57 protein-coding genes, 3 pseudogenes and 1 riboswitch (1 of these 61 only partly in view) are annotated in these 56,808 nt (G+C 47.4%); of the genes and pseudogenes, 49 read left to right on the plus strand and 11 right to left on the minus strand.

The features are described from left to right. The 10 genes and pseudogenes from ACFO8Q_RS03470 to ACFO8Q_RS03515 form a co-directional block, all read left to right on the plus strand. Positions 1–557 (plus strand): M20/M25/M40 family metallo-hydrolase (locus ACFO8Q_RS03470; protein WP_380024316.1); only part of this gene is annotated, 557 nt, incomplete at its 5' end. Beyond that, a complete protein-coding gene (locus ACFO8Q_RS03475) occupies positions 554–1,957 on the plus strand; it encodes an allantoinase (protein ID WP_380024317.1) in 1,404 nt (467 codons plus the stop codon). The genes ACFO8Q_RS03470 and ACFO8Q_RS03475, both read left to right, overlap by 4 nt. A gap of 253 nt (positions 1,958–2,210) precedes the next feature. After that, a complete protein-coding gene (locus tag ACFO8Q_RS03480) occupies positions 2,211–3,623 on the plus strand; it encodes an NCS1 family transporter (RefSeq protein WP_380024319.1) in 1,413 nt (470 codons plus the stop codon). 262 nt (positions 3,624–3,885) lie between these two features. Continuing rightward, positions 3,886–5,280 carry an allantoinase AllB gene (gene allB / locus ACFO8Q_RS03485; protein WP_380024321.1) on the plus strand — a complete coding sequence of 465 codons (1,395 nt, stop codon included), beginning with the start codon at positions 3,886–3,888 and terminating at the stop codon, positions 5,278–5,280. Between the two features lie 274 nt (positions 5,281–5,554). Further along, complete coding sequence (gene tpx / locus ACFO8Q_RS03490) at positions 5,555–6,055, plus strand: thiol peroxidase (RefSeq protein ID WP_380024322.1); 501 nt, start codon at positions 5,555–5,557, stop codon at positions 6,053–6,055. Between the two features lie 33 nt (positions 6,056–6,088). Continuing rightward, entirely contained in the window at positions 6,089–6,460 is a 372-nt protein-coding gene (locus ACFO8Q_RS03495) for a cyclophilin-like fold protein (RefSeq protein WP_380024324.1), read from the plus strand. A gap of 258 nt (positions 6,461–6,718) precedes the next feature. Continuing rightward, positions 6,719–7,918 (plus strand): annotated as a pseudogene (locus ACFO8Q_RS03500) (pyridoxal-phosphate-dependent aminotransferase family protein). Beyond that, positions 7,915–8,349 carry a DMT family transporter gene (locus ACFO8Q_RS03505; protein WP_380024325.1) on the plus strand — a complete coding sequence of 145 codons (435 nt, stop codon included), beginning with the start codon at positions 7,915–7,917 and terminating at the stop codon, positions 8,347–8,349. The pseudogene ACFO8Q_RS03500 and the gene ACFO8Q_RS03505 overlap by 4 nt, the downstream one beginning before the upstream one ends. Before the next feature lie 170 nt (positions 8,350–8,519). Next, complete coding sequence (ystJ, locus tag ACFO8Q_RS03510) at positions 8,520–9,695, plus strand: NADP-dependent malic enzyme (RefSeq protein WP_380024327.1); 1,176 nt, start codon at positions 8,520–8,522, stop codon at positions 9,693–9,695. Positions 9,696–9,873: 178 nt separating this feature from the next. Then, positions 9,874–10,611 (plus strand): IclR family transcriptional regulator, encoded by a 738-nt coding sequence (locus ACFO8Q_RS03515; protein ID WP_380024328.1) that lies wholly within the window; start codon positions 9,874–9,876, stop codon positions 10,609–10,611. A gap of 320 nt (positions 10,612–10,931) precedes the next feature. On the opposite strand, the gene ACFO8Q_RS03520 is transcribed toward ACFO8Q_RS03515, so the two are convergent. Then, positions 10,932–12,365 (minus strand): sigma-54 interaction domain-containing protein, encoded by a 1,434-nt coding sequence (locus ACFO8Q_RS03520; RefSeq protein WP_380024330.1) that lies wholly within the window; start codon positions 12,363–12,365, stop codon positions 10,932–10,934. Positions 12,366–12,586: 221 nt separating this feature from the next. On the opposite strand from ACFO8Q_RS03520, the gene ACFO8Q_RS03525 reads away from it, so the two are divergent. The 8 genes from ACFO8Q_RS03525 to pruA are packed head-to-tail and all read left to right on the plus strand — an operon-like array spanning position 12,587 to position 20,107. Continuing rightward, positions 12,587–13,816, plus strand: a complete 1,230-nt coding sequence (locus ACFO8Q_RS03525) for an ornithine--oxo-acid transaminase (protein ID WP_380024331.1) — start codon at positions 12,587–12,589, stop codon at positions 13,814–13,816. After that, positions 13,806–14,060 (plus strand): biotin/lipoyl attachment domain-containing protein, encoded by a 255-nt coding sequence (locus tag ACFO8Q_RS03530; protein ID WP_380024332.1) that lies wholly within the window; start codon positions 13,806–13,808, stop codon positions 14,058–14,060. Before ACFO8Q_RS03525 ends, ACFO8Q_RS03530 begins: the two co-directional genes overlap by 11 nt. Before the next feature lie 43 nt (positions 14,061–14,103). Next, entirely contained in the window at positions 14,104–15,366 is a 1,263-nt protein-coding gene (locus ACFO8Q_RS03535) for a Glu/Leu/Phe/Val family dehydrogenase (protein ID WP_380024334.1), read from the plus strand. A 19-nt stretch (positions 15,367–15,385) separates the two neighbouring features. Further along, positions 15,386–16,285: an arginase gene (gene rocF, locus ACFO8Q_RS03540; RefSeq protein WP_380024335.1), complete on the plus strand. Its 900-nt coding sequence runs from the start codon at positions 15,386–15,388 to the stop codon at positions 16,283–16,285. Positions 16,286–16,326: 41 nt separating this feature from the next. Then, positions 16,327–17,130 (plus strand): transporter substrate-binding domain-containing protein, encoded by an 804-nt coding sequence (locus ACFO8Q_RS03545; protein WP_380024337.1) that lies wholly within the window; start codon positions 16,327–16,329, stop codon positions 17,128–17,130. 39 nt (positions 17,131–17,169) lie between these two features. After that, the gene (locus ACFO8Q_RS03550) at positions 17,170–17,829 is read left to right on the plus strand and encodes an amino acid ABC transporter permease (RefSeq protein ID WP_380024339.1); all 660 of its coding nucleotides are present in this window, start codon (positions 17,170–17,172) and stop codon (positions 17,827–17,829) included. Continuing rightward, positions 17,822–18,544 carry an amino acid ABC transporter ATP-binding protein gene (locus ACFO8Q_RS03555; protein ID WP_380024341.1) on the plus strand — a complete coding sequence of 241 codons (723 nt, stop codon included), beginning with the start codon at positions 17,822–17,824 and terminating at the stop codon, positions 18,542–18,544. The genes ACFO8Q_RS03550 and ACFO8Q_RS03555 overlap by 8 nt, the downstream gene beginning before the upstream one ends. A gap of 21 nt (positions 18,545–18,565) precedes the next feature. Next, complete coding sequence (pruA, locus tag ACFO8Q_RS03560; protein ID WP_380024342.1) at positions 18,566–20,107, plus strand: L-glutamate gamma-semialdehyde dehydrogenase; 1,542 nt, start codon at positions 18,566–18,568, stop codon at positions 20,105–20,107. A 99-nt stretch (positions 20,108–20,206) separates the two neighbouring features. Here pruA and ACFO8Q_RS03565 read toward each other — a convergent pair whose 3' ends face one another. Next, on the minus strand, positions 20,207–20,338 hold the full coding sequence (locus ACFO8Q_RS03565; protein ID WP_380024344.1) for a hypothetical protein: 132 nt from the start codon (positions 20,336–20,338) through the stop codon (positions 20,207–20,209). Positions 20,339–20,530: 192 nt separating this feature from the next. Continuing rightward, positions 20,531–20,683 (minus strand): annotated as a pseudogene (locus tag ACFO8Q_RS03570) (AAA family ATPase); the annotation flags it as partial. Between the two features lie 543 nt (positions 20,684–21,226). Between ACFO8Q_RS03570 and ACFO8Q_RS03575 the strand changes: the two are divergent. The 7 genes from ACFO8Q_RS03575 (at position 21,227) to ACFO8Q_RS03605 (ending at position 31,541) form a co-directional block, all read left to right on the plus strand. Beyond that, positions 21,227–27,592 (plus strand): DNRLRE domain-containing protein, encoded by a 6,366-nt coding sequence (locus tag ACFO8Q_RS03575; RefSeq protein WP_380024346.1) that lies wholly within the window; start codon positions 21,227–21,229, stop codon positions 27,590–27,592. A gap of 150 nt (positions 27,593–27,742) precedes the next feature. After that, positions 27,743–28,201: an Imm26 family immunity protein gene (locus ACFO8Q_RS03580; protein WP_380024348.1), complete on the plus strand. Its 459-nt coding sequence runs from the start codon at positions 27,743–27,745 to the stop codon at positions 28,199–28,201. 222 nt (positions 28,202–28,423) lie between these two features. Then, on the plus strand, positions 28,424–28,723 hold the full coding sequence (locus tag ACFO8Q_RS03585; RefSeq protein WP_380024349.1) for an RHS repeat-associated core domain-containing protein: 300 nt from the start codon (positions 28,424–28,426) through the stop codon (positions 28,721–28,723). A 46-nt stretch (positions 28,724–28,769) separates the two neighbouring features. Beyond that, on the plus strand, positions 28,770–29,264 hold the full coding sequence (locus ACFO8Q_RS03590) for a hypothetical protein (protein ID WP_380024351.1): 495 nt from the start codon (positions 28,770–28,772) through the stop codon (positions 29,262–29,264). Between the two features lie 568 nt (positions 29,265–29,832). Next, on the plus strand, positions 29,833–30,411 hold the full coding sequence (locus ACFO8Q_RS03595) for a hypothetical protein (RefSeq protein ID WP_380024352.1): 579 nt from the start codon (positions 29,833–29,835) through the stop codon (positions 30,409–30,411). A gap of 322 nt (positions 30,412–30,733) precedes the next feature. Beyond that, positions 30,734–31,078 carry a DUF7668 domain-containing protein gene (locus tag ACFO8Q_RS03600; protein WP_380024354.1) on the plus strand — a complete coding sequence of 115 codons (345 nt, stop codon included), beginning with the start codon at positions 30,734–30,736 and terminating at the stop codon, positions 31,076–31,078. A 316-nt stretch (positions 31,079–31,394) separates the two neighbouring features. Next, a complete protein-coding gene (locus ACFO8Q_RS03605) occupies positions 31,395–31,541 on the plus strand; it encodes a hypothetical protein (protein WP_380024356.1) in 147 nt (48 codons plus the stop codon). Positions 31,542–31,971: 430 nt separating this feature from the next. Here the strand turns inward: ACFO8Q_RS03605 and ACFO8Q_RS03610 are convergent, their stop codons facing one another. Beyond that, the gene (locus ACFO8Q_RS03610) at positions 31,972–32,190 is read right to left on the minus strand and encodes a DUF4362 domain-containing protein (protein WP_380024358.1); all 219 of its coding nucleotides are present in this window, start codon (positions 32,188–32,190) and stop codon (positions 31,972–31,974) included. Between the two features lie 132 nt (positions 32,191–32,322). On the opposite strand from ACFO8Q_RS03610, the gene pdxR reads away from it, so the two are divergent. The 4 genes from pdxR (at position 32,323) to ACFO8Q_RS03630 (ending at position 35,105) form a co-directional block, all read left to right on the plus strand. Further along, positions 32,323–33,732: a MocR-like pyridoxine biosynthesis transcription factor PdxR gene (pdxR, locus tag ACFO8Q_RS03615; protein WP_380024360.1), complete on the plus strand. Its 1,410-nt coding sequence runs from the start codon at positions 32,323–32,325 to the stop codon at positions 33,730–33,732. After that, the gene (locus ACFO8Q_RS03620) at positions 33,729–34,439 is read left to right on the plus strand and encodes an AzlC family ABC transporter permease (protein ID WP_380024362.1); all 711 of its coding nucleotides are present in this window, start codon (positions 33,729–33,731) and stop codon (positions 34,437–34,439) included. Before pdxR ends, ACFO8Q_RS03620 begins: the two co-directional genes overlap by 4 nt. After that, positions 34,436–34,762 (plus strand): AzlD domain-containing protein, encoded by a 327-nt coding sequence (locus ACFO8Q_RS03625; RefSeq protein WP_380024364.1) that lies wholly within the window; start codon positions 34,436–34,438, stop codon positions 34,760–34,762. The genes ACFO8Q_RS03620 and ACFO8Q_RS03625 overlap by 4 nt, the downstream gene beginning before the upstream one ends. A gap of 67 nt (positions 34,763–34,829) precedes the next feature. Then, on the plus strand, positions 34,830–35,105 hold the full coding sequence (locus ACFO8Q_RS03630; protein ID WP_380024365.1) for an AbrB/MazE/SpoVT family DNA-binding domain-containing protein: 276 nt from the start codon (positions 34,830–34,832) through the stop codon (positions 35,103–35,105). Between the two features lie 423 nt (positions 35,106–35,528). On the opposite strand, the gene ACFO8Q_RS03635 is transcribed toward ACFO8Q_RS03630, so the two are convergent. Then, the gene (locus ACFO8Q_RS03635) at positions 35,529–36,458 is read right to left on the minus strand and encodes a DUF2334 domain-containing protein (protein ID WP_380024366.1); all 930 of its coding nucleotides are present in this window, start codon (positions 36,456–36,458) and stop codon (positions 35,529–35,531) included. A gap of 120 nt (positions 36,459–36,578) precedes the next feature. Between ACFO8Q_RS03635 and ACFO8Q_RS03640 the strand changes: the two genes are divergently transcribed. From ACFO8Q_RS03640 to ACFO8Q_RS03690, 11 genes and pseudogenes are all read left to right on the plus strand, one after another. Continuing rightward, positions 36,579–36,962: a VOC family protein gene (locus ACFO8Q_RS03640; protein WP_380024367.1), complete on the plus strand. Its 384-nt coding sequence runs from the start codon at positions 36,579–36,581 to the stop codon at positions 36,960–36,962. A gap of 5 nt (positions 36,963–36,967) precedes the next feature. Then, on the plus strand, positions 36,968–37,384 hold the full coding sequence (locus ACFO8Q_RS03645) for a DUF4760 domain-containing protein (protein WP_380024369.1): 417 nt from the start codon (positions 36,968–36,970) through the stop codon (positions 37,382–37,384). A 363-nt stretch (positions 37,385–37,747) separates the two neighbouring features. Continuing rightward, a complete protein-coding gene (locus ACFO8Q_RS03650) occupies positions 37,748–38,002 on the plus strand; it encodes a hypothetical protein (protein ID WP_380024371.1) in 255 nt (84 codons plus the stop codon). Between the two features lie 44 nt (positions 38,003–38,046). After that, a complete protein-coding gene (locus tag ACFO8Q_RS03655) occupies positions 38,047–38,262 on the plus strand; it encodes a hypothetical protein (protein ID WP_380024373.1) in 216 nt (71 codons plus the stop codon). An 86-nt stretch (positions 38,263–38,348) separates the two neighbouring features. Further along, positions 38,349–38,687, plus strand: coding sequence for a L,D-transpeptidase (locus ACFO8Q_RS03660; protein ID WP_380024375.1), 339 nt, complete (start codon positions 38,349–38,351; stop codon positions 38,685–38,687). A 260-nt stretch (positions 38,688–38,947) separates the two neighbouring features. After that, the gene (locus ACFO8Q_RS03665; protein ID WP_380024377.1) at positions 38,948–40,033 is read left to right on the plus strand and encodes a TRAP transporter permease; all 1,086 of its coding nucleotides are present in this window, start codon (positions 38,948–38,950) and stop codon (positions 40,031–40,033) included. Positions 40,034–40,145: 112 nt separating this feature from the next. Next, positions 40,146–40,685 carry a TRAP transporter large permease subunit gene (locus ACFO8Q_RS03670; RefSeq protein WP_380024379.1) on the plus strand — a complete coding sequence of 180 codons (540 nt, stop codon included), beginning with the start codon at positions 40,146–40,148 and terminating at the stop codon, positions 40,683–40,685. Between the two features lie 345 nt (positions 40,686–41,030). Then, the gene (locus tag ACFO8Q_RS03675; protein ID WP_380024380.1) at positions 41,031–41,987 is read left to right on the plus strand and encodes a TAXI family TRAP transporter solute-binding subunit; all 957 of its coding nucleotides are present in this window, start codon (positions 41,031–41,033) and stop codon (positions 41,985–41,987) included. 142 nt (positions 41,988–42,129) lie between these two features. Continuing rightward, positions 42,130–42,914: pseudogene (locus ACFO8Q_RS03680) on the plus strand (FAD-linked oxidase C-terminal domain-containing protein); the annotation flags it as partial. Between the two features lie 431 nt (positions 42,915–43,345). Next, complete coding sequence (locus ACFO8Q_RS03685) at positions 43,346–43,684, plus strand: ArsR/SmtB family transcription factor (protein ID WP_380024411.1); 339 nt, start codon at positions 43,346–43,348, stop codon at positions 43,682–43,684. 36 nt (positions 43,685–43,720) lie between these two features. Beyond that, the gene (locus tag ACFO8Q_RS03690; protein WP_380024381.1) at positions 43,721–44,446 is read left to right on the plus strand and encodes an SRPBCC domain-containing protein; all 726 of its coding nucleotides are present in this window, start codon (positions 43,721–43,723) and stop codon (positions 44,444–44,446) included. A gap of 119 nt (positions 44,447–44,565) precedes the next feature. Here the strand turns inward: ACFO8Q_RS03690 and cbpB are convergent, their stop codons facing one another. Together cbpB and ACFO8Q_RS03700 are read right to left on the minus strand one after the other, a co-directional pair. Continuing rightward, positions 44,566–45,012 carry a cyclic-di-AMP-binding protein CbpB gene (gene cbpB, locus ACFO8Q_RS03695; RefSeq protein ID WP_380024412.1) on the minus strand — a complete coding sequence of 149 codons (447 nt, stop codon included), beginning with the start codon at positions 45,010–45,012 and terminating at the stop codon, positions 44,566–44,568. A gap of 5 nt (positions 45,013–45,017) precedes the next feature. Beyond that, positions 45,018–45,782, minus strand: a complete 765-nt coding sequence (locus ACFO8Q_RS03700; RefSeq protein WP_380024383.1) for a DUF1189 family protein — start codon at positions 45,780–45,782, stop codon at positions 45,018–45,020. Between the two features lie 176 nt (positions 45,783–45,958). Between ACFO8Q_RS03700 and ACFO8Q_RS03705 the strand changes: the two genes are divergently transcribed. Then, positions 45,959–47,266: an LCP family protein gene (locus ACFO8Q_RS03705; RefSeq protein WP_380024385.1), complete on the plus strand. Its 1,308-nt coding sequence runs from the start codon at positions 45,959–45,961 to the stop codon at positions 47,264–47,266. A 363-nt stretch (positions 47,267–47,629) separates the two neighbouring features. Here the strand turns inward: ACFO8Q_RS03705 and ACFO8Q_RS03710 are convergent, their stop codons facing one another. After that, positions 47,630–48,313, minus strand: a complete 684-nt coding sequence (locus tag ACFO8Q_RS03710) for a histidine phosphatase family protein (protein ID WP_380024386.1) — start codon at positions 48,311–48,313, stop codon at positions 47,630–47,632. Positions 48,314–48,357: 44 nt separating this feature from the next. Then, a riboswitch (cobalamin riboswitch) is annotated at positions 48,358–48,543 on the plus strand. Positions 48,544–48,783: 240 nt separating this feature from the next. On the opposite strand from ACFO8Q_RS03710, the gene cobT reads away from it, so the two are divergent. The 7 genes from cobT to ACFO8Q_RS03745 all read left to right on the plus strand — a co-directional run bounded on the left by cobT (position 48,784) and on the right by ACFO8Q_RS03745 (position 54,596). Further along, positions 48,784–49,845 carry a nicotinate-nucleotide--dimethylbenzimidazole phosphoribosyltransferase gene (gene cobT / locus ACFO8Q_RS03715; protein WP_380024387.1) on the plus strand — a complete coding sequence of 354 codons (1,062 nt, stop codon included), beginning with the start codon at positions 48,784–48,786 and terminating at the stop codon, positions 49,843–49,845. Then, positions 49,832–50,572 (plus strand): adenosylcobinamide amidohydrolase, encoded by a 741-nt coding sequence (locus ACFO8Q_RS03720; protein ID WP_380024388.1) that lies wholly within the window; start codon positions 49,832–49,834, stop codon positions 50,570–50,572. The genes cobT and ACFO8Q_RS03720 overlap by 14 nt, the downstream gene beginning before the upstream one ends. Further along, positions 50,569–51,147: a bifunctional adenosylcobinamide kinase/adenosylcobinamide-phosphate guanylyltransferase gene (gene cobU, locus ACFO8Q_RS03725; RefSeq protein WP_380024390.1), complete on the plus strand. Its 579-nt coding sequence runs from the start codon at positions 50,569–50,571 to the stop codon at positions 51,145–51,147. Before ACFO8Q_RS03720 ends, cobU begins: the two co-directional genes overlap by 4 nt. Continuing rightward, complete coding sequence (gene cbiB, locus ACFO8Q_RS03730) at positions 51,144–52,187, plus strand: adenosylcobinamide-phosphate synthase CbiB (protein WP_380024392.1); 1,044 nt, start codon at positions 51,144–51,146, stop codon at positions 52,185–52,187. The genes cobU and cbiB overlap by 4 nt, the downstream gene beginning before the upstream one ends. Before the next feature lie 21 nt (positions 52,188–52,208). Beyond that, the gene (gene cobS, locus ACFO8Q_RS03735) at positions 52,209–52,958 is read left to right on the plus strand and encodes an adenosylcobinamide-GDP ribazoletransferase (protein ID WP_380024393.1); all 750 of its coding nucleotides are present in this window, start codon (positions 52,209–52,211) and stop codon (positions 52,956–52,958) included. Between the two features lie 38 nt (positions 52,959–52,996). Continuing rightward, positions 52,997–54,052 carry a threonine-phosphate decarboxylase CobD gene (gene cobD / locus ACFO8Q_RS03740; protein WP_380024394.1) on the plus strand — a complete coding sequence of 352 codons (1,056 nt, stop codon included), beginning with the start codon at positions 52,997–52,999 and terminating at the stop codon, positions 54,050–54,052. 370 nt (positions 54,053–54,422) lie between these two features. Then, a complete protein-coding gene (locus ACFO8Q_RS03745; RefSeq protein ID WP_380024395.1) occupies positions 54,423–54,596 on the plus strand; it encodes a hypothetical protein in 174 nt (57 codons plus the stop codon). 71 nt (positions 54,597–54,667) lie between these two features. Here the strand turns inward: ACFO8Q_RS03745 and ACFO8Q_RS03750 are convergent, their stop codons facing one another. Next, positions 54,668–55,243 (minus strand): hypothetical protein, encoded by a 576-nt coding sequence (locus ACFO8Q_RS03750; RefSeq protein WP_380024396.1) that lies wholly within the window; start codon positions 55,241–55,243, stop codon positions 54,668–54,670. 68 nt (positions 55,244–55,311) lie between these two features. Beyond that, positions 55,312–55,971, minus strand: a complete 660-nt coding sequence (locus tag ACFO8Q_RS03755) for an SCO family protein (RefSeq protein ID WP_380024398.1) — start codon at positions 55,969–55,971, stop codon at positions 55,312–55,314. A gap of 150 nt (positions 55,972–56,121) precedes the next feature. Between ACFO8Q_RS03755 and ACFO8Q_RS03760 the strand changes: the two genes are divergently transcribed. Next, on the plus strand, positions 56,122–56,700 hold the full coding sequence (locus ACFO8Q_RS03760) for a hypothetical protein (RefSeq protein WP_380024399.1): 579 nt from the start codon (positions 56,122–56,124) through the stop codon (positions 56,698–56,700). Here ACFO8Q_RS03760 and ACFO8Q_RS03765 read toward each other — a convergent pair. Next, positions 56,693–56,808, minus strand: the end of a protein-coding gene (locus ACFO8Q_RS03765) for an AtpZ/AtpI family protein (protein WP_380024400.1). It continues 118 nt past the right edge of the window; the window shows 116 of its 234 coding nt (coding positions 119–234); the start codon falls outside the window, past its right edge; the stop codon is at positions 56,693–56,695. The genes ACFO8Q_RS03760 and ACFO8Q_RS03765 overlap by 8 nt on opposite strands.

Genomic DNA, 56,808 nt, shown 5'->3' on the forward strand with positions numbered 1-56,808 from the left:
TGCAGGCACTGTACGAATATCGCCGGACGTTGGATCAAAAACGCTCCAGTGTTCCGGGAATCGAGTCGCCTACGATGGTAGTCGGTTTGATCTCGGGTGGAATCAATACCAACGTGGTACCGGACCAATGCGCGATCCGGATCGACCGCCGATTGATCCCTGAGGAAGACGGGGAACAGGTGGAAATGGAAATTCGTGAATTGGTGGAAAACGTGGTGAAAGGATATGAAGGAATCCAGGCAGAGATTGAACGGATTCTGCTGGCAAGAAGCTTCAAGCCGACGCCGGAAGATTCCCCGCTGATCCAAACACTTGCGGCGAACTGGAAAGAACTGATGGACGGAGAACCGGAGATCCACGGAATTCCGTTGTACACGGACGCAAGACATTTTGCCGAAGCCGGTGTTCCGGTTGTCCTGTTTGGTGCAGGTCCCCGAACACTGCTCGAAGCAAACGGCCACCGTGCGGATGAACATGTGAGAATTGAAGATTTGGTCAAGGCAACGAAGATTGTCGCATTAACCCTGTACGATTTGCTTAAGGAGGAAACCGCGTGAGCTCAGAAATCTATGATCTTATTATACGCAACGGGCAAATAGTCACAGAAGATGGCGTAATTACAGGAGATATTGCTGTACTTGATCAAAAGATTGTTCAGATCGGCCAAATATCTCCCGAGATGAAAGCGAAACTGGAAATGGATGCAACCGGTTTGCATGTATTTCCGGGATTGATCGATACCCATGTTCATTTCAATGAACCCGGCCGCACAGAGTGGGAAGGGTTGGCTACCGGTTCCAGCAGTTTGGCCGCAGGCGGTGTCACCACTTTTTTCGATATGCCTTTGAACAGTAGTCCTCCGACCACAACACCTCATGGTTTTCGAGTAAAACAAGAAGCGGCCGATCAAAAATCGATTCTTGATTACGGGCTTTGGGGTGGATTGGTTCCAGGAAATCTTGATTCACTGGAGTCGCTTAAAGAGTGCGGTGTTATTGGTTTTAAAGGATTTATGTCGAACAGCGGCATTGAGGAGTTTCTACATGTGGATGATGCCTCCTTATTCCAAGGAATGCAAAAAATCGCGGAACTTGATTCGATTGTCGCGCTCCATGCCGAAAGTGATGCCATCACAAATAGTCTGGCCGCTTCCTATATAGCGCAAGGCCGTCGAACAGCACGTGACTATGTCGCTTCTCGTCCTGTGCTTTCTGAAATTGAGGCAGTGGGAAGAGCTGCAACATATGCCGAAATTACGAAATGCAAACTGCATATCGTGCACGCAAGCAGCGGAGAGGTTGTTAAGCGTGTAACCCAGGCCAAACAGAGTGGTGTAGATATTACGGTTGAAACGTGCCCGCATTATCTTGCTTTAAATATAGAGGATCTGGAGCGGCTTGGCGGATTGGCCAAATGCGCACCGCCGCTTCGGGAACAGGCGCATGTGGAATCGCTGTGGGAAGCTTTGAAATCCGGGGAAATAGATATTATCGGCTCGGATCATTCCCCAGCTCCTGCATCTATGAAAGCGGGTTCAAGCTACGATGATATTTTCAGCCTTTGGGGAGGGATCTCTGGGGCTCAATCGACGCTGAATGTAATGTTGGAGGAAGGTTATTGGCGACGGGGGATTCCATTGGAAACGATCGTTCGCGTAACATCGACGAATCCGGCAAAACGGTTTGGATTATATCCGCGAAAAGGCACGATAGCGGTTGGAAGCGACGCCGATCTCACTCTGGTCGATTTAGAAGCATCGTTCAAATTAAAAGCAGAAGATCTTTTCTATCGTCATGCTCAAAGTCCGTATGTCGGCAAAACGTTCCGAGGAACGGTCTTGTACACATTCCTTCGTGGCCAGGTGGTATTTCAAAAAGGAGAAATATTCAACAACGGAACCCGGGGGAAAATGGTTACGGAATGTATGTCTAAAATTTCGAATGAAAAATCAAGCTGATTGGACAAAATGTCACAAAGGCCGATCAGGGAGTTTCCTTAGGGAGGTGATCCAGTCTTACACACATATTTGGTTGATTTTCTATCCAGCCAGGAAGTGATCCCATTTCGGAGCAACGGACGGAAAGAAATCGAAAACAAGGAGGATTGAAATTCCGCTGAGTGCTCACACTCAGCAACACCAGATCCTGTTTTAAGAGAAGAAGACAGAATTTTGGGACCGGCAAACAATCAAAAAAGGAGTTGGGTGTACAGTGTCTACAAATTTAGACGTTACGAACGCAACGCAGATCCAACATGCTACGGGCGCAGATGAAACACTAAATCCGAAAACCGACAAGGATAGGACGGTAGGACCGCTAGACTATATTTTTATGTGGATTGGTGACGGCGTTAATTTAGGCAATATGACGCTTGGAGCCAGTTTGGTTGTAGCAGGAATCGCAACGCTAAACATTTTTCAGACATTTGCCGCAGCTATCATAGCGATTGGTATCATTTCAGCCATTTTTGCTTTAAATGACAGGCTCGGATACAGAACGGGAATCCCATATGTTGTACAGCTCAGAATGTCCTTCGGGCAAAAAGGCTCCATCATATCATCACTCTTGCGCGGTATCCCCGCCATCGTTTGGTACGGTTTTCAAAGCTGGATTGGCGGTACTGCCTTAAATGAAATTGCGAAGATTGTTACGGGCGGCGCCTTTGATAATGTTGCCATTTGCTTTGTAGTGATTCAGCTGGTGCAAATTGTGCTTTCGATGTACGGCTTCCATGCCATTAAATGGGTGGAAACGCTTGTATCTGTTGTTATTATGCTGGCGCTTGTCTATGTATTTGGCGTTCTTCTAACATCCCATAGCGATGTTATTGCAGAAAAATGGGTTCAAGCAAAAGGCTCATGGGGCTTGCCGTTCTTTGCATTCATAATGATGTTTATGGGCAATTATGCGGCTATCTTTTTAAGCGCAGCGGACTATTCAAGAGAGCTAAAATCGGGTATTAGCGACACAAAACGCGGGTTTTTGTACTTCCTGCCTATTTTAATAGCGTACGGCTTCACACTTACAATCGGCGCAATGCTTGCTTCCGCAACCGGCATCACTAATCCTGTGAAGGCGTTTGCAGTAGTGGTAGATAACTCTTATATTACACTCTTTGTATCCGCATTTATTGTTATGGGTGCGGTTGCAGTAAACATGGTTGCCAATATTATTCCGCCGACCTATGTTATTCAATTGCTTACAAAAGTAAAATTTAAACCTGCTGTTGCCATAACCGGACTGCTTGCGTTAGGCTCATTCCCTTGGGTGCTTGTACAGGATTCTTCGTCAAAGGGGCTTGGAATGTTCATTCTTATATATTCCGCATTTTTAGGCCCGATTGTTTCTATTTTATTAGTCGAATATTATATTTTAAGACAGCAAAAAGTAAATGTTCCAGATTTGTACAAGGAAGACGGTCCATTTGCCGGATATAATCCAGCCGCGGTGCTTGCAATGCTTATCGGTGCCGGTGCCGCCTTTCTAAAAGTGGAGCTGGCATGGATTACCGGCGTTGTTGTGGCAGGTATTGCATATATTCTTCTGACGAAGTATGCATTTAAAGATTCAAAATTCAAAAAGGGTACGATCTTTGACAAAGAAGAGCAGCAACAGGTTGCCTAAAATTTCTGAAATATTCTTACAGATGAAAGGATTTTCTATATTGAAAATGCTGTTTCCTAATAAATAAAAGGAAAGAAATCAAGGGAAGTTGATTTCTTTCCACAAACAGGGTTCTGAAAAGGGCACGCAAATCCTCATGCAGATCTGCCAAATCGATGGGGATGTGCCCTTCAATAATCATATTATCATAACATTAATGAAAGAATCGAATCTATTCCATATTGTTCATAAGTTGCTTATTTTCTGGTAGGAGGTATCACGAGTGAAGTATGATCTTATTATTAAAAATGGGCAAGTCGTGTTCCGTGATGAAGTAAGAAAAGCAGATATTGCCGTTCATAACGGAAAAATCTCTGCCATTGGGGAGAACTTAAATACGGATGCTGATCAAGTCGTTGATGCTGCAGGCCAATATGTCATGCCAGGGATGATTGATACCCATGTTCATATTTGCGAGCCAGGCCGAACGGAATGGGAAGGATTTATAACCGGTTCGAAAGCGCTGGCAGCGGGAGGGACAACTACGTATGTAGACATGCCTTTAAATGCACTGCCTGCGACAACGACCAGGGAATCATTAGAGTTAAAAATAAAAGCGGCAGAAGGGAAAAATTATGTTGATTATGCCCTATATGGCGGGTTAGTTCCCGGAAACCTGGAAAATCTGCAAGAACTTTCAGAAGGGGGAGTAGTAGCCTATAAATGCTTCATGTCTTCTTGCGGAAGCGATATACCCGATGATTTTAAAAATGTGGACGACTATACACTCTATGCCGGAATGAAAAAATTAGCCGAACTAGGCCATATGTTATGTATTCATGCAGAAAATGCGGAGATTACAGACCGTTTGGCCGAAGAGAAGATCAAGCAGGGAAAGCTGACTGCAACGGATTATGTGGAATCCCGTCCGATCATCGCGGAAGTAGATGCGGTCAAGCGTGCTCTATTCTTTGCAAAAGAAACGGGATGCAAATTGCATTTCGTCCATATCAGCAGCGCGGCAGCCGTAGAAGAAATTATCAAAGCACGGAACGAGGGGCAAGATGTCACCCTCGAGTCATGTCCACATTACTTTACAATGACAGTAAGTCAATTTGAAGAAATCGGTCCAACCGCCAAATGTGCCCCTCCTTTACGGGATGAAATTGAACAGGAAAAACTCTGGGAAGCATTAAAGCAAGGGAAGATTGACATGTTAACCTCCGACCATTCCCCTTGTCCTCCTGAAATGAAGTATAGTGAGACAAATAACATGTTTGAAGTTTGGGGAGGAATTACCGGTTGCCAAAACAATGTCGATTTAATGTTTGATGAGGCGGTAAAAAAGCGCAATGTCCCGGTAACCGAATTTGTGCGCATGATTGCAACGAAGCCCGCAGAAAGATTTAACCTGCATACAAAGGGAGAAATCGCTGTATCCAAAGATGCTGATATCATCCTTGTGGATCCGAATCAGTTTTATGTATTATCCCCAGAGCATTTATACTACCGCCATAAGCATAGCCCGTACATTGGCCGCAGAATCAATTGCAGAGTCACTAAAACATTTGTACGCGGACATTTGGTGTTCGATCTTCACGAAGGTATTTTGGGAGAGCCAATTGGACAGTTACTGACATATAAAAAGAAAAGCCAAAAAGAAGTTGTAGAAGTATAGTGCAGGGAAAAGAACTTAAAATAGACGATCATACAGTATAACCTTCCGTCACTACGTATGGAAGGTTATTTGCTATGCCCATTTTTAGCATGGCGTGGTTGAAATTATTTTAAAAAGGGGTCGCGGTTCCATGTTCCTAATTTTCGAAAATCTATTGAATTTTGCTTGTTGAACTGTTATCATGTTTTTGGAACTAAAAATAGAAATAACGTTTCTTAATAAGAAACAATTTGGGGTGTTACATAAAAAACCTTTTGAGGAGGAATCTGCAACCATGGCTCAAGTTACATTTAAAGGAAACTCGGTAACATTGTTAGGAAACGAAGTAAAAGTCGGAGAAAAAGCACCAAATTTTACAGTATTGGCAAACGATCTTACACCAGTATCCCTTGAAGATTCCAAAGGAACCGTTCGTCTCATCAGCGTTGTTCCCTCTGTCGATACCCCGGTTTGTGATCAGCAAACCAGACGCTTTAACGAAGAAGCCGCCCGTTTACAAGGGGTTACGATTCTGACGGTAAGTGTTGATTTGCCGTTTGCGCAAAAACGTTGGTGCGGGGCGGCTGGAGTTGAAAAGGTGCAAACCGTTTCTGACCATCGTGACTTGTCTTTCGGGCAGGCTTATGGCCTTGTGATCGAAGAACTTCGCTTGTTAGCAAGAGCAGTATTTGTAATCGATAAAAATGACAATCTCGTTTATGTCGAATATGTTCCGGAAGTAACCGAGCATCCGAATTACGAAGCAGCTATTGAAGCGGCGAAAGCAGCCCTGTAAATAGCGATGAGAGCTTTGGAGGGCGAAGACAACTTGAAAAAAATTCAACTCCAAGTGAATGAATTTTGTTTGCAAGCAGTTTTATACGATACCCCGGCCGGGCAAGCGATCTGGGACTCACTTCCGATTTCTGCCAAAGGGAATCTATGGGGAGACGAAATCTATTTTTCCATTGACGCCAGGGTGAAAATGGAGAATGGGCGCGAGGTTGTAGAAGAAGGAGATCTTGGCTTCTGGCCGCCTGGTTCTGCGTTTTGTATATTTTACGGGTTAACTCCGGTAAGTTCACCGGGTGAGATCCGTCCTGCCAGCCCCGTGGAAGTAGTGGGAAAAATCATTGGCGATTACAAGGTTCTAAAACAGGTCAAAAGTACACCGAAAGTGACCATCACACCCAGTGAATAATTCCCACACCCCCGACCACCTCGACGGTTGGGGTTTTCTATTTTTTGAAATGTTTTATTTTGTCGAATGATATTGAATTTCGTAGGTTTGAATGATACTATCTTAGAAAGGATTTGTAGAAACAATGTTTCTTATTTAAAAACAAAGATTGAGTAAAGACATTTTTCCTACTTTATATAAATTCTTTGTTTCGTGGGTAGTGGGGAGGAGATTTTTGTGCAAAAGTTCAAGGACTTAAATGTTTCATTGCGGACGATTATGACACCCGGTCCGGTTGAAGTGGACCCCAGGGTTTTGCGGGCTATGGCGACTCCGATATTGGGACAATTCGATCCGGAATTTACGGAAATCATGAATGAGACGATGATTATGCTGCGGGAGGTTTTCCAAACGGAAAACAAATGGGCCCATCCCATTGACGGTACTTCCCGAGCGTGAATTGAGGCAGTTTTATGCAGTTTGATCGAACCGGGTGATAAGGTCTTGGTCCCCATCTTTGGACGCTTTGGCCATCTGCTTACTGAAATAGCTGAACGCTACGGTGCAGATGTAGTAACAATGGAAACTTCATGGGGAGAAGTATTTGATCCTGAACAGGTAATTCATGAAATCAAACGGGTAAAACCTAAAATTGTGGCTATAGTTCACGGGGAAACCTCTACCGGCCGTATCCAACCTTTACAAGAAATTGGACAGGCCTGCAGAGAACTTGACGTTCTTCTGGTCGTCGATGCCGTTGCTTCTATTGGAGGGACGGAAGTAAAGGTGGACGAGTGGAAGTTGGATGCTGTTATCGGAGGGACACAAAAATGTTTGTCGGTTCCTTCGGGAATGGCTCCAATCACCTATAACGAGCGTGCTGAAAGAATCATCCTGCAGCGAAAGAGAATTGAAAGGGGATTGGTTCAAGGGGAAATTCGCCAGTCGGGACAGGACCGCCGCATCCGCAGCAACTATTTTGATCTGGCGCAGCTGCAGGATTATTGGAGCCCCGTGCGGTTAAACCACCACACGGAAGCTACGTCTATGTTATACGCTCTGCGTGAAGGATTACGTATTGTATTGGAAGAAGGTTTAGAGGGAAGATTTGAACGGCACCGCCTGCACGAAAAAGCTTTAGTTGCCGGGATTGAGGCAATGGGCTTGAGCCTGTTTGGTGACAATAGTCATAAGCTGCCGGTCGTCACATGCGTTACCATTCCTGATGGAGTCGACGGTGAGTCGGTCCGTCATATGCTGCTGCACGACTTTGGAATTGAAATTGCAAGCTCGTTTGGGCCTCTGCATGGCAAGATTTGGCGGATAGGAACTATGGGGTACAGCTGCCGACAAAAGAACATTCTCCATGTGTTGGGAGCCCTGGAGGCAGTGTTGATCAGGCACAAAGTGAAGGTTAATGCGGGCGAGGGGTTACAGGCAGCGCTGGATGTTTACGAGAAGGATAGGGTGAAAGCATGAAATGGGTGATGATGGTCCTTGCGGTGCTGGGAGGCATGGCAGTAGGAACCCAGGCGGGGATTAACGGAATACTGGGAAAAAAAATCGGCACTCTCGAAGGGGCACTGGTCTCATTTGCCATTGGTACTCTCTCCTTATCAATTGTCGCGATATTTTTAGGGAAAGGGAATATACTTGGGGCGTTCTCCGTTCCAAAATGGCAGTTGACAGGTGGACTGCTCGGAGCGTTTTATGTGTTTGTAATGGTATTAGTGGTTCCGCAGCTTGGTGCTGCATCTACTATAATCGCCATTATTGCAGGCCAGCTTCTCGCTACCTCAATTATTGATCATTTCGGATTGATTGGAGCAAAGCAGATTCCAATGGATTGGCAGAGGGCAGCAGGATTGGTATTGATGGCTGCGGCGATCATACTTTTTAATAAGAGGTGAGGACCACCAATTAGGGTGGTTCTTCTTTGGTTTTAAGAATAACTGTTTGAATAAACAAAAAATTATTTACCACTCCATCTCAAGGTGATATACTAAAATAAAATAGAAACAATATTTCTTATTGAGTAACAACGGTGATAACCCTACTATTCCTAAGGATGGTGTTTTGCATGGCATTACGGGAAGACGCATTAGAGTTGCATCGACTGAATCATGGGAAGCTTAGTGTAGTATCGAAAGTGTCAGTAAAAAATACGCGCGAATTGAGTCTCGCGTACTCACCCGGAGTTGCCGAACCGTGCAAGGAGATTCATAAACAGAAAGATCTGGTATACGAGTACACCAGCAAAGGAAATCTTGTAGCGGTAATTAGTGATGGTACCGCAGTCTTGGGGTTGGGCAACATTGGTCCGGAGGCAGCATTACCGGTTATGGAAGGAAAAGCCATTCTGTTTAAACAATTTGCCGGAGTTGATGCAGTCCCAATTTGTCTGAACACAACCGATGCGGACCGGATTGTCGAGACCGTCAAACTTTTGGAGCCGACTTTTGGGGGTGTCAATCTTGAGGATATTGCTGCACCTGCTTGTTTCATCATTGAAGAACGTTTGAAACAAGAAATGAACATCCCGGTCTTTCATGACGATCAACATGGAACAGCCATTGTGACACTAGCCGGTTTGATGAACGCTTTGAAACTGGTTGGCAAATCAATAAGTGATATTCGAGTAGTAGTCAACGGTGCCGGGGCTGCCGGAATCGCTATTGTGAAACTTTTGTTGTCTATGGGTGTTCGTCATGTAATTATGTGCGATACAAAAGGAGCGATTTATGACGGCCGTCCGGAAGGCATGAATCCGATAAAGGAACAGATCGCAAAAAATACGAACCAAGAGAAAATTGCAGGCCCTTTGGAAAAAGTGATCGTTGGTGCTGATGTATTTATCGGGGTATCTGCTGCCGGAGAACTCACAAAAGACATGATTCGAACAATGAACCCCGATGCCATCATTTTCGCCATGGCTAACCCGGATCCGGAGATCTTGCCGGAAGACGCGTTGGAAGCGGGAGCCAAGGTGGTTGGTACAGGACGATCGGACTATCCCAATCAAGTCAACAATGTGTTGGCATTCCCCGGTATTTTCCGTGGTGCTTTAGATGTGCGGGCGACCACGATTAATGAAGAAATGAAAATTGCGGCGGCCTATGCAATCGCAAATTTGATCAGTGAGAACGAATTGCACAGTGAATATGTGATTCCTCATCCGTTTGACCTTCGTGTAGCTCCAGCCGTTGCGGATGCTGTTGCCCGAGCCGCAAGAAATTCCGGAGTTGCTTGCAAATAGTCAAAATATATGTCAGGTGGTGTTGACATGAACTTTTCATACTATTATGATAAAAAATCCGGAGAATGGATCGTCACGTTTGACGAAAAGGTCATTAAAACTTTTAAGACCGAAAATGAATGCATTTGTTATAATCGGCAATAGTATCAAAAAATGTTTTTGATTAGGGGATATTGCCATGGTTCAAACTATAGATCGGGCAATGGATATTATTAAGGTTTTGGTCTCCGACGACAATAAAGATGATTGGTCCATATCGGAGTTATCCGAAAAAACATCTCTGCCGCGAAGTACTCTTCATCGGTTGCTCTCTTCGATGATGAAACATGGCCTCGTCGGACAGGCAGCCGAAACTAAACATTACAAAGCCGGTTATACCTGGATAGAGTTTGGGTTGCAGCTATTGGATAAAATTGATTTCCGGACTGTAGCAAGACCGGTGATGGAACGCTTGGCAGTAGAAGTCGAAGAAAGTATTTATTTGAATATTTCGGATGGGACCGATGGAATTGTCATTGAGAAAATCGACAGTCCTTTAAAAGTCCGCATTGCGGAGAACTTAGGAATTCGAATCCCTCTCCATATCGGGGCACCGAATAAAGTGATTCTTGCTCACATGAAAGATAATGAGATCAACTATATGATAAGTGAACTTCAGGTTTCAGCCAAAGAAACCCAGGAGTTTCTGGAACGGTTGTCGGAGATCAAAAGACAAGGATATGCGGTAAGTTACGGTGAGAAAACAGAAGGTACCGCTTCCGTTGCGGCACCTATCATCGGATATAAAAAGAAGGTGATAGCAGCATTGAGCATCAACGTGCCGATATTCCGTTTCACTGAGAATCGTTTGCCAATCCTCATTGAGAAAGTAATAGAGGCTGCAGAGGAAATATCGATCAAAATAGGAAAAAGATAATCATATGAATAATCATCGATGTATACAGCAGACGGCTGTTGCATCGATGTTTTTTTCGCGTTGAAAAAGCATGAATCTTTTTACTTCTGACGGTCATTAACTCTTCTATGTTTTCGAACAATGTATACGGAGATGCAAAGTCTTTTGTCTACCGACCATTCGTTACCGGCTTGATTTGGGGGAATTAAAAATCAGGAAACCAATTTGTGGGGAGAGATCAAGCATGTTGAAAAGAGGTTCGAAGGATAGGTGCAAATAATTTTGGCTAAAAGTGCAAAAATATTCACCGAATGCAACTGTTTTTTGAACTAAAAGGAGTCTTACCGTTGCGGTTTGATTTTCAGCTTGCGTAAACGGTACTGCAGGCTTTGACGGCTAATCCCCAATTGCTTGGCAGCAAGGGTGATATTGCCGTTGTTTTTGTCCAACACACTTTGAATATAGGTGCGTTCGTAATCCGATAGCTGCGATTTCATGTTTTTGGAAGTTTCTGCAGAATTGTCTGCGACAGCCACCGGTTTTTCAACCGACCCGAATGGGGGAATAATCGTTTCTTCCTGCAGCTGCAGCTTTCGCCTCATATGAAAAGGCAGGTGCACAAAACCGATTTCCGTTTCCTCCCCGATCATGTTCATGGCACCCTCAATGATGTGCTCGAATTCCCTGACGTTACCCGGCCAATTGTAATTGTGGAAATGATGCATAACCTCTTCGCTGACCGATTCTACATCCATGTTGAACAACCGGTTGTATTTCTGGATGAAATGATGGGCCAATAAAGAAAGGTCATTTTTTCTTTCCCGCAGGGGAGGAATAAATAATGTTACGACGCTCAGACGGTAATACAAGTCTTTGCGTAAACGATCATTCGCGATTGCGTCAATCGGGTCTTCATTGATAGTCGCAATAATGCGAACGTCAACTGCTTTGTCCTTCGTGTCCCCGATCCGGCGGATCGTTTTTTCCTGAAGAACACGCAGCAGTTTGGCCTGAAGTGTTGGGCTCAGCGAATTGATTTCGTCCAGCAGCAAAGTGCCGCCTTCGGCCAATTCAAACAGACCGGGTCGATCGATCGAACCAGTGAAAGCCCCGCGTGTCGTGCCAAACAGCAAGCTTTCAATCAGAGTATCGGGAAGAGCCGCGCAATTTTGGCTGATAAAGGGCCCTGAGGCCCGCGCACTTTCATTATGAATGCTTTGGGCAAAAAGTTCTTTACCCGTTCCGGTTTCTCCCACAATGAGCACGGAAGATGAGGTTCGGGCCGCCCGTTTTGCGTTGCTGATCACGTCCTGAAACGCCAAACTGTTCCCGATGATGCTGTCGAATGTAAATCGGGTGTCTCCTTTTTTCAGAATGTTTTCCCGAATCATCCGTTCCATTTTGGTTACGTCTTTTGCGATTTCTATTGCGCCTATGATTTTGTTTTCATAGAGAATCGGGAATGTGTTGTTGACGGTTGTGATTTCATTTCCTTTATTGTTAAAGTAGGTTTGTTTCACGTTATTGGCGGATTTTCCTTTGTGCAGAGCCAGCAGCAGCGTGCTGTCCCCATCCTTCGGGAACTTGAAAACATCCAGTAAATTTTTGTTCAGCACATCTTCTTTTGGCATCGATTCGATCTCCGACATTTTGCGGTTGTAGATGATCGTCGTTTCGTTTTCATCCACTACATGGACACCTTCGTCAAGTTCATCCAGCAGATGTTCGTAGATCCTTATCAACTTCAACAGATTCTGCTCTTTCCCCGAAATCATTGGCTCCCCCACCTTCCGTTTAAATAGTAAACGATGCTGCAATTCGATGCAAATATTTTTTGCATATAGATGCAAAACAACATTGCGAATGCAAAAAAATTTTTCACTTCGGCTGGAAGAAAGCAGCTGCCTCTTCTTTATCGAGCAAAAAACGGAGTTGGCATCATTTTTGCTTATTAAAAAATTGTCGAAACAGACAAACAGCATTTAGGAGGTACTCTATGGTTCCTGTTACGGAAATGCAAGCGATGGATTCTTCCGAGTTGATCAAGCGGGAAGAAAAATATGGGGCAAAGAACTATCACCCGCTTCCGATTGTGATCTCGAAAGCGGAGCGGGTCTGGGTGGAAGATCCTGAAGGCAACAAATACATGGATATGCTGAGCGCGTATTCCGCAGTCAACCAGGGGCACAGACATCCGAAGATCATCCAGGCTTTGAAAGATCAGGCGGATAAAGTGACTTTGACCTCCCGCGCATTTTTCAACGATCAGTTGGGAGCGTTCTATGAAAAGCTGTCCAAGATGACCGGAAAAGAAATGATTTTGCCGATGAACACCGGGGCAGAAGCTGTGGAAACAGCCATCAAGGCAGCCAGACGCTGGGCTTATGATGTCAAAAAGGTTCCTGCGGATCAAGCGGAAATTATCGTGTGTGACGGGAATTTCCATGGCCGAACCATTACCGTAACGTCCTTCTCTTCAACAGAGGAGTACCGCCGCGGATTCGGACCGTTCACACCGGGCTTCAAAATTGTTCCTTACGGTGACCTTGATGCATTGAAGCAGGCCATTACCCCGAACACGGCCGCATTTTTGGTCGAACCGATTCAGGGGGAAGCCGGGATCGTGATTCCGCGTGAAGGGTTCTTGCGGGAAGCGAAAAAGCTTTGTGAAGAAAACAATGTTCTGTTTTTGGTGGACGAGATTCAAACAGGGTTTGGCCGAACCGGAAAATTGTTCGCCTGCGATTGGGAAAATGTTGTGCCGGACATGTACATCATGGGCAAGGCGCTTGGCGGCGGGGTGTTCCCGATTTCCGCTGTGGCAGCCAATAAACAAATTCTTGGGGTCTTCGAACCCGGTTCCCACGGTTCCACGTTTGGCGGAAACCCGCTGGGCTGTGCAGTGGCGGTTGCAGCGCTCGACGTGCTTGAGGAAGAAAATCTGGTCAACCGTTCGCTTGAATTGGGACAATATTTCATCGATAAATTACGGACCATTGACAATCCGGAGATCCGGGAAATTCGCGGTCGGGGCTTGTTTATCGGAATCGAATTGACTACAAAAGCCCGTCCTTATTGCGAGCAGTTGAAGCAGCTGGGACTTTTGTGCAAGGAGACTCACGAAACGACAATTCGTTTTGCTCCGCCGCTGGTGATTGACAAAGAGGAACTCGACTGGGCATTTGAACGGATTCAGAAGGTGCTGGGGGATTCAGATGAAGGTTGAATTTGAATTGATCAGTCCGTGTCACGGTGTGGTCGACAAAGTCTTGGTCGAAGAGTCTGCCTATCTGTACGAACAGGAGACGCTGTGCATCATCAAAACGGAAACCGGTACGGTGGAAATGTCGGTGAATTTCGGCGGGTACATCACCGCGCTGAATGTAACCGAGGGATTGGTCGTGACTCCCGGCGCAGTACTCGCCCATGTCCGCCAAGAAGTTGCAAAAGTCTCCGCAGGCAGTGATTAATCGCTCTCATTGAGAGAATCACAAAAAACCAGAGGTGCTCATGATGAGTGTAATGACTTCAGTGAACGAAGAATTGAATGTGCTGCAATCCACACAAACCGTGATTCAAGAAGCTCTCCGGAATTTGGGGTACTCAAACGAATTTTATGAATTGCTGAAAGAACCTATGAGAATGTTAACCGTTCGCATTCCGGTGCGCATGGATGACGGGAGTGTGAAAGTGTTTACCGGGTACCGGGCCCAGCACAATGACGCTGCCGGACCCACCAAAGGCGGGGTGCGTTTTCATCCGGAAGTTTCGGAAGAAGAAGTCAAGGCATTGTCCATCTGGATGAGTTTGAAATGCGGGATCGTGAATCTTCCGTATGGCGGCGGAAAAGGCGGTATTATCTGTGATCCCCGCGAAATGTCATTTGGCGAACTGGAACGTTTAAGCCGGGGATACGTTCGGGCGATCAGCCAATTGGTCGGGCCAACAAAAGATATTCCGGCGCCCGACGTATTCACCAACTCGCAAATTATGGCCTGGATGATGGACGAGTACAGCCGGATTCGTGAGTTCGATTCACCAGGCTTCATCACGGGCAAGCCTTTGGTGCTTGGCGGGTCGCACGGTCGTGAAAGCGCAACGGCAAAGGGTGTCACCATTTGTATTGAGGAAGCGGCGAAGCGCAAACGGATTGAGATAAAGGGTGCTAAAGTCGTGATCCAGGGTTTTGGGAATGCCGGCAGCTACCTGGCGAAATTCATGCACGACGCAGGTGCAAAAGTAGTTGGCATCTCCGATGCGTACGGTGCTTTATATGACCCTAACGGTCTTGACATCGACTATTTGCTCGATCGCAGGGATTCCTTCGGAACCGTAACCAAACTTTTTACAAACACCATTACCAATCAGGAACTGCTGGAATTGCCTTGTGACATTCTTGTGCCGGCGGCAATCGAGAATCAGATCACAGCGGCGAACGCTCACCGAATCAACGCAAAAATTGTGGTGGAAGCGGCGAATGGGCCGACAACGCTCGAAGGAACCCGCATCCTCACGGAGAGAGGAATCCTGCTGGTGCCGGATGTGCTTGCGAGTTCCGGCGGGGTAACGGTGTCCTATTTCGAGTGGGTGCAAAACAATCAGGGCTATTATTGGACAGAAGAAGAAGTAGAAACCAAATTGTGCGGTGTGCTGGTCAACGCTTTCGAGAACGTCTACAACATGGCACAGACGAAAGAAGTCAATATGCGCTTAGCCGCATACATGGTGGGCATTCGAAAGCTGGCTGAAGCAGTGCATTTGCGCGGTTGGGTCTAAACAGAAAGGCGGATATGAAATGAAGAAACCGATCTCGATTATTGGAGTGCCGATGGATCTTGGACAAGGCAGGCGGGGAGTCGATATGGGGGCGTCTGCCATCCGCTATGCGAGCCTTCAGGAACGGATCGCAAGACTTGGATATGATGTGAGGGATCTCGGGAACGTCAACGTACCGACCCCCGAATCCCACCGCGTAGAAAACAAAAAACTGAAATACCTGCCTGAAGTGGCAGACGTTTCAAATCAGGTAGCCCGACTGGTAGAGAACCAAATGAAGGAAGATCGATTCCCGATTATTCTGGGTGGGGACCACTCGATCGCGATCGGAAGTATTGCCGGGGCAACCCAAGCGGTGAAGAAGCTGGGCGTTATCTGGTTTGACGCACATGGGGATATGAATACGGAAGAAACGACTCCATCCGGAAATATACACGGGATGCCGCTCGCGGTTTCACTCGGTCTGGGTCATCCGGATCTCACTCATGTTGGGGGATTTGCACCGAAAGTGGAGGCAAAGAATGTTGTGATTGTGGGTGCCCGCGATTTGGATGCTGAAGAACGCAATTTAATTAAACAAGCGGGTGTATCCGTTTTCACCATGCATGAAATCGACAAAATGGGCATGAGTGCCGTGATGGAAGAAGCGATTTGCATCGCGTCGGAGGGGACGGATGGAGTCCATCTCAGTCTTGATCTTGACGCATTCGATCCAAGAGAAGCACCGGGCGTGGGGACGCCGGTACTCGGCGGTGTAACCTACCGGGAAGGCCACCTGGCGATGGAAATGCTCGCAGCCGCCCATGTTCTTACATCCGTTGACATTGTCGAGGTCAACCCGATTCTGGATGTAGAGAACCGTACGGCACGCGTGGCAGTTGATATGATCTGTTCTTTGCTGGGTCAAACAGTTATCTAGTTCAGTCACTTAATGGGCGTAATTTAAGGGGGTCATGAGAAATGAAATCTATAAAAAGTTTATCTGCACTTGGAATTTCCGGTTTGTTGGCTATAGCGTTGGTAACCGGTTGCGGAACCGGTGAAAAGGCCAATCAAACAGCCGGACAAGCCTCTCCGGAAAAAAAGGTCATTGTCATGGGGACTTCCGCAGACTACCCGCCATATGAGTTTCATGATCAATCAAGCGGAAAAGACGAAATTGTCGGATTTGACGTCGACATCGCGAAAAAGATTGCAAGTGAGTTGGGATACGAACTGAAGATTCAGGACATGGACTTTAACGGTCTTTTACCGGCCCTTCAAGCGGGACGCGTTGGTTTCGTGATGGCTGGGATGACGCCGACAGACGAGCGCAGACAAAATGTGGACTTTTCCATTCTGTATTATGATGCGAAAAACACGATCGTAGCGAAGAAAGGCAGCAATCTGACCAAACCGGAGGATCTGAAAGGCAAGAAAGTGGGCGTGCAGCTCGGTTCCATTCAAGAGGGAGATGCCAAAGAGTTGGCTAAGGAGATTCAAGGCATGGAACTGAAACCGCTGAACAAAATCCCGGAGATCATCCAGGAAATCAAAGCGGGCCGTATTGATGCCGCAATTATTGAAGACACGGTTGCCAAGGGATACACCGGTGCGAATCCGGATCTTCAATTTCATGTGATTCCTCCGAAAGGGCCAAACGGTTCTGCAGTTGCGTTCCCAAAGGGATCCAAGAATGCAGAAGAGTTCAACAAAGTACTGAAGAAGCTCAAAGACAGCGGTGAAATGGAACAACTCGTAAAAAAATGGTTCGAGCAAAAATAACTCTTCATTCTGGATTAAATTGAGAGGTGTCTACAGGGCATGAATTTGCATTTTGATCAAATCGTGCCCTCTATCCCTTACATTCTGGATGGGATATGGGTCACGCTGCAGTATACCTTGTTATCCGCTTTGTTCGGTTTTCTCTGGGGGATCGTACTGTCCCTTTTCAAAATTTCAAACGTCAAATCACTGAATTGGTTCGCGGTGGCGTACACTTCCGTTTTCCGGGGAACACCGTTGATCTTGAGTTTGGCACTGGTTTACTTTGCTGTTCCACAGCTTACCGGCTATGACATTACCGCTTTGGAGGCGGGTGTCCTGACGTTTGGATTCAACTCTGCCGCTTATATCTCGGAAACGATTCGCGGCGGGATTATGGCGGTGGACAAAGGACAACGTGAAGCTGCCTTATCACTCGGTGTTCCCTACCGCCGCATGATGATTGACATTATTTTGCCGCAGGCATTCAAGAATATTTTGCCTGCCATGGTGAACGAGAGTATCGCGCTTCTGAAAGATTCCGCATTGGTATCAACGATCGGCGCACTTGATCTAATGCGCCGGGCAAGTATTGTCGGAGCGGGCAAATTCCTCTATTTTGAACCCTTGATTCTGGTTGCAATCATCTATTACCTGATGGTGATGGGCTTGACGTTGGTGGCACGCGGCTTGGAAAGGAGGATGCGGCGCAGTGATTAAGGTAGAACATCTGTACAAATCCTACGGCACGCTCGATGTCCTGCATGATATTTCCACTGAAATCAAGAAAGGCGATGTCGTTGCCATTATCGGGCCGTCCGGTTCAGGAAAGTCCACTTTTTTGCGGTGTATGAATTTGTTGGAAATCCCGACAAAAGGGCATATTTATATCGAGGGTGTTGATATCACATCCCCCAAAACAGACATCATGAAAATCCGGCAGAATATCGGGATGGTGTTTCAACACTTTCATCTTTTTCCGCATATGACCGTGATTGAAAACATGACCTATGCGCCGATCAAGGTGAAGAATGTTCCGAAGGAAGCTGCCTACCAGAAAGCCAAGGAGCTTCTGGCTCGTGTGGGTCTTTCCGATAAAGCGGATGTGTATCCTTCCAAGCTGTCAGGCGGTCAAAAACAGCGTGTGGCAATTGCCCGATCGCTGGCGATGGAACCGGAAATCATGCTGTTTGATGAACCTACTTCCGCTCTTGACCCGGAAATGGTGAAAGAAGTGTTGGAGGTCATGAAGTCGCTCGCACACACCGGAATTACGATGGCGATCGTCACACACGAAATGGCGTTTGCACGCGAGGTCGCGGACCGGATTTGTTTCCTGGAAGGCGGACGGTTGGTAGAGGATGCCCCGCCGAGTGAATTTTTCAATAATCCGAAGAGTGAACGGGCAAAACAATTCTTGGAGAAAATGTTATAAGTCGATATCGGAGGAATGGACATGATCGAATTTCGCAATGAACCTTTTACAAATTTTGCGGACCCTGTAAATAAAGAAGCGATGCAGGCCGCGCTTACAAAAGTAAAATCGGAGTTTGGCAAAGAGTACCCGTTGGTGATTGGTGGCGAGAAAATTTTTACCGAAAACAAGCTGGAATCCCGTAACCCGGGAAAACTGGATGAACTGGTAGGGATTCAATCGAAAGCAAACCGGGATCTGGTGGATCAAGCGTTCCAAGTTGCTCTCGAAAGATTCAAAAGCTGGCAGTTTGTCTCCCCGGACGTGCGTGCCGGTTACCTGTTCAGAGCTGCTGCGGTGATGCGCCGCCGCAAGTTTGAGTTTGCCGCGTGGATGGTCTACGAAGCGGGGAAAAACTGGGGAGAAGCGGATGCCGATGTCGCGGAAGCGATTGACTTCCTGGAATTCTATGGCCGGGAAGCAATTCGACTTGGCGGTCCCCAACCGTTGGTTCCTCTTGAGGGCGAAGACAACCGGTTGACCTATGTTCCTCTCGGCGTCGGAGTTATCATTCCGCCGTGGAACTTCCCGCTCGCTATCATGGCCGGTATGACAACAGCGGCAATTGTGTCCGGGAACACTGTATTATTAAAGCCGGCTTCCCAAACCCCGATTATCGCGGCAAAGTTTGTGGAGTTGATGGAAGAGATCGGTCTCCCGGCTGGCGTCATTAACTTTGTGCCAGGCGATCCCGGTGAAATCGGAGATTTCCTGACAGGGCATCCGAAGACCCGGTTTGTGTCGTTCACCGGTTCACGGGACGTTGGTTTGCGTATTAACCAAATCATTGCAAAAACAGCCGAAGGCCAGGTCTGGATCAAGCGTCTTGTTGCGGAGATGGGCGGTAAGGACGCGGTGGTTGTGGATGAGTCGGCCGATCTGGAAGAAGCGGCAACGGGGATTGTACAATCCGCATTTGGTTTCCAGGGGCAAAAATGTTCCGCCGGTTCCCGCGCCATTATTCACAAAGATGTGTATGATGAAGTTCTGCAAAAAGTGATTGAGAAAACCAAGCAGCTTACAATCGGATTGCCGGAAGAAAACTATCCGATCGGACCTGTGGTGGACGAGAAGTCGTATAACAAAATTCTCGAGTACATCGAGATTGGAAAACAGGAAGGCCGCTTAGTTGCAGGGGGCGGCAAGGCAGAAGGCAATGGCTACTATATCCAGCCGACGGTTATTGCCGATGTGAAGGAAGATGCCCGCGTAATGCTGGAAGAGATTTTCGGGCCGGTAGTCGCGTTCTGTAAAGCGGAGAACTTCGAACATTCGATCGAGATCTTCAACAACACCGAGTACGGATTAACCGGTGCCCTTTACAGCAACAACCGGGAACATCTCGAATATGCACGCAAGTACATGCACTGCGGAAACCTCTACTTCAACCGCAAGTGTACAGGCGCTCTCGTGGGCGTGCATCCGTTCGGCGGCTTCAACATGTCCGGAACCGACTCGAAAGCGGGCGGCCGCGATTACCTGCTGCTCTTCACACAAGGAAAAGTGATATCTGAGCGGTTTTAGATTACAAAAACACGAAAGACAAGAGGTTGCCGTTTACCGGCAGCCTCTTTTGCAAGAAGTGCAATCGCAATATTGGTATCTAGAAGGTAGCCATTTATACTACTCATCTTCAATTTCAATGGTTTCATTGTCCAAATCAACTGTTACCTTATTTTTGGTGATGTTTAGTCTTGAAAAAATAGATTTAAATTCGTTAGCTGTATCCTGATCCAGTTTCTTAGGCACCGACATTAGAATGTTCCTCCCTTCAAAAATGTTTCTTAACTACACTGTACCACACGGTAAGTAACATTCAAATCTATTCGCTATCGTTCCTAACCAATTAATGTGTGACTTTTGATTTTATTTGACGGTGTTATTTGATAATTAAATAGCGTAACCCCGTGCCAAAGAAATGTCAGTACGGGGTTATTATTCTAAGAATCAGACCATAGGGCCGATAACAAGGTTTTCTCTTGCCGTCTCAACCACTTCTCGTGTGATCACCCGTAAGTCATTAATTTGCATGATCCGTTCTATTTGAGCAAACAATCGTTGCGTTAATCTCAGATTACCACCAGTAATACGAATAGAAGTGAATTGTTCGAGATAATGAATGTCTGCCACCCGATTTTTCCCCGCATCTTGTTTGGTTCACTACACAGAAGGGACGTTCTGTATAGTGTTTCTATTTTATACAGGATACCATATTGATCCTTTTGATAGAATATTTTGATAGATTTTTTCACTTAATAACGAGAAGCAGAATATATTGATACCTCAAAGCTGCGAAACGTGAACTGAAAAAATAAATAATTTTCAGGTTGCTAAGGTCGAAATTTAGCTGGTGTATCCGAATTTTGTAATAAGGGAGTCGACAAAGTTTAGTAGAGTTCGAGGATCGGTAGTCAGGGATCATATACAGAGTTTAAATCTCTTCATAAACATGATTTTAACTGGAGTTGGTAATTCAAGTTTCCAAAAACTACAGATGGTTATTATAACCACTGATAAGTTAATATAGCATTATCGATTTCAACTAAAGGTGGTGAGTATCTCTACATATCAGATTGATAGGGTCTTTCAGTTATTGTTTGATATTTCTCATTATTTTTCATTGTTGAGAGGAGCGTTGTGTTTATGGGAAAGTTCGGATTGCGTTCACTCGTGATTCCGATTTTGTCTCTCGGACTTATTTTAAGTCCAATTCCTGGGCTTTCCAAAGCTACCAAAGCCGGAGAAGCCGATTCTCCAGTTACCGTACCGAAGACGGTTCAGGAACCGAAGAAGGACGTTTCTTTTTCATTACCCCGGGAGGGTCCTCAAGAGCTTGAGCAGTTTCGTACTGCTACCTCCAAACGGTTTTTAAATCCGGATGGATCGTTAACCGAAAAGATCTATATGGAACCGGTGCACTATAAGGACACCTCCACCGGAAAGTGGCTTCCGATTGATTCAAACTTGGCATTAAATTTGAATGGAACCTATAAAAATAAGGCGAACAAATTTACGGTCGACCTTCCGCCTGTGGCGAATGCCGGGTTTTTTCGGTTTGCCGAGAACGGTACTGCCCTGTCTTTCCGTCCCACTTTCGGGATTGCAGTGAAAGGAAGTGTAAAGGACAACCAAATTGGTTATGTGAATGTAGTATCCGACACCGATCTTTATTATGCTGTCGTACCAAACGGATTAAAGGAAACGATTATTCTGAAGAGCTCCAAAGCTCCGACCACTTTCTCGTACGAACTGAAAATGGAAAACCTGACGTACCAGCCTCAAAAGGATGGGACAGTGGCTTTCTACAAAACCGGAGAGAAGGAACCTCTCTTCGTTTTGCAAAAACCTTTTTTGGTTGATTCCAAACAAAGTTCCACCACCGCATCTTATCAGTTTCGAACCGATGCATCTGGCAATACCGTACTCGATCTCGTGGTGGATCCAACTTGGATGCAAGATCCAAACCGGGCGTATCCAATCGAACTCGATCCTACCATCGTGACAAAAGATAGCCCCAAAGTGGATGATACGTTGGTTTCAAGCAGCAACCCATACTCCAATTACGGAAATTGGTCTCATGTGTACGTCGGGGAATCTGTGAACCTGGGAACCACTCGTTCTCTCTTCTGGTTTAATCTCCCCAGTATTCCTAGCGGAGCTGTGATATCGAGTGCAAATCTAACGGTGTCAAATACGACGGTGTATGTCACTAACCAGGCACCCGTAGTAGAAGCTCGTCGTATTACACAAGATTGGACCGGAAATTCCGTGACTTGGAGCAATCAGCCTACGGTTGGCGGAGTTGACGGGTCGTATACTGCCTCCAACACCACCACCCCTGCAAATTGGGATATTCCGATTACCGGACTTGTCCGAGAATGGTATAACGGGACCCAAGCCAATTATGGAGTTGAGTTAAAGTATGCCAATGAAGCATTGGTGGTTAGGGAGTTACTGGCTACTGATGATCCCAACACGCCTGCCAATCACCCGTATCTCTCCGTTACCTACACAGTGGATGGCTTGGGGAAACAGCCATTTTGGACATTTGACGGTTCGGTGAACATGGGGAACCGGAACTTGGTTTTATCGGCCACAGATATTAGTTTTCCGGGTCGACGTGTAGCCGTACCACTCAAACGCACCTACAATAGCCGCTCGAGTTACGAAGGTCCGTTTGGATATGGATGGAACTCAGTGATTGATTTGCGTCTGAATGTTCCAGTCGGTGGGCCAGCCCGGTTGATTGATGGGGACAGAACAGTTCATTACTTTGCTCAAAACCTGGATGGAAGCTATACTTCGCCGCCGGGATTGTTCTGGAATTTGAGTGTTTCAGGCACTACTGCAACCGTTATCACAACTGACTACACTCAATACACGTTTGAAATTTCGACTGGAAAGCCGAAAGAGATTAAGGATGCAGCTGGCAATGCGTTAACCTTTTCTTATAATGCAAGCGGCCAAGTTACCAGTATTCAAGATGCGGCAGCACACGCCATCAGCCTCACCTACAACGCCAGTGGAAAAGTGGATTCTGCGACCGATCCTACTGGCCGCAAATGGCTGTATGGGTACGACAGCAACGGGAATTTAATTAAAGTGACAGCCCCGGACGGAACGGCTGTCCAGTATCGGTATGACAGCAATCGTAATCTGATTGCGTCTGTCTCTCCGAAAGGGAACGCAACGTACTTTGCCTATACATCGGACGACCGTGTGGCGGCCATTAACCCGACAAATGCGGTAACAAACTCAAACTTCGAGGTCGATGCTGACGGTGACGGTTTGCCCGATCATTTTTCATTGGGCGGCGGTCAATCGGGACAAGCATCTTTCGATGCGACTTCCGGTTCAAACTATGGTCAGGCGTTCAAGATCAATACGTCCTCGGCAAATCCGTCAAATTACACCGTTTTTGTGTCGGATCCGATCCCAGCCGATCCTTCCAGGACCTATACACTAAGTGGATACCTAAAGGCCACTCAGACATCCGGTTCTCTCAACACGGTCCTGTCCCTTCTTGCCTATGACGCGAACGGCACTCAATTGGGCGAAGTAGGACGTACGGCGATTGCCGGCCCTTCTGATTGGCAACGAGTGTCTCAGACCATGACTCCCGGAACTGCTACCGCACTTCCGGCAGGAACCACAACCGTCTATGTCAAGGTGGCAGGTTCAAGTTCAAATGGTAGCGGCATTAGCTGGTTTGACGCTGTCCAGTTGGAGGAGGCCGCTTCGGCTACAGATTTTGTATCGGGAAGTCAGTATACAGCGAACCCTCCCACCATGCAGTCCGCAAGCTATGACGGGGAAGGGCGTAAAAACCTGTATACGTACAACGACAACCAAAACGTAACAAAATCGCAGCAAGACCCGTCAGGGCTCAATTTAACCGATACCTTTACTTGGGACCCCAATATCCCGAATACGCTTTCGTCCCATCAGGATCCGAGACTGAACACCTGGTCGTTCTCGTATGATGCAAATTCGGGGAATCTAGTTCAGGTTACCGACCCGAAAAGCGGGAAACAGAGCTTCCAGTGGGACGGGAAGTCCAATTTGACCCAGTACACCGGGGTGAACGGCGGGACCTACAAAAACACGTACGATAACGGCAGCAATAACCTCACGGCCCGTGATCCTTACTCCACGAGCCAGGCGCTGGAAAATGACAGTTACGGAAACGTCGTGAAAGAGACCAATCTTCTGGGCTGGGCGGACAACCTGATCGATAACAGCAGTTTTGAGGGTTCAGTACAGGCGAACGGGTTGCCGAATCGCTTTGCTTACGATGGCGGTCAGCAAAATACATGGAGTCTCAGTACCGACCCGGTTTTTGGGAACCAGTCTTTGAATCTGTCCGCTTCTTCAACTAACGCTCAAACCTATACGGTGATCATTTCAGATCCGGTAACGGCAGACACATCAGCGGATTACGTGCTTTCTGGTTATGTAAAGGCTACCCAAACCTCGGGTACTCAGTCTACGGTCCTTTCTGTACTTGCCTACAACATTACTGGAGGGCAGCTAGGCGAGGTTGGGAGGATGAATCCGCAAGGAACGGCGAATTGGCAGCGCTGGTCAACCGTCATCCGTGCGGCTGATTTTCCTGCCGGTACGGCCACAATTCGGGTGAAACTCGCTGTCTCAAACGGAACGGGTACAGGAAATTCGTCCTTTGACGCTGTACAACTGCAGAAGACTCCGGTTGACACAGCTTATAACTTGGCGGACAATTCGAGCTTTGAACGGGGGTCGACTTGGCCGGATAACTGGAGTACATCCTCTCTTGGAACAAACACGTGGGAAATTTCTCCGAACGTGTATGCTGGAGGACGTGCGGTTTCGATCGCCAATGCCACCAACTGGTCAGGGATTACGTACGGGAATTTCATTCCCTACGACAGCACAAAGACATACAACTTGACCGCCTTTGTGAAAACGGCGGGGCTTTCGGCTCAGGTGGCACATATTAAGATCGAGGAGTATGACACCAACAAAGCGCTGATCGGCCAGGCAGCTTCACAAAGCCTTACGGGAACGAATGACTGGCAGCGTCTCAGTGCGGAACTCGTAGCGGGCAGCGCTGTAGCAGGAACGAAATATATCCGCCCGGTGTTGATGACAGGAAATGCAACCGGAACGGTCTATTTTGATAATGTAAGGTTACAGGAGGAACGAGTGACAACGGAGTACACCTATGACACTTCCAACACTTGGGTGACTTCGAAGAAAAATCCTCTTGGAGAAACCACATCGTATCAACACGATGCGGCGGGTAACGTAAAACAAGAAACAGATCCAATGGGGGATATCAAACAATTCTCCTACGATTCGATGAATCGGCTTTCGCTCGTCATACCTCCCGGGAATGATGTTAAAGCGTTATATAGTTACGACCTAAACGGTAATTTGGAGACGATCAAATTTACCAATTTATCGGAGTCGGTCACCTTTAATCAAACGAAAATTTCTTATAATTCTTTGGATCAGCCGACATCATTGACGGATCCTTTAGGCAGACAGACAACCTATTCGTATACACCCTCAGGTCGACTGAAGGAAATTCTTACAGCGACCAACAATCGGTTGTCCTTTGCATATGACAAAGTCAACCGGCTTACAGATGTCTCTTTCAACGGCAGCGGTCGTTATCAGTACGGTTATGATGCGAATAGCAATGTAACATCCGCGAAAGATCTTGCCCAGAACCGTACTTGGACCGCAACGTATAATGAATTGAACCAGGCTACCAGTTGGAAAGATGATGGAACGGCAACTATTTCCTATACCCTGGATGGCGCAGGTAATGTAACACAAAAACAACTGAAGAACAATACAACAGGAACAGTTCTCAAAACAGAATCGTTGACTTATAACAAAGTGGATCAGACGAACGCTTTAACGGATGCAGACGGGAAAGTCAGCAAGTTTCTGTATAATGAAAACAAGCAGCTTTCCGTGTTGCAATCGGGTAACGACATCTCTCAACGATTCTCCTATAACAGTGCAAGCCGTGTAACTCAAGTCCGTAACCAAACTAAGACGGGTCAGATCCTTTCGACTTTCCTGTATGGATACAATCCGAATGGTCTGATTACAACAATTCAAGATCAGACAGGCCAGACGCTTTCGTATACGTATACGGTCAAAGGACAGTTGGAATCTGAGACACTTCCATCCGGGAATATTGTGACCTATCGTTACGATCCTCTTGGGAACCGGACGGAGCGTCAAGAAAAGCAGCCAAACGGCACCATCGTAAAGACCACGAACTACACGTACGATGCGGCCAATCAACTGGTAACAGTGGATGGCTCGAAACCTTGGACGTATGATCAGAATGGAAATCTGACGTGGAACGGAGTTTACAATTTTAAGTGGGATGCGGCCAACCGGTTGGTAGAGGTGGATGATGCTGCAGGTGGAGTCATTGCGACCTATCAGTACGACGATAAGGGTCGCCGCGTTCAGCAGACAGTCAACGGCCAGGTAACGAAATTCCTGTATGACGGCAAGAGCAACCGGGTATTGGCGGAGTTTGACGGAGCCGGAAACTTAACGAAATACTACACCTGGAGTCCGACCGGACAACTTCTCAGCTTGACGGTAAACGGTACCACCTATTACACGGTTCGTAACGCCCATGGGGACATTGTGCAATTGACCGATGGAAACGGAAATGTGGTGGCATCGTACACTTACGATGCGTGGGGGAACCTTCTGAGTCAATCCGGTACCGCGGCATCGTTTAATCCCTATCGTTATGCAGGGTACCGTTACGATGATACCACTGGTCTGTATTACCTGATGGCTCGCTACTATGATCCTTCGGTAAGCCGGTTTCTGAGTGTCGACCCAGAGTTTGTCGAACCGGATTACACGTATGCGGGTAATAATCCGCTCTCGTTTGTCGATCCGTCAGGTCGCTCTCTAATTGATTTAGGGTTTTTGGTATATGATACGTGGAACTTCATTCAGAATCCAACGTGGGAAAATGCCGCTTGGATGGCCTTTGATGTAGTTATGATGGTAGTCGAACCCACCGGTGCAGCAAATATACTTGCACGTACCGCACGGGCAGTCGATATCGGGGCTCACGCAGTGGAAGGAGCTCGTGTAGTCGGAGAGGCGGATCGCATTGCAGCAAAAGGTGCTGGGGCAATTTCCAAAGGTGCACATGCTGGTGATGGAGTTGCAGCTGTAGCTCATGAGTCTACAGGAATTATTTATAAAAGGACTGACCTTAAAACCGGGGGAACTTATATCGGGCAAGCAAAAAGCGAGGCAAGATATAAACAACGACAAAAAGAACACGCAAGAAATAATCCAAATGCCCGTTATGTTTTTGAGGAGCTGGGTCGTGCAAAACCGGGCAAAGATCTTAATGTCTTAGAACAAAAAATGATTAATAAGTTTGGCGGGATTCAAAGAGGAGGTGAGATACTGGAAAATAAACGGAATCAGATAAGACGAAGTAACTGGAGTAAGTTTGGGATTGAATGATTATTACTAAAATAATGCATAATTTGAGTGGTGAGGGGGTATTCAGGGTTGCTTCTCCCGTTTATACGCCCCCGCACTCACTCAATTCTTAGAGTACCCCCTTTACGTATTGCAATATTTAAATAGCCTCAGAAAGTTGGTGTTTCATTAATGAAAAAGAAAAAAATAATAGCTCGTACGGGAGATATTTTTTCTATTCGAATAGATGAAAAACGGTATAGTTATGGACAAATCGTTGCGGATAATTGGTATGCTATTTTTGATATTGTAGCAGAAAAAAACCCTCCTTTAGATCAGATTACAAATAGATCAATTGTCTTCTTGGTTGAATCCGTTGATGTGAAAATCGAGGATGGGCTTTGGCAGATTATTGGTAATTATTCGATTCCTAAGCATATTCATTTTCCTAAGTTTTTGGTTGAAACTTTGGAAGGATATATGGTTATCGATCATAATGGGAAAATACTCGGACCAGCCTCTGAATATGAAATTAAAAATTTAGCTGGGAAAAAATCGTATTCACCAGCAGTTATAGAAGATGCAGTGAAAGCCAAATTCGGCTCTGAAGAATGGTACTCTTATTTAGATAACCTTGTATATAAGGGATAATTTTTATTACAGAATAAAAACTTTACACACATTATCTATGATGATGAAAATCCTACCTGTAGAATCAATTAACCGGCAAACCCTACAGACACCGGATTCTGCCGGCCTTTTGTATTGGGATAGATCTTGTCAGCAACCTACTTTTATATTTTTCATTTCTCAGCTTGACGGCAAACGGCACAACCTATTACACTGTTCGTAACGCCCGGGGACATTGTCCAATTGACCGATGGAAACGGAAATGTAGTGGCCTCGTACACCTACGATGCGTGGGGGAACATTCTGAGCCAATCAGGTTCAGCCGCTTCCCTCAATCCCTACCGTTATGCAGGGTACCGCTACGATGATACCACTGGTCTGTATTACCTGATGGCTCGCTACTATGATCCTTCGGTAAGCCGGTTTCTGAGTGTCGACCCAGAGTTTGTCGAACCGGATTACACGTATGCGGGTAATAATCCGCTCTCGTTTGTCGATCCATCAGGTCGCTCTCTAATTGATTTAGGGTTTTTTGGCATATGATACGTGGAACTTCATTCAGAATCCAACGTGGGAAAATGCCGCTTGGATGGCCTTTGATGTAGTTATGATGGTAGTCGAACCCACCGGTGCAGCAAATATACTTGCACGTACCGCACGGGCAGTCGATATCGGGGCTCATGCTGTTGAAGGGGCTAGGATAGTTGGAAAGACAGACGAAATCGCCAGCAAAGCATGGTCCGGTGGGAAAAAAGGAAAAGTAACACCATATGAGGTTGGAACCGTTAATGATTTAAGGAATAGGTCTGTTTCTGGTGACCTCGCTATTCATCATGTCGGTCAGCAACATCCCGCCAAACAGGTTATACCGAGATACAATCCAAAAACTGCACCTGGAATTGCAATTCCAACCGAAGAGCATACCAGAATTCCAACTTTGAAAGGTGAATATAGTGGATCTCCACGAAACCTTTTAGCAAAAGATATACGAGATTTAAGAACATACACTAAAGCTCCTAACAGTGCTTTGAAAGAACTGATACAATTGAATAAACAAATATATCCTGAAGCATTTAGGAAATAAGGGGGAATGAGTCCTGAATAATGAGAAATTTGTTCAGGGGATCAAATTTGGGGTTCGAGATAATGCTATAAGAGGTACTCTCAACAGCTTAATTGATCCACCGGGAAGGCGTTCTTTAGAAGACGATATTCTCTTATCAGAATGGTTTAATAATCTTCCTAATAAAGATCAGGAAATGATTGGGAAGGTTATCCAACGTGCCGTCGATGGTGGTATTTTTCGTTTTCTATCAGTATTAGATGGTGTGAGCTTTATTGAAGATGGAGCATCTAAAGGGGATTTTGAGATATATTATGTTAATGGGCTAATTAGGAATCTTCTAAATGACCCGGATAATGAATATCTTCATGACATTTATCGTCGGTTGATTTAAGGAGTCTGCTAAAGTTCTTAAACCTAGACTATAGTATTGTAGGAGTAAACCACTTAGGTGGTTTACTCCTTTCTCTTCACAATGGTGTTTCTTAAGAAGTGGTATACTGGAAAGGGGGGCCTTTAAGCAACTTGAGAATTTCCTGAATCAAAATGGAATTAAGTATACGATATACGACTAAAAAGGGGGGGCAAAATGGACTGCTATCTGATGGATCCACCCTTTGGAGTTAAACCTTTTGTACAAATGAGTAAAAAAGAAGCCGATATTCATTTTGCATGGTATATAAGTGAAATACCTAAAAGACTTCAATTGCTAAAAGATGCTTTTGAATTTACAGGCGGCGGGAAAAAAGAAGTTCTTAATTTGACTCCTGAATCACTAAAACCTTTATGGGAGTGGTTTATTCCTCAAGTTACTATAGTCCAACAGTCACAAGAGGAATTAGAAGCTGAACTTCGAAATGCTCCCGAATGGCTCAGAGAAGCCCAAAAAACTGAGAAGATTAGTAAAGAAGCACTGACAATTGCCATGGATATTGCGGTTTACTTTGCAGAAGTTTTCATTACACATAATGAAAGTGTAAGCTGGGATATCGTTAGAAAACCAAAAAGTGATGCGGATTTTAATCAGCCTGTACTGTTCGGCTTTGGAGAAGATGTTTTAAATCCTAGAAGAGTGTTACACACATTGACTCTTAGAGCCGCACGTGGAGAGACAACAGCAGATGCTCTCTATGATATGTATAAAGTCTGGGAAAATTATTTACCCTAGAAGAGCAAGCCGGATTCCATTTACTTTAAAAAAGGTAGACCTTCCTGAATTTACAGGATTTAGGAGGGTCTGCCTTTTTAGCACTCGTTTTCGTTTGGTGGGTTGTCGGATCGTCACTCAGTGCGGTTGTAATTGAGCTGAACCCCCTGATCTCTAAGGGTCCCGGTGATTGGAGAGGCAGCTTTGTAGAGCCGGGATTCCTGAAGCTGACGCTCGTGAATTAATTCAACAAGCCGATAATTATTTTTCTAGTATCGGTGTGGGCTTCGATACTCCTCTTAGGATATCTGGCAATCGTCGTTAATTCGGGAGGTTATCAATATTGGAAATTAACAAGGGTATAAAAAACAACCTAAAACAATTAGTCATTGAATTAATTAATGGAAACTTTTCGAAGTTGGTTAGTACAGGTCAAGCTGGGAGATTAACAGAAGAAGAAATCCGTACCGCGCTATACGAATGTAATGGAGAGTTAACTCCGCCACCTGAAGAGGCTTATGATACAATTGAAATTTATTCGGTGGAGAACGGTACTAATCCAGCTTGGGCTGTTGATTTTGATTTGTGGATTAACAATGAAAGAAGTGATTTAACTCTTAGTTGTACTGTTATACAAGACGATAAAGGCGAGTTTCAAATCAGTATTGATGACTTACATGTCCTTTAGATCTTTCCCCCACTTCAATGAGTGGGGGTTTTAAATTTACGGTTCCAAGGGAAAACTCGGGGGTTGAAACCTGATGAAAATCGGCTTCTACAGCGCTTTCAATCAATGACCAGAACATATGCCATCTAATCATTAAAAAATTACGCCAAAAAATTTCAAAAATCACAAATTAATGCGTCTACATCCTAGTATTGGCAGGGATTCGAGTCGATACACGTAATGTGTCGCCATTCTCTTTATGTTACATTGCCTAACTAAAATGTTTGTGTGATTATGTTATTTTTGTACAAACAGTAATTCCGCGGAGGAATAACCGATGGATATTCGAAAAGTATTTAAAACAGGAAATAATTATGTGATATCGATTCCTGTAGATCAGGAAATCACTCTGGAATTTACAAAGCTCGTTGATGACTTTATGAACGAATCTGGAGAAGCCCTGAAAGGACTCTCGAAACGATGAGGTATATATCTGTTACCCAAGCCTTATATGTTGACTTCCCAAATCATACAAGCTTATGGGGGAGTACCAGGAGTAAAACATTTGGGTGTTCTTGAATCAGCGGTCTATCGTCCACAGCAAACGGCCTATGGAGAAGACAGTTCTCCGTTCCGCATAAAAGGTTGCATCCAACCAACCCTAACGTGTTGAAGCATTAGAGACCACCACATGGTTCTGATGCTTTTATTTTTACCCCAGTGTTCCGCCGAAGGACAAAATTTAATTGGGTCTAGTGAAGTCATTTGGGTTGTGTGAACCGCCAATAACGGAACTCGGAATACGGAAATGCTGAGCAACAGGTTACAACAAGACGTTGGAACATTTCATTGTTTTGGAACAACAAAAGAAAATGGATGTTCCATCTTCGGAGTACAGCGGCTCAAATAATACTCTACGCCATTCCAAACCGGATCTGGTCGGTTTTCCCGGCTTTCACATTTTCAACGAAACTTTCCCATTTCTCAATGTTTTCAATTTTGCCGTGATTTACAACTTCATTGGATCGCCGATCGGGGGAAACCACTTCAAGGGCACTTTTGGGAGGAGAGTCTGATGTTGAGCAACCTGCAAGAACCAACATTGAAAATAGAAGAACGGGTAAAGTTCTCAAAACATTCGCCTCCTGGCAGTCGTTATTGAGGAGTGTCTGGTGGCTGAATATTTTCTTGGAATTGGCTCTTTTATATTCAGGGGATACCCTTTATAGTTTTAAAAAGAGATTGGATCAGAATGAGGCGGTTTTATGGGGCGTAAATCGATTTATCAAACAGTGTACAATCGGCTGCGTTATCAAATTTTGAGCGGAGAGTGGCCAATTGGCTCCCCTCTGCCACCTGAACGAAAATTGGCGGATGAGTGGGGAGTCAGCCGCAATACCATTGTCCGGGCTTATGGGGACTTGGAAGCGGAAGGGCTTATTTTCAGCAAAATCGGCAGCGGACGTTACGTTCAGCCCGTGCCTCCGCTGCCCGAAGGCGTGAGATTTCAGTGGAGAGATCAGCTTTCCCCCTACCCTTCTTATATGGCAGAGCTTCTTTCTTCATTCGGGAAAGAGTCGGCTATTAATTTTTCGCTCGGGGATGGCGGGAAACATATGTTGGAGATCTCCGATTTTCAGAAGTACGTCAAGCAAGTTGCGGAAAAGGCCGAATCCTATTACTTTTTGCCAATCAACGGGCATCCTCAATTACGCGAATGGGCAGTGTCCTGGATGGGGTTTGATCAAGTGACGTCGCCGGAACAGGTGGTGATCACAAGCGGTTCCCAGGAAGCGCTTCAGATTACAACGGCTGTGCTGGCGGAACCGGGTGATGCTATCGCTGTCGAAATGCCGACCTATTTTGGTGCGCTGCAACTCTTTCAATCATTAGGCATACGGATCATCCCGATTCCAATCGATCGCGAAGGCATGAACGTCGACGTACTGGAGGGTGTGCTTGCCCGCTATCGTCCCCGGTTTGTCTATACGGTTCCCACCTTTCAGAATCCTACGGGATATACAATGTCACTGGCAAGACGTCAACGTTTGCTCGAACTGAGTGAAAAGTACGGGTTTCCGATTGTAGAAGACGATGCATATCGACATTTGCAGCACGGTGCAGAACCGCCCGCTCCTTTGAAATCAATGGATCGCCAGGGGAATGTGATCTACATCAATACATTTTCGAAAATCCTGTTCCCCGGCCTCCGATTGGGCTGGGTGGCAGGGAGCCGCTCTTTTATCCAGTTGGTGACCCGCCGGAAAGAGCTTTCGATCACAACGAACACACTGGGCCAACATGCACTGCTCTCGTTTTTGCAGGATGGATGTTTGCCTGGACACCTTGAGCGATGCCGCCAACTTTATCGCAAACAGGCGGACGTGATGGGACGATTTTTGGACAGTCTCACACCGCTTGGAATCTCGTTTGAACCCACTGCAGGCGGTTTTTATTACTGGGTGTCATTGCCTGAAGGGATTCAGCCGAAAGAAATTTTAAAAGAATCGATTTCGGGGGGAGTCCTTTTTGCTCCCGGTGATATGTTTTTGGCTCGTGAAACGGATCAGCCATTTATACGTCTTTGTTACAGTTACGAAAATAGCGAACAGATTGAAGCGGGGATGGAAATTTTGACCTCGATCCTGCGAACAAGAAAGGAGATGTCTGCATGAAAAGGGATCTCTCGCTGACACAATGGAGGCAAGGTTTGCTGGACGCTGCGCCAATCGCGGTAAGTATCATCATATTCGGAGCGATTTTTGGCATGCTGTCTTCCCAGACTGGCTTGTCTGCGTGGGAAAGTGTCGGGATGTCATTGATTGTCTACGCCGGTTCTGCTCAATTCACGGCCCTGGCGATGTTAGCCGAACATGCTGGAATCTGGTCGATCGTACTGGCCACTTTTCTGCTGAATTCACGCCATTTTTTGATGGGATTGTCCATGTCCCCTCATTACAGTTCTTTTTCGAAAACATTTATCAACGGGTCTGCCTTTTTCCTGACGGATGAGCAGTATGCCATCACGTTAAACCGTTTTCGCCACAATCCAAGCAATAAATCTTACATCGTCACAGTCAGTCTCACTCTTTATTTCGGTTGGGCTCTTGGCACTTGGATCGGAACTGCTGCAGGAAGCTGGATTCCCGACCCGAATGCCCTTGGCTTGGGTTTTAGCTTCACAGCCATGTTCCTGGCGCTGGCGTATTATCAGTTGGTCTCTGTGCTGCGAATCCTGACTTTTCTTGTGTGCGGCGTGTTAGCGATCTGTTTCGCATTTGTACTGCCGAACGGCCTGCATCTGTTGGGAGCCGGGGCGATTGCCTTCATGATCGGCTACTTTTCTCAACCGGTGGTTGCGAAGGAGGTAAAAATGGCGTGAGTACCGGCAGCACTTTTCTTCTCATTCTCGGAATGGCAGCAGTAACCTATTTGACTCGTCGAGCGTTTTTACGATTGCCGGACAGCTTCTTCTCACCCCGGTTGAAAAATGGATTAACATTTATTCCGGTCGGCATTTTCGCCGGTCTGATTTTTCCTTCGCTGTTCGTGAAACAGGGGGAGTTTGTCATCCAGCCCCTGTATCTTCTGGCGAGTGCAGTGTGTCTGGGAGTTATGATCGTGAGCCGAAATGTTTTCTTGAGTCTTGGTATAAGTCTGCTGGTGGTCGTTTTGGGGAAAACAGGTGTGGTTCCTTTGTATTGAACAGGTGTATTTTTTCGCGTTTCAAATTATCGTGTGGAAGGTCCTTCTACCTCTACCCCTTATTTAAATGGAACATATATTGAAATCGGAAAGCGAAATTAAAAATAGATTTCAGACAACTATTCCAAAAGATATACGAGAGAAAGCTAATTTGGGTATTGGTGACGGTTTGATATGGAAGTACGATGAAATTCGGGATGAAATCATTGTGATAAGAAAACCAAAAAGATTTTCAGATGCACTTTGGGGATTGGGGAAAGAGATCTGGGAAAAGGAAAATGGAGACGAATACGTAAGCGGTTCGATCTTCACAGAACGTCCCTTCCGCTCGGCAAACTGGTGAAGTCGCTTCATGGTACCTTCGACTGTATTCGGATTTGTAAACAGTAAGATTTGAGGCAGAGTCTGCCCGCACAAATGGTCAAAAAAAGGCTCGTCGATGTTGAGGATGGGCACAGAAATTCCGATATCTTCTCCGTCTAAGGCAGCTATATAGTTCGTGCACGTAATCAGAATCGCATCTACCTTGCACTCCGCGATCCATTGAAGCTGGTCTCTGATTTTTCGTTTTGCTTGGTCCGAATCGAATTCCGGGTCAGAAGTCAAACGATAGACAAGACCCGGATCGACGAAATGGATGAAATCGATTCCGGTCCAGGAACCCAGTCGTTCGATATATTCGATATTCGAGTAGTGCGCATGCAGACAACCGATCCTCTTTTTCATCATCATCACGATCCCATTTTTTGTTACCCACTATAGCACATCATCGACCTCCGATGATAGATTGGCTGTGGCGGGAAACTTGCGGTACAAGTTCATACAGCGATACCCAGTGCAATCCGTGCTCCCTAAATCCCTTTACCAACCGTTGAAGGGGTGATTCTTCCCCAGGCTTATACCGGTATACAGGAAGTTCTTCCCGAATCACCGAGTGGCCGGCAGCATCTTTCACAGGCTCCAGATAGAGGAATTCCAAGAACGGATGATAAAAGATCGAGGCCACTCCCCGAAACGTGGGGAGTTTGGACAAGACTTGGTCGATTGAGTTTTGCTCATGAATGTAGCCAAGCGGGGTGGGAATATAGACAACTCCCGTTTCGGATAGATATGCGTTTTCTCCCGCCCGGCCGCGAACATCCGATTGATAGATCACCCGCCTGAACCGTTCAAAAATTGCCTCCTGTTCCAAAGTGTGATTATAGTGAGGAGACTCCCAAAAATGGGGATATAAGCCCGCTTTTTGAAACGCAAACAGACTCCTTGTAATGCGATCCACCGTATAAGAGGGGGTGGTTGTTACGGAAGCCCCCTTCACATTGAATTCACTTCCGGTTCCCGAATCCTGATCGTCATCCGGCATTTTGCGATCACCGTACTGGTGGGTATACCCATGCGCTCCAAACAAGGCCCCCTCTCTTTGAGTTTTTTGCATCAATGCCAGAAAGCCCCGCATATACTTATCGGGGTAGAGGGCATCAATTCCCTTGTCATACCAGCTTCCATCCGGTTGGAGGCTGATCCATCTGGGGATCAGGGCCACATGGTAAGGGACATTTTGGAACTTCAGGTATTCAAAAACGGCTCGCAATCGACCCAAATCGTCCGCTGTTCGAAAGGAACCGCCAGGGCCCACATCTTCTAGACGCAGTAAGGCAGGACGCCGTTTCCACCCGTGGTCTGCCCGCGGAAACATTTCATCTCCTCCTTTTTCTTGTGCTGCTGTACCCTATGCGGCCAAGAGAAAAAAGGAGAAATGAAGTTGGCGATTTCTGCAAGAAAGTTGTACAATCTTCCAATAAGAGGTGAAGAGTCGATGATTAAAAAAGTGGAGCATATCGGCATAATGGTATCGGATGCGGAGAGGTCCATCCAATTCTACGAGGAGGTAATCGGTCTCGAACTGCTGAAGCGCGAGAAATTAAATCCGCAAGTGGAGCTCATCTTTATGGCGTTTCCGGGATATCCCGATATGCAGATTGAACTGATTGCAGGCACGGGAGAAACCTATCCGGAGAAGGGTGTCGTGAACCATTTGGCTTTTACAGTCACTGACATCGACAAAGCATGGGAACGACTGAAGCAATTGAATGTGAAACTAATCGACCAAGAACCGCGGACGATCCTTGATGGCGTTCGAATAGGCTTCTTCTACGGTCCGGATCACGAGCGGCTGGAGTTTTTCCAATCCAAGGAGTGAGCAGTTTGACGAAACCTACCTATCAAGATGCGGATATGATGTTTAAACTGTATCAGCATTTTGAATCGGAAAGGATGAGGGCGGCGCGAAAATGGTTCTCTGCGGAATTTAAAGCGGCCACGTATGAACAGTTTTCCGATAAGTATCCGCGAGGAACCGAAGGGTTCGATCATTTTGTTACCCTGTACGGCTTTTTTGAGATGATCGGTACTTTCTACAAAAATGGGCTCGTGCATCCCGATCTGATTTTTGATATGTGGTACATCAACGGTTTTTACAGCAGGTTCCACCCGATCTTTGAAGGATGGCGGAAGCAAGGGGACAAACATGTGGCGGAGAACTTCGAGCTCCTTGCGCTGGCTGAATTGGACTGGATTGGCCGTAACAAGGGAGAGCAATACATACCGGATCTGCCTTATTAGCAACCGAAGAAGCGTGTGAATCCGGAATAGCAAGAAAGGAGAAAAGAACCCCCTTTCCAACGCGGAAAGGGTTAAAATTTGACGTAAAATTCTGATTGCCAAACGGAGTCTCTTCCCGTACAATCCTCATACGCTATTTTCGCAAAGTTTGTAGCTTTGCAAAAAACCCGTAAGTTGCATGATGTTTGAACCACCATACGAGGCGTGCATTCACGGAATCTGCCCCGCACCCTATAGACGCAGGATCTGGAACGGATGTTCCTACCTTTATCCTATCATAGTGTCATGGTTTAAAAACAACAATCTTTGCGAAAAGAGCCTTTCTAAAAATCTCTGATTCTGCAAAAATTAGGGGGGATTGACATGCCCGGCCTCACATTTTATATCGTGTTTGCTGAAGAGAAATACGCAGGAAACCAACTCGCCGTTTTTACAGGGGCAGCTTCCCTCTCCGACGCTGAAATGCAGCTCAACGGCAGTTATGATGTGCGTATTTTGAAGACGATCGCATCGATCTGCGTGTCGAACAAGGGTATGAAATCGGCAGAAAATCGTTACTCTACCTTCGAGCGGAAGACAAGGGGGACAAAATTGATGTGTTTGTCGGCGGCAGCGTAGTGATGGTCGCCAAGGGAGAATTCATCTAGGAGGAGAGGGTTTTCATGCATAAGTCATTGTATCGGATGAAGGATTGCCCCACCTGCAAAAAATCGCAGAATCTGCTGGAGTGGATCTCGTGGTGTTCCAAATGCGGCATGGTGGTTTGTTCCAGCTGTGTTCATAAGATTCATGAATGCAAGGACGGGTATCAGTTTGGGGTTCCGGGTCGGGGAACCCGGTATTTTGCAACAGTCAGTCTGCACGAGACCGATCTGTAATGCAATCAGGCTCATAAAATTGGGCATCCGCATACCCTGTTTAGTGTAAGACTGCCCGAAAAGGGGGCAAGCGGAGGGAATGCGAGATGGCCGTTTATCGGATTACAGTGGATTTGTCAGAGAGGAAACTCTATCTCTATGATAAAGACAAATTGGTTAAGACCTATCCGGTTGGGATTGGAAGGGTGGCAACGAAAACGCCGCACGGCGAATTTATGATTGTCAACAAAGTTCCGAATCCGGGCGGACCTTATGGGACTCTCTGGATGGGACTGTCGAAAAAACATTACGGAATTCACGGTACGAACCGGCCTTCTTCAATCGGCAAACGGGTATCGAGGGGCTGTATCCGGATGCATAACAAGGATGTGCTGGAGCTGTCAAAGCTGGTACCGTTGGGAACTCATGTGACAATTCGCCCTTAAGAAGCTTCTTTTTTTGAAAAAAAATTTCCCAGCCTTCTGAAGGAATTTCAGACAATTTGATAGAAATAGAAAATACCTGCAATTTCATATCAGAGCGAACTGTCACATCTGTTGGACTTCTCGACCGGAAGCCAAAGCGCGGGTGATAAGCCAGTTCAATCGTACATCTGGGGCTGTTTTTGTTGTGCGATTGACTGGCTTTTTATATTGCCGAAGATAACGAAATATTCTGGGGAAAAGCAATGACGGAGGTGGGAAAAATGTCAGAAAAGAAAGATCTGGTTGCCGAATTCTCAAAGGGGATTGATGCAGAAGCAGTGATGAGAGAAGCGGATGCGGAATTTCGCTTTCGCCGTGTAGCGGGAAAATGGGCGGTGATCGTTTCCGTTATCGCAATTATCTGGTCCGTTTTTCAGCTGTATACATCGGGATTTGGTGTATTTGATTCGATTATTCAACGATCCATTCATTTGATGTTCGTGCTTGTCATGGCCTTCTTGCTCTACCCGGCCCGGAAAGGGGCACCGAAAGAAAGACCCAGTTTCATTGATCTCGTTCTGGTTTTGTTCAGTATTCTGGTGAACTTGTATCTTGTGATTCAGTGGAATGAAATCGCTTTCTGTGGAGGGCGATTAACCGAAGTGGAGCATCTCATCGGCGGAGCAGGAATCCTTCTTGTATTGGAAGCAAGCAGGAGGGTATTGGGGAAAGAGTTGACGATCACGGGACTTGTCTTTTTGCTTTACGCGTATTTCGGAAATTATGTCCCGGGCCGGTTTCATACCCGCGGCTATACGCTTGAACGCATCTCTGAGCATATGTTTTGGTCGACAGAAGGGATCTTTGGGATTGCCTTGGGCGTTTCCGCAACGTATATGTTCCTGTTCATTCTGTTTGGCGCATTTTTGGGAGGGACAGGCTTGTCGAAATTAATCAACGATGTGTCGCTGGCCGCTGCCGGACATAAGCCGGGTGGGCCGGCCAAGGTTGCGCTGCTGACCACAGGATTTATGGGGATGATCAACGGCAGTGCGGTGGCCAATGCAGCAAGTACAGGTGCCTTTACGATTCCGATGATGAAAAATGTAAGGTACCGCCCGACATTTGCTGCCGGAGTGGAAGCGGCCGGTTCGACCGGAGGACAGATCATGCCGCCTGTGATGGGAGCTGCCGCTTTTATCATGGCGGAATTTATCGGAGTTCCGTACAGCCAGATTATTATCGCGGCCGCCATTCCGGCCATTTTATACTACGCTTCGATTTGGATCATGGTCCACGTGGAGGCGGTAAAAACGGGCTTACAGGGTTGCCGAAAGATCAACTGCCTAAGGTCATCGATGCGTTGAAATCCCGCGGGCATATGCTGATTCCGATTGGTGTATTGCTCTATCTGATGTTCACTGGCTATACGCCACTCTTTGCAGCTTTTTATGCGACTGTATCCGTAGTGCTGTCGGGATGTTCAAAAAAGAAACGAGAATGAGCTTCCGTCAAATTCTGAAAAGCTTGGAGGACGGCGCAAAGGGTGCCGTCGCCGTGGCAGTTGCCTGTGCAGTGGTTGGATTTGTGGTGGGAACCGCTTCTTTGACGAGTCTCGGGCTCACCTTCGGTTCCGCCATTCTGGATATGTCGGGCAACAACGTTTTGCTGGCTCTGTTCCTTACAATGATTACCTCCATCATAGTGGGAACGGGAGTGCCGACAACAGCTACCTATATCATCGTTGCCACTGTCTCCGAACCCGTGCTGGTGAAAATGGGCCTGCCGCCGCTTGTTGCTCACATGTTTGTCTTCTATTACGGAGCGCTGGCAGATGTCACCCCGCCAACTGCTCTTTCAGCGTACACGGCGAGTGCAATCGCAAAGTGCGATCCGCAAAAAGGGACCTGGCAGGCGTGGCGATTGGCTCTCGTAGGATTTTTGGTACCGTATTATTTTGCGCAGCGGCCTGAAATGATGCTGATTGTGGTGAAAGCGTCCTATCTGCAGATCGGCTAGGCGATCTTGATCACAACGATTGCTGCTCTATCTCTCTCTTATGTGATTCAAAATTACCACAACGCAAGCTGGCAATCCCGGAACAGGCCGGGTTTGTGGGGTTGTCGGGCTTACTTTAGTCAACCAGCTGTATCTTGACATCATCGGCTTGATCCTGTTTGTCTCTTTAATCCTTATTCAACGGATTTCCGGAGTGGCGAAGATCAGGGTGGAAAAAAACAAAGCCTTGTAACGAGCATACTCGTTTCAGGATAGATCAGTCATTCGAAAGAGGGGGCTTAACGGTATGAAAAAGCGGTTCGTTTTACCTGTGGTTTTCACGTTGGTTGCGAGTGTATTTGCAGGATGCTCTTCGCAAACACAAGGGGGGGAGATGCAGGCAAATCGGTAAAAGGGGAAGTGGTCAACGTGGCAACCGGCACCACAGGGGGAGTCTATTATCCTTTGGGCAATGCGACGGCTCAACTTTGGTCAGATAAATTAGGGGTGAAAGGATCGGCCACATCCACTCCCGCTTCCCAGAAGAATATTGAACTTCTGGAGAAAAAGGAAGCGGAGATCGGATTCTCGCAAAATAACATTGTGGTTCAGGCTTACAAAGGGGAAGGGCAGTTTAAAGGCCGCCAGCAAAAAGATTTGCGTGCCATGACATATCTCTATCCGAACGTGATGCACTTTGTTGTTCGCGGCGATAGCGGAATCAAATCCATAAAAGATTTGGAAGGAAAGAAAATCGTTCCGGGAGCTGTCGGCAGCGGGACGGAGATCAGCACTAAAGAAATGATTGGCGAGTACGGCTTGGATTATACGACAAAGAAGAATGTAAAAGCAGACTTCGTCGGCTTTAGTGAAGCGGCTGAATTAATGAAAAACAAACAGGCGGATGCAGCCATGATTTTCGGCGGATTGCCGACTGCTGCAATTCTGGATATGGCGACTTCCTTTAACGTGAAGCTGCTGTCGTTTGAGCCGGAGATGATCAAGAAAATCACCGAAAAGTATCCCTGGTACTTCGAATATGTGATTCCGGCGAATACTTACAAAGGGCAAACCGAAGAAATCCACACATTGGCCGTGGCAAATATACTGCTTGTACGGAAGGACTTGAACGATGGGCTTGTCTATGAACTTACCAAAACTCTTTATGAGAATACGGACCGTTTGGTGAACGCCCATGAGATCGCCAAGTTCATCAAGCTCGATACGGCTCTCAATGGATTAACAATCCCTCTGCATCCGGGAGCGGAAAAGTTCTATAAAGAAAAAGGGCTTGATACAAGCAAGGTCCCGAAGGCAAATTAAGTGGGAGGAGAATCAGTTGAAGAAGGAGATTGTGCAAGAACTGATCGAGATGCTTGATGCGGATCGCGTTCTGGACTCGTTGGAGGAACGGCACTGCTATGCGTTCGACTCTTCTTTTGGCAATTATTTGCCGGATGTGGTGGTTTTTCCGATAATCCCAAAGCCGCCCGCCAGAAAAGCACTAATGGCGGTCTTCTCTGATTTAATCGATTCGGGACGCGCGATCAGCGGGGTGCTGACAAGCGGAATTCTCCCTGCAAAAATGGAGATTCTCGACAACGCGTCGATTCGGGCGGTCGAAAACTTCAAGCCCTGCGGTTTACCGGTGGGGGCGGATGCAATCATTCTGATCGAAGTAGACGGACATCCGGCTGCGGTGAAGGAGGAAATTCTGAAAGCGGTGGAAATTTGTCGTCACTATAATGCGTCAGAAGTCAGAATCGCCCAAAATGAAGAGGAGCGGGAAGAACTATGGAAGGCTCGCAGGCTCGTATCTCCCGCCGTCACACGGATAAAGCCTACGAAGATTTCGGAAGACGCAACAGTGCCCAGGAGCAAGATTCCGGAGATGTTTGAAAGGCTCCGGCAGATTCGCGACAAATACAATGTGGATATTGTTGTTTTCGGTCATGCGGGAGACGGCAACTTGCATCCGAATATTATGGCGGATGAAAGGGACAAGGAAGAAATGCGTCGCGTCGAAGAGGCGGTCAGCGAGATATTCAAGGTTGCCATTGAACTGGGGGGCACGCTTTCCGGGGAACATGGGATTGGCACGATGAAGGCCCCTTTTTTGGAAATGGAATTGGGACCGGTCGGGCTTGATATGATACGGAGAATTAAACGAGCCTGGATCCGGACAATATCTTGAAACCGAATAAAATTTTTCCTCAGCCGGGGCAAACCAGGCTGGTGCTGTCCGAATAGCTGCCAAAAATTTCAGATAGATGAACGGATCTGTTTATGTTACCTTGTAAAAACAATAAGGTGAAATAGTAAGAGGAGCTTCTGATGAATACTGGTATAATGGTTTTATTTGAGTGTGATTCTTGTAAGAAAACTTTTCTTGAGCGCGTTGATCTGTATGGGATTTCCGGCGTTTGCTTTCACTGTTTGCTTGGAGAGAAAATCAATCGAACAGAAAAAAGTCTAAAGAGAATCAAGTTACCTCGATACAAATTAAAAAGATATAAACCGGAACAACCTGAATAAGAAAATCTTGCGATTGACGCAAGGTTTTTTTCATGTTGTGTAACGGAATTGGTCCAAATATTTACCCAATATTCCTTGACCGGAATATTCCTTTTCAGGTATATTCAGCTTGGAAAGGAGAAAGGTTATATGAGCGTGAAAGCAGCATGAACATGGCAACTTTGAGTGCTCTGGCCGAACCAAACCGATTACACATTGTCGAACTCTTGCGTGGGGGCCCTCTCTCAGTGGGGGAAATTGCCGACCGACTTGGGCTCAACCAGCCGCAAGCATCCAAGCATCTTCGCGTACTTAGTGATGCCGGACTCGTCGAGGTGCATGCCATCGCCAATCGGCGGATCTACAAGCTGCGGCCCGAGCCGCTCATAGAACTGGACGCCTGGCTCGAATCCTTCCGCCACGTCTGGGACGAGAAATTCGATCGATTGGACGATTATCTCCAGGAACTGCAAAGAAAGGAAGTGAACCGCGACGACAAGAAGTAGTCCTGCAGGTATTAACAAAATGACATAGGAATTGAAATGTCCAAACAAATCGAGTTGGTTATCACGCGCACTTTCGATGCACCACGGGAACTTGTGTTCAAGGCGTTTACTCAATCAGAGCACCTGCAGCACTGGTGGGGGCCGAAAGGTTTCACGATGAATGTCGCCAAATTGGATCTCCGCCCGGGAGGAATCTTCCAGTACAGCATGCGCTCCCCTGAAGGACACGAAATGTGGGGCAAATTTGTTTACCGGGAAATCGCTGAACCGGAGAAACTCGTCTACGTCAGCTCCTTCTCCGATGCGGAGGGGAACACGGTCCGGGCACCTTTCAGCAGCATCAGCAGCACTTGGCCGCTGGAAGTCCTGAACATGCTGACGTTTACCGAGCATGAAGGCAAGACGACCTTAACGATGCGGGGAGGCCCTATCAACGCGACGGAGGAGGAAATCAAAACCTTCGAGTCGATGCTCGAGTCCATGCAGCAAGGATTTGCCGGAACCTTTGACCAGCTTGCCGATTACCTGGCAATGGTAATTGATTCCTATGCTAATAATAAAAGTCGAAAAGGAGGGATTACAATGATAGAGGATACCCAAGAGGTGTTTGAACAACAACGTCAAGATCTCCTCAAATACAATGACCAATTGTCTAAAAGCATGAGACCTGATGAAGCTGAAATGAAAGGTCATCATTTGGCAGCGACTGTAGACGAAAAATTTGACATTCAAAAAGGAGATTTTGATTCCGGTAGCTACTAAAATCCTCCCGCCAGAGTCCCCTCTATGTAACGGTGCAGCAGCCGGGATTGATGCGCTTTCCAACAGAATCAAGGAAATGAAAAAAGGTCCGGCTATTGTAAGCCGGACCTTTTTTCGTGTTACTGAACGTTTTTCTCGTTTCGGAACTGACGATACACCAAGGCGAGAATCGATCTTCGGGTCAGAATCCCGACAAACTTGTTGTCTTGATTTTCAATACAGAGAAACGGGTTGTTGATGGACAGCTCCAATGCGCGCAGGAAATTGTCGCTTTCCTTGAGGCGGGGAACCTTGGTGTTCATGATGTCTTCCACTTTGCGACCGTCCAATTTTTCGTATTCGAGGCCTTGTAACCCGAGCATGGAATTAAAAATCATGTTGGTGCTGATCAAACCGTGAATCCGGTCCTGCAGGTCGAGAACCGGAATGACGGAGTACCCGGATTTGGTTAAAACGAGGAGGGCGTGTTCCAAAGAATTCCCTACCTGCACATGGGCAACCTTTTGAGCGGGGATGATGAGCTCTCTGATTTCCTGTTCGAGCAACCGACTGTTTTGCACATTCATTGTCGTCAATCCAAACCACTCCTTTCGCTGAAACTGCCAACACCATGGTAGATATAAGTGAAGACCGCCACCCAGAAGGCGAGTCCCACATAGGGTGACCTTAAATAAAAGTTAAGAAGATCAATCAGGGCAGCCGGAACAAAGGCAAATGCCGAGATTAACCATGCCTGCCTGTAGTTGAGACGGATTTTCCGGCTCGAAGCGAGGACGGATGCGATGAAAGAAAAGATCGTAATCTGAATAAACGTCCAGGCAATCAGAACAAACGAAAACAAGACCAGGAATACAATGAAAACGGGCTTCAACCAGGGTGTAATCTGTATCACAAGGTCTTTTGTAATTACCGTGCCATTGGCAAGCGGAAAAATGGCCACTTGTTTATACGGAATCGGCTGAACCCCACGTTCGATTATATACAATTCCGTCTTGCCTATGACCACTCCTGATGTGATTTGGTTAATCGAATCCTTGGGATAAGGAGCGGAGACATCGACAATTACATGATATCCATCCCGGCTCGTCAGTGTCAGCGGTGTGGCTGCATCCACACGCAGTTCGTTTCCGTCATATGTGAAGGAAGGCATTTTGGCGGGAAATTCTTTTTCCATAAAGGTTAAAAAAGGGTTCATCACTTTAGCCATGGAAAATGTCTGGATGGCGGTTACCAGCATAAAAAAGAGCAACAGTGTGAGAACCAAACGCCACAAAGGTCGTTGTGTCATTTCTTTGTATAAAGATGGTTTGCGTATACTGTTCCAGATCGTATTCAATTCACATCCTCCTAACAGGTATTATTGTAGCCGTTTCAAGACGATTCGTACAGCAAACCGCCATCTTTTTGAATTCAGGACTTTTGCAATATTTTCCGGGCAGGGACAGTCATGGTACAATGAACCCAAGATCGGAACGGAGTTTTCTGGGGTAAGGCGATAAAGGAGCGGTCAAATTGAACTTTCAACCCGTGAATGAAACCGAAAACCAATCGGAGCAAATCGAAAGCCGGGTCCGGACGCGCAAGCGGCGAGGCAGGGGATTTCGCAGAATTCTGCTTTTGTTGGCCGCATTTGTACTCGGCTTATTTTCATACAATCTGATTGCAGTGATGAAATTTCTTGATAAAGCCAATCAGAACCAATTTTCCAAAATCGGAAATTCAGTTGCCGCAAGCGAATGGGACGGACAAGAACGAGTCAATGTCCTGATGCTCGGCGTCGACAATCGGGATAAAGATAGCTCGCCAAGATCGGATTCCATGATGTTGGTCTCCATTGATCCGAAAACCAACACGGCTGCCTTGATGTCCATTATGCGGGATACGTATGTAACGGTTCCCGGGCACGGGAAGAACAAGATCAATCAAGCTTTCTCGATTGGCGGTCCGAGTCTTGCCGTCAAAACGGTCGAAGACTTTCTGCAAATTCCGGTTCATTATTATGTGGTCACCGACTTCCATGGGTTCGAGGGAATTGTCGATGCAATCGGCGGAGTTGACATCAACGTCGAGATTCCGATGAAGCATGTGGACGATGGTGTCTATGACATCAACTTGAAAAAAGGGCTCCAGCACTTAAGCGGCCGCGAGGCATTGCAATACGTCCGGTATCGTGGAGATATAACTGCGGATTTTGCAAGAACGGACCGGCAGAGGAAGCTGGTGAAAGCGGTTCTTGCGGAAATGAAGACGCCGCTCACGCTTGTGCGCTTCCCCAGTATGTTAAAAGAAGCCGAGTCTTATGTGCAGACCAACATGACGGCCACCGATTTGATGCGTCTGTCAACTGACCTTCTGGCTTTGGATCAATCGTCAATGAACGCTGTCCAGGTTCCGCCAAACGAACTCTTGACGGAAACGTACAACGCGATTGGGGAGTCCATCCTCCAGCCGGATGTGAAAGGTGTGCAGAAGTTCGTGCGGGAGACGCTGGGAGAAGACGGGAAGCCCGCCAATTCGAAATCGGCTTTGGCGGCGGGTGCCGGAGCAGGGGCGGGTTCAAGAGGAAATGGCGGACAAGGGGTGAGTTCCGGAGCGAATTCCGGAGCAGGATCAGGTTCCGGAACAGCTTCCCTACGAACAGGGACAGTAACCAGCGGCGTGAACGTCCGTCAGGGCCCCGGAACCAACAATCCGATTCTTACGTCTGCCGGACAGGGGGACCAGGTTGCAATCCTGGGCGAAACCGGCGGTTGGTATAAAGTTGAACTGCAAAACGGCACGGTTGGATATATTTTTGGTGAGTATGTGCAGGTGAGGTAAACGGGCAACCACTCGAGCTTTCGAGTGGTTTTTTCATTTTGGAAAAGTGGCCCCACTCCATAAACGGTTCAGTACGTATTCGCTCGTACCGGCCGGGATTTGGATAGGGGAAGTTTATACTACAGGATTGGAACATACATAGAGGTGAAATAGAGGTTTTTGACGGTCTTATTTCCCTAATTCCAGCGTCGATTTTCAGAATAAGAGATTTTCGGGGGCCTATTCTGCGATTTTGCAGACGTCACGGCTCCAAAGTATGCATATAAAGACTTGAAAATCCGTTAATGCCCGTCCACATTAAAAAAAGGACCCGTACTGACAGTTCTTAAAGGGGTCCCAGACTCCCATAGGGCGGATTTTTTCTCACACCGCCTTCATGCCCAACCGGTTTTTCGCCTCTTCAATCAACTGGGCGAATTTTTCTTTCGGAACATGGGAGGTTTCATTGTGGGTTTCCAGTTCAAACCTTCCGTCCTTCCACAATACCGTTGTCAGGCTGCAGTTCGCGACATGATATTCGTTCCAGTGTGATAATGGCTTATCAAGCAGGCCCGTGATGAAATACGCTATAGCGCCCGCATGTGTGACGATCACCACAGTCTGTTCCGGATGATTGTCTGCAATCCTTCGGATTGCCTGCTCAATTCGATGATAGAGTTCAGCCCGGGTTTCCCCTCCTTCCCACCCGAACTCATCATCGCCGGGATTTAATGCACGATCGACCATTTCTTTGTGCGTCTCATATAACTCGGTGATGGGGACTCCATCATAGACTCCAAAATTCATTTCTTTCAGCTCATCCCGACATGTGACAGACAGCCCGAGGCGGTTTGCAATGATCTCGGCGGTTTGGGCGGCCCGCTGCAATGGGCTTGCGTAGATACCATCTACTTGATTGTCCTCTCGAACCAGTTGTTCTAACCGATCGGCCACGCATTCCGCTTGTTGAACTCCCACTTCATTAAGAGGTGCATCTGTCCAGCCGGAAAGCCGATATTCCAGGTTGTGATCCGTAATTCCGTGTCGAACCAAAATTATCCTTGTCATTCCAGCCCCCTATAGTGCATGATGGAACTATACATATTTTCAATAATCCTATTATACTCACAGGTGCCGTTTCATAGAAACGGATAATAGCGGAAATCCGGTGCGAATCCGGTGCGGTCCCGCCACTGTAAGAGGGAGTCTCGTTCACTGGTCACCGTGAGAACATCGCGGGAAGACGAACGAAGATCATGAACTCGAGCCAGGAAACCTGCCTGTGAGTGTGAGAAGGCCGCTTTTCGAGGAAAAAGGGGCTGGTACGCGTATGTGCATACCTCCCCCTGGTCTTCGGACTGGGGGGAGTAACTATTATACCCATTAAAGTGATGCAAGCCTTTGTAGCATAATCCGAGTACTTTAATGGGGACCCGAAGAGCGTCAGTCCGGGTGTCCGCCGTATTGATGGGGATCCGAGAACCCAATCCGGGTGGACGCGATATAGGGAATCATATTCGAAGCTGGAGGTACTAACTATGTGGAAGTTACCGATTGGAATTGAAGAACTCAATCAAGAAGCGATCAAACTCGCAAGTGAACGGCATGACCAGCTCACAAAACCGCAGGGAAGTCTCGGACTGTTGGAAGAAATCGGAATCCGGCTGGCGGGGATTCAAGGGGAAACGATCCCAACCGTCACCCCGTGTGCCGTGGTTTTGATGGCGGGGGATCATGGGGTGACAGAAGAGGGAGTATCCGCATTCCCCTCCGAAGTGACGGTTCAGATGGTGTTGAACTTTCTCGCTGGAGGAGCAGCGATTAACGCGTTGGCCCGAAATGCGAACGCCGATGTCCATGTGGTGGATGTGGGTGTGAAATCGGATATTCCAGTGCCCTCGGAAACTTCGAATCGCCTGTGGGTGAAGAAAGTTCGTTACGGCACAGACAATATGGCAAAAGGACCGGCGATGACCAGAGAAGAGGCGGAGAAAGCCCTGCAGGTCGGATGGGAAATGGGAAGCCAACTCCATCAGGCCGGTTACAAAATGGTTGCGCTCGGAGAGATGGGGATCGGCAATACAACAGCCAGCGCGGCTATCACGGCGGTTTTGACAGGAAGACCCGTCCAGGAAGTGGTCGGGGTAGGCACGGGCCTCTCCAGTCAAGGGGTTCAGCACAAGATTGAGACCATTCAGAAGGCGATCCGGGTGAATTCCCCGAATCCAACAGACCCGATCGATGTATTGGCAAAAGTGGGTGGTCTTGAAATTTGCGGTCTGGCAGGTCTGATCCTGTCTTGTGCGGCCCACCGGATTCCGGTGGTTGTTGACGGCTTTATCACAAGCGCGGCAGCACTGGCAGCCGCCAAAATCGAACCGTTGGTCCGTTCTTATTTGTTCGGATCCCACCAATCGGTTGAACCGGGCCATCGTATTGTCTTGGAAGCATTGGAACTGCAGCCGTTGTTTGATTTCTCGATGCGCTTGGGTGAAGGCTCCGGGGCTGCATTGGCATTGCCTGTGGTGCAAGCGGCTGCACGAGTGCTTCGGGAAATGGCTACCTTTGCGGAAGCGGGAGTCGCCGATGCAGCTTCTTGATTCACAACTACTGCTCCCCGACGTGACGCTTGAAAGGTATGACAAACGATTGGTCATTAAAAGCGAGGTTCCCCTTCGAACCCTTAGTTCGGCAGTTTATCGGGGAGGGCGTCAGGACGACATCCGTTCGATTTTGAATCTGACCGTACATAAAGGATATCGATGCAGCGATCCGGCAGAAGATTTAAAACGTGAAATCCGGGAACTGGGGCTGCCGGACCAATCAATCGGGCTGATGACTGCTGTGGATGTGAAAAATGGCGTCGTCGCATTTGAGTCAGTTGGTTCCGAGCCCGACTCTCCCCTGCTTGTAGTTGCGGTGGTTACGGCGGGGAGCGGCAACGCATGGCGGGCAGGGACTTGGCCATCCTACCTGGGACAAGAGCAGACTTCCGCTTTAAATCCGTTCCCTTATCCCCTCGGAACGATTAACATGGTTGTGTTGATTGACGGGACAATGACGGATGCTGCCATGGTGAATGCGATAGCGACAGTGACGGAAGTGAAAACGGCAATTTTCTATGAACGGGGAATCCGGTGTCCCGGAAGCGGACAAATGGCAACGGGTACCACGACAGATGCTGTGGTGATTGCCACAACCGGACGTGGTCAGAGTATGGAATATGGGGGACCGGGCACCGTTGTCGGTACATTGATCGCGCAGGCGGTTACAAAGGCATTGAACGAGGCGCTCGATATTTACGATAGGGGAAAGGTGATAGGTTGAACAAGCGAAAGTTGATTCTTGTCATCGGCGGTTCCCGCAGCGGAAAGAGCCGGTTTGCGGAACAATACTGCACCAAGGTACAGCAAGCGACGGGTCTCCCCGTCACTTATCTCGCCACCTGCCCGAAGATCGATTCCGAACTCGAGCAACGGATCGCGGCCCATATCGAACGTCGGCCTGCTGAATGGGGCTGTATCGAAGAGACTGCTGACGTGGCGAACCGCATTCGTGAATTGGATGAAACCGCCGGGGTTCTGCTGCTTGATTGCTTGTCTCTCCTTCTAAACAACTGGATGTGGGATAAGGAATCACAAGGACAGGCGGCCCCCCTGTCAGAGAAAGAAGTTCTCGAGCTGACTCGTGACCTGATCGAGGCTTGCAGGAACTATCCTCACCCGGTAGTTGTGGTGACAAGCGAGGTCGGGGCAGGGATCGTTCCGGAATCCAAACTGTTGCGGCAGTATCGGGATTATCTCGGTTTGATGAACCAGTTATTTGCCGGGGAATCGGATGCAGTGTATGCGTTGATCGCAGGGATCCCTGTCAATCTGAAGGAGATTCAGGCAGCATTATGATTCAGGTATATCTGGCATTCCTGATTGATCTTCTGATTGGGGATCCGAGGTGGCTGCCGCACCCGGTTATCGTGATCGGCAAGGGGATCTCCCGGCTCGAATCCTTCCTGCGCATAGTATTCCGGGTCCCTACAGATGGGAATTGTGCGGACCAGGAGAAGCGATCGAATCACGGAACGGGTTCGGACCATGGGAACCGTCCGAAACTTGGAACCCGCCCGAAACGCGAAAAATGGGCGGGCATTCTCCTGTTGATCGCTGTGGTGGGCGGCAGCGGGGGAATCGTGGTCGGCCTGCTGTGGCTGGCAAGCTTGGTCAGCCCGTGGCTTGCCGTGTTGCTGAATATCTGGCTGATCTCTACCACCATTGCAGTTCGCGGATTGGCTGAGGCGGGAAACGGAATCCGGAAGGCGCTGGAACAAGGGAACCTGGAAGAGGCTCGAAAACTGGCCGGCTGGATCGTCAGCCGTGATACCACTTCTCTGCCCGAACCGGAAGTGGTCCGTGCCGCAGTGGAAAGTGTCGCGGAAAATATTGTGGATGCTGTGATCGCCCCCCTTTTTTATGCGATGATCGGCGGGGCACCGCTTGCCATGGCTTATCGCGCCACTAACACGCTTGATTCGATGGTGGGATACAAAAACGAAAGGTATCTGCACTTTGGCTGGGCGTCTGCCCGCTTTGACGATGTGCTCAATTGGTTACCCGCACGGATTACCGGATTGCTGGTGGTGGCAGCCGCTTGGGTATTACGCCTTTCGGCAAGAGGCGCATGGCATACAATCCGCCGGGATGCAGCCAAACATCCGAGTCCCAACAGCGGGATTCCGGAGGCGGGCGTGGCGGGAGCTTTAGGGATCAGGCTCGGGGGACGCAACATCTATCACGGACGGGAATCATTCCGCGCCTATATGGGGGAACCCTCGCAAGAACTCGCTTCCCGGCATATCCAACAAACCATTCGAATTCTGTACATCAGCTCCGGATTGATGCTGCTGCTTGGAGGAATTCTCTCAGCAGCTGCCAGGGGCATTGATTAGTGCAAAAAGGGGGTGACACCCTTGCGTTCCATTGTACGTGAATGGAGGATGGCGATTGAATTTCTCACGCGAATTCCTCTGCCTCAATCGGGACAAGCCGATTTTGACGAAAATGCGTTCATTCGAAGTGTCCGTTGGTACCCTTATATAGGATTGTTGATCGGGGCGATTCTGGCCGCCTTCTCCTATGTGTTCTTCACATGGCTGCCGCCACACGCAGCAAGTGTACTCCTGGTCATAGCGGGAATTGTAGTGACCGGAGGGCTGCACCTGGATGGGCTGATGGATACGGCCGACGGGCTCTTAAGCGGTCGGGATCGGGAACGAAAACTGGCCATTATGAAGGACAGCCGCGTGGGGGCGATGGGCGTAATCGCTTTTGTCTGTTTGTTTGCCCTGAAATGGGCTCTCTTCTCGGCGGTCGGTAAACACAATCCCCTGCTGCTTCTCATGATGCCCGCAATTGGGCGAACGGCTATGGTTGGGGCGATTGCAGGATATCCACCCGCTCGGCAGGAGGGAATGGGGGTGCACTTGGCCGGACGAGTCTCTTCTTCACAATTGGCATTGGCCACGAGCGTGCTGATTCTGCCTTTGCTGTTCTGGCAAGTGAAAGGATTTGTGATTATTTGTATTTGCTGGCTGGCGTTCTGGTGGATGGCCCGCATCATTGCCCGGTCGCTGGGCGGGCTAACGGGTGATACCTACGGGGCGATCTGTGAAGTGCTGGAGACAGTATTCCTTTTAACGGCAGTAGGTGTGCTGCTCTGATAGTTTCGCATCGAACCTGCCAGAAAGAGAGGGCTTCAATGGTGATGCAGCATGGGGGCAACATTACCCGCTACCAAACGGAATGGGGATGGAGCCGGGATAAGATGGCGGATTTCAGCGCCAATCTGAATCCGTTGGGTCCACCTGATTCGGTACTTCGCGCGATCCAGGAAGCGCTTCCCCGAATCATCGATTATCCCGACCCACTTGGAGAAGACGTGCTTGATGCATTGGCGAAAAAATGGTCGCTGCCGGCAAGCCGGTTTCTGCTTGGAAACGGGGCTGCCGAATTGATTTTTTTGGCCATGCGGCTGATCCAGCCGAAAAAAATCGCAACGGTCACGCCGGCATTTCGAGAGTACGAACAAGCGGCGAAAGTGGAGGGCGCCGAGATCCTGCGAGTTCCCTTGTCCGCACAGACAGGTTTTCGGGTCGAGTCGGAACCCCTTTTTCAAGTTCTCCCAAAAGTGGACCTGCTGGTACTCGCCAATCCCAACAATCCAACGGGGCGCTGTATTGATCGAGGGATTCTTGATGAAATCCTGCATACTGCAAGAGACCTGGACAAGTGGCTGCTGATTGATGAGGCTTTCCTTGACTTTCTTCCGGACGAGGAAGCGAGAACTCTCATCCGGTACGTTACTGACTTTGAGAAGCTGATCGTCATCCGCTCAATGACCAAGTTTTACGCGATTGCCGGGATTCGTGTCGGGTACCTGGCTGCAGAAGGGCATCTCGTTGACCGCATGCGGGAAATGCAGGTTCCCTGGTCGGTGAACACGTTGGCTCAGATGGCGGCCATCGCGGGGCTCGAGGATGAAGAATTTCGGCAGCGGACACTGGATTGGCTGCAAACGGAACGGAAGTTTCTGTCGGAACAGCTGAGGGAAAAGGGGTATCGGGTGGTTCCGTCTGATGCCAATTTTCTGCTTGTTCAGCGTGAGGATGTTCGAATCGAACAGCTTTGGCCCAAGCTTGCGGAAAAAGGGATTTTTGTCCGCGATTGCCGCTCGTTCGCGGGTCTGGATGAAACCTATTTTCGTATCGCGGTGCGGGCAAGGGAAGAGAACCGGCGGCTGTTGGAACTGCTTTGAGTAAGATTTACGCCTGCCGCATGGAAAGTATGTCTTTTTTTGGCCTAACAGCTCGAGTTCATTGACGTTGCGGTGCTGCCTCCCAGTTTGAAGAATAACGGATTTTCGATCCGGTATTTCACTATCTGACGGCTGGATTCACTACCAAAAATATGACAATAAGCACCTGAATGTCTGCTATTTCCCGCGGAGGAGTCATTTTCCCAAGGAGGAGTCAATCACTGCACACCTAACCCATCATCACAACAGACCGACACTCCAGAACTGCGGTGAGGTTCACACCGCCTGGTCCAACCCAGTTTGTCCGCTTCCTTTTTATGGACGTCTATTTTGAGGGATGTTATCATAAAACACAAGGGGAGGTGGTTCTATGTCATTTGCAAATTTTGATGAAATTTATGCTATTTGTTGTGAAAGTGAAAAGGGCGAGTTGTTGGAAGAGGAGAAGTTGCTGAGTCATGAAGGGATTTTTCCCGAAAAAGTATTGAAAAATGGTGAGGACCCACTACTTACAGAAGCGGACGAAAAACTTCTCGTGGTTTAAAAATGGCGGATCCTTCGTAATTTCCCCCTCTTACTTCTACATGGAACTTACTTCCCGACATGGGGAATCTACTAACGCAGGAACAGTTTCGGAACCAGACCAAGCCTCAGGTTGCCGGGGAGAAGCTCAACGTATGTAATGGCTATTTCCCGCGGAATATAGGAGCGGAGATCGAGGGCAAACGGCGTTTTCAATTCTGTGTTGAAGAGCAGCAGGAGTTTGGAAAACGTTTCGGGTGACAGAGGGATTTTTCCGAGCTTATATTCGTAAGGCGTGATCAAGAGACGATCCCCTTCCAGAGTGACACTTGCTTTTGTCTCGATTCCTACGCTCAAAAATCCTTTTTTCAAATTTACATGGCTGACCAGGGATTCGCTGTGCAGTTCCACGGCCGCCCCTGTGATCGGCAGCTGCTGCAGTTTAGCCGATTTTACAACATATTGCTTGAACAGATTCGTCAAATCCTCTTCTGAGAGAGTCATGACTCCGAGGTTCACAATCGCTGATTCGATTCGGTCGGCCCAAGGGACTTTTGAATAGTTCAGGTTCAGTTCCCGGGCTGGCTGAATGGACTTCCAGAGACTGATGCTCCCGATTATAAAAAATAGGACACTCATAATCCCAATGGATCGAAGCAATTTGCTCATCAGTGCTCCCCCTCAGACAAGCAAGTAACAGAACCCCAGCTTACAGGCTGGGGTTTCCTTTTTAAGGATTATTCTGCTAGCAGCGTTTTAATGTCCGCAATTATTTCTTCATCTTTCACCCCGGTTCCCATCAAATACGAATTCCGCCATTGATTTTTCTCGTCCAATAAGAACAGACGGTCGCTGTGCATTATGTCATGGTTCATCATTTCCTCCGCACTGACATGGAACTGTTTCATGACCGCATCGGTCTGCTCTTTCGTTCCCCGCAGGAAAGCCCAGGTATTTGGGTCTGCATTGAATTGTTTTGCATATTGTTTAAGTACGTCAGCAGTATCCCGATTCGGATCTACCGTAATCGAAATCAGCTGGATATCGGCGTTCGGAACCTGCTGCTTGAGTTTACCCAGTATGGTTTCCATACGTTTGGTAGTAATCGGGCAAACGTCGTGACAATTGGTGTAGAAGAAATAAACGAGCTTCGCTTTTGCCTTTAAATCGTTGTCGAGAGAAACCGGTTTTTTCTCTGTGTTCTCCAATGTGAAGTTCGAAATCTGCCCTTGAACAGGCAGTTTGTTGGCGGGTTGCGGAGTTTCCGTTTTGGGAACGGGAGCCGGTGGTGTTCCTCCTTGGGAGGCTCCCCCGCATGCCGCAAGACTTCCTGCGAGAACCAAGGTAGCTAGTACGAAAAGGCCATTTTTTGTTGTTCGGTTGGTTGAAATGTTCATGGGCACCCTCCAGGTTGCTGCTTCAATCATTATATAGCACAGTGGAACCAAAGAAAATAAGCCATTTCTCAGCTAGTATAATTTCACTTTTCGATCCTCACCTCATATGATATACAAATCAGCCTCTGTAAAGCAAAGGGGGGAGAGGCTGTGGCGGAAGAAATTGTAATTTTTCGGAATGTGGCTGGAGAAATATCCCGCGACGATCTGTTGAAGTGGAAGAAGATGATTCACAAACTGGGTTTGGTGGTAGACGAAAAAAATCGCGGCAAAATGACAGCGATGTCTCTCGTCCAGAATGAGGATACGGTGACATTTTATATCTATGAGCAGGGCACCTACTACCAACTGCACATTGATTATCTGCGGGTGAAAAGAGGGGACGGTCGTCTGGTGCAGGCCATGGAATGGCTGATTCAAACGGCTGGGCTGCGTGGCGAGAAGTTTGCCACCGGTCGGAGCGAGCTTTGGAGAACCCTGTATGTGAACGGTCTGATCATGGATGAAGGGCCTTTCGTCGAGCGCAAAATGCCGCCCGATTTTGATCTGCGAATCACTCGGGAAGCGTTGATGGGGCACATTTATTTGATCATGGACAAATATATGGCGGCAAAAACGGGCGGAGACCGGGTCATGGAAGAAGAGTACAAAAAAATCCTTCAGGGATTTGTGCAGGAACTGTCGAAGGTAGACGAAGTTCTCCAATCCCAAAACCGGTCCTCTACATGAATTTTTTAATCAGCAGCATCATGCTGTAAATCCCGACCCCGAGTCCCACCAGTAACCCGATCATCAAAAAAATGGGCGTGGTGCCAAATTCACCGTCGATCCATTTAC

This window comes from Effusibacillus consociatus (genome assembly GCF_042652925.1).
Lineage (GTDB): Bacteria > Bacillota > Bacilli > Tumebacillales > Effusibacillaceae > Effusibacillus > Effusibacillus consociatus.

What these genes read in the sequence shown, in the direction of transcription:
- tpx (WP_380024322.1), top strand. Translation starts at nt 5,555, where the DNA reads ATGGCTCAAGTTACATTTAAAGGAAACTCGGTAACATTGTTAGGAAAC.
- ACFO8Q_RS03505 (WP_380024325.1), top strand. Translation starts at nt 7,915, where the DNA reads ATGAAATGGGTGATGATGGTCCTTGCGGTGCTGGGAGGCATGGCAGTA.
- ystJ (WP_380024327.1), top strand. Translation starts at nt 8,520, where the DNA reads ATGGCATTACGGGAAGACGCATTAGAGTTGCATCGACTGAATCATGGG.
- ACFO8Q_RS03515 (WP_380024328.1), top strand. Translation starts at nt 9,874, where the DNA reads ATGGTTCAAACTATAGATCGGGCAATGGATATTATTAAGGTTTTGGTC.
- ACFO8Q_RS03520 (WP_380024330.1), bottom strand. Translation starts at nt 12,365, where the DNA reads ATGATTTCGGGGAAAGAGCAGAATCTGTTGAAGTTGATAAGGATCTAC.
- ACFO8Q_RS03525 (WP_380024331.1), top strand. Translation starts at nt 12,587, where the DNA reads ATGGTTCCTGTTACGGAAATGCAAGCGATGGATTCTTCCGAGTTGATC.
- ACFO8Q_RS03530 (WP_380024332.1), top strand. Translation starts at nt 13,806, where the DNA reads ATGAAGGTTGAATTTGAATTGATCAGTCCGTGTCACGGTGTGGTCGAC.
- ACFO8Q_RS03535 (WP_380024334.1), top strand. Translation starts at nt 14,104, where the DNA reads ATGAGTGTAATGACTTCAGTGAACGAAGAATTGAATGTGCTGCAATCC.
- rocF (WP_380024335.1), top strand. Translation starts at nt 15,386, where the DNA reads ATGAAGAAACCGATCTCGATTATTGGAGTGCCGATGGATCTTGGACAA.
- ACFO8Q_RS03545 (WP_380024337.1), top strand. Translation starts at nt 16,327, where the DNA reads ATGAAATCTATAAAAAGTTTATCTGCACTTGGAATTTCCGGTTTGTTG.
- ACFO8Q_RS03550 (WP_380024339.1), top strand. Translation starts at nt 17,170, where the DNA reads ATGAATTTGCATTTTGATCAAATCGTGCCCTCTATCCCTTACATTCTG.
- pruA (WP_380024342.1), top strand. Translation starts at nt 18,566, where the DNA reads ATGATCGAATTTCGCAATGAACCTTTTACAAATTTTGCGGACCCTGTA.
- ACFO8Q_RS03565 (WP_380024344.1), bottom strand. Translation starts at nt 20,338, where the DNA reads ATGTCGGTGCCTAAGAAACTGGATCAGGATACAGCTAACGAATTTAAA.
- ACFO8Q_RS03575 (WP_380024346.1), top strand. Translation starts at nt 21,227, where the DNA reads ATGGGAAAGTTCGGATTGCGTTCACTCGTGATTCCGATTTTGTCTCTC.
- ACFO8Q_RS03580 (WP_380024348.1), top strand. Translation starts at nt 27,743, where the DNA reads ATGAAAAAGAAAAAAATAATAGCTCGTACGGGAGATATTTTTTCTATT.
- ACFO8Q_RS03590 (WP_380024351.1), top strand. Translation starts at nt 28,770, where the DNA reads ATGGCCTTTGATGTAGTTATGATGGTAGTCGAACCCACCGGTGCAGCA.
- ACFO8Q_RS03595 (WP_380024352.1), top strand. Translation starts at nt 29,833, where the DNA reads ATGGACTGCTATCTGATGGATCCACCCTTTGGAGTTAAACCTTTTGTA.
- ACFO8Q_RS03605 (WP_380024356.1), top strand. Translation starts at nt 31,395, where the DNA reads ATGGATATTCGAAAAGTATTTAAAACAGGAAATAATTATGTGATATCG.
- pdxR (WP_380024360.1), top strand. Translation starts at nt 32,323, where the DNA reads ATGGGGCGTAAATCGATTTATCAAACAGTGTACAATCGGCTGCGTTAT.
- ACFO8Q_RS03620 (WP_380024362.1), top strand. Translation starts at nt 33,729, where the DNA reads ATGAAAAGGGATCTCTCGCTGACACAATGGAGGCAAGGTTTGCTGGAC.
- ACFO8Q_RS03630 (WP_380024365.1), top strand. Translation starts at nt 34,830, where the DNA reads ATGGAACATATATTGAAATCGGAAAGCGAAATTAAAAATAGATTTCAG.
- ACFO8Q_RS03635 (WP_380024366.1), bottom strand. Translation starts at nt 36,458, where the DNA reads ATGTTTCCGCGGGCAGACCACGGGTGGAAACGGCGTCCTGCCTTACTG.
- ACFO8Q_RS03640 (WP_380024367.1), top strand. Translation starts at nt 36,579, where the DNA reads ATGATTAAAAAAGTGGAGCATATCGGCATAATGGTATCGGATGCGGAG.
- ACFO8Q_RS03650 (WP_380024371.1), top strand. Translation starts at nt 37,748, where the DNA reads ATGCCCGGCCTCACATTTTATATCGTGTTTGCTGAAGAGAAATACGCA.
- ACFO8Q_RS03655 (WP_380024373.1), top strand. Translation starts at nt 38,047, where the DNA reads ATGCATAAGTCATTGTATCGGATGAAGGATTGCCCCACCTGCAAAAAA.
- ACFO8Q_RS03660 (WP_380024375.1), top strand. Translation starts at nt 38,349, where the DNA reads ATGGCCGTTTATCGGATTACAGTGGATTTGTCAGAGAGGAAACTCTAT.
- ACFO8Q_RS03665 (WP_380024377.1), top strand. Translation starts at nt 38,948, where the DNA reads ATGTCAGAAAAGAAAGATCTGGTTGCCGAATTCTCAAAGGGGATTGAT.
- ACFO8Q_RS03670 (WP_380024379.1), top strand. Translation starts at nt 40,146, where the DNA reads ATGTTCAAAAAAGAAACGAGAATGAGCTTCCGTCAAATTCTGAAAAGC.
- ACFO8Q_RS03675 (WP_380024380.1), top strand. Translation starts at nt 41,031, where the DNA reads ATGCTCTTCGCAAACACAAGGGGGGGAGATGCAGGCAAATCGGTAAAA.
- ACFO8Q_RS03685 (WP_380024411.1), top strand. Translation starts at nt 43,346, where the DNA reads ATGAACATGGCAACTTTGAGTGCTCTGGCCGAACCAAACCGATTACAC.
- ACFO8Q_RS03690 (WP_380024381.1), top strand. Translation starts at nt 43,721, where the DNA reads ATGTCCAAACAAATCGAGTTGGTTATCACGCGCACTTTCGATGCACCA.
- cbpB (WP_380024412.1), bottom strand. Translation starts at nt 45,012, where the DNA reads ATGAATGTGCAAAACAGTCGGTTGCTCGAACAGGAAATCAGAGAGCTC.
- ACFO8Q_RS03710 (WP_380024386.1), bottom strand. Translation starts at nt 48,313, where the DNA reads ATGACAAGGATAATTTTGGTTCGACACGGAATTACGGATCACAACCTG.
- cobT (WP_380024387.1), top strand. Translation starts at nt 48,784, where the DNA reads ATGTGGAAGTTACCGATTGGAATTGAAGAACTCAATCAAGAAGCGATC.
- ACFO8Q_RS03720 (WP_380024388.1), top strand. Translation starts at nt 49,832, where the DNA reads ATGCAGCTTCTTGATTCACAACTACTGCTCCCCGACGTGACGCTTGAA.
- cbiB (WP_380024392.1), top strand. Translation starts at nt 51,144, where the DNA reads ATGATTCAGGTATATCTGGCATTCCTGATTGATCTTCTGATTGGGGAT.
- cobD (WP_380024394.1), top strand. Translation starts at nt 52,997, where the DNA reads ATGGTGATGCAGCATGGGGGCAACATTACCCGCTACCAAACGGAATGG.
- ACFO8Q_RS03745 (WP_380024395.1), top strand. Translation starts at nt 54,423, where the DNA reads ATGTCATTTGCAAATTTTGATGAAATTTATGCTATTTGTTGTGAAAGT.
- ACFO8Q_RS03750 (WP_380024396.1), bottom strand. Translation starts at nt 55,243, where the DNA reads ATGAGCAAATTGCTTCGATCCATTGGGATTATGAGTGTCCTATTTTTT.
- ACFO8Q_RS03755 (WP_380024398.1), bottom strand. Translation starts at nt 55,971, where the DNA reads ATGAACATTTCAACCAACCGAACAACAAAAAATGGCCTTTTCGTACTA.